General features: G+C 70.2%; 43 protein-coding genes and 1 pseudogene (2 of these 44 only partly in view). 27 read left to right on the top strand and 17 right to left on the bottom strand.

All coding sequences use genetic code 11. The features are described from left to right. Both WME89_RS33335 and WME89_RS33330 read left to right on the top strand, forming a co-directional pair. Nucleotides 1-348: the 3' portion of a TetR/AcrR family transcriptional regulator gene (locus WME89_RS33335; RefSeq protein ID WP_438003692.1), read on the top strand. 291 nt of this gene lie to the left of the window's left edge; only the last 348 of its 639 coding nucleotides appear in the window; its start codon lies beyond the left edge, outside the window; its stop codon occupies nucleotides 346-348. A 336-nt stretch (nucleotides 349-684) separates the two neighbouring features. Then, nucleotides 685-2,802 (top strand): hypothetical protein, encoded by a 2,118-nt coding sequence (locus tag WME89_RS33330; RefSeq protein WP_438003691.1) that lies wholly within the window; start codon nucleotides 685-687, stop codon nucleotides 2,800-2,802. A gap of 535 nt (nucleotides 2,803-3,337) precedes the next feature. Here WME89_RS33330 and WME89_RS33325 read toward each other — a convergent pair. The 3 genes from WME89_RS33325 to WME89_RS33315 form a co-directional block, all read right to left on the bottom strand. Further along, complete coding sequence (locus tag WME89_RS33325; protein WP_438003690.1) at nucleotides 3,338-3,667, bottom strand: hypothetical protein; 330 nt, start codon at nucleotides 3,665-3,667, stop codon at nucleotides 3,338-3,340. Nucleotides 3,668-3,720: 53 nt separating this feature from the next. Continuing rightward, the gene (locus WME89_RS33320; protein WP_438003689.1) at nucleotides 3,721-4,146 is read right to left on the bottom strand and encodes a hypothetical protein; all 426 of its coding nucleotides are present in this window, start codon (nucleotides 4,144-4,146) and stop codon (nucleotides 3,721-3,723) included. Nucleotides 4,147-4,311: 165 nt separating this feature from the next. Then, the gene (locus tag WME89_RS33315) at nucleotides 4,312-4,815 is read right to left on the bottom strand and encodes a DUF1801 domain-containing protein (protein WP_438003688.1); all 504 of its coding nucleotides are present in this window, start codon (nucleotides 4,813-4,815) and stop codon (nucleotides 4,312-4,314) included. Nucleotides 4,816-5,111: 296 nt separating this feature from the next. Between WME89_RS33315 and WME89_RS33310 the strand changes: the two genes are divergently transcribed. Further along, entirely contained in the window at nucleotides 5,112-6,542 is a 1,431-nt protein-coding gene (locus WME89_RS33310; protein ID WP_438003687.1) for an RICIN domain-containing protein, read from the top strand. A gap of 319 nt (nucleotides 6,543-6,861) precedes the next feature. Then, entirely contained in the window at nucleotides 6,862-7,713 is an 852-nt protein-coding gene (locus WME89_RS33305; protein ID WP_438003686.1) for an alpha/beta fold hydrolase, read from the top strand. A 69-nt stretch (nucleotides 7,714-7,782) separates the two neighbouring features. Here WME89_RS33305 and WME89_RS33300 read toward each other — a convergent pair whose 3' ends face one another. Beyond that, nucleotides 7,783-8,208: a DUF6184 family natural product biosynthesis lipoprotein gene (locus WME89_RS33300; RefSeq protein ID WP_438003685.1), complete on the bottom strand. Its 426-nt coding sequence runs from the start codon at nucleotides 8,206-8,208 to the stop codon at nucleotides 7,783-7,785. A gap of 797 nt (nucleotides 8,209-9,005) precedes the next feature. Between WME89_RS33300 and WME89_RS33295 the strand changes: the two genes are divergently transcribed. The 10 genes and pseudogenes from WME89_RS33295 (at nucleotide 9,006) to WME89_RS33250 (ending at nucleotide 21,997) form a co-directional block, all read left to right on the top strand. Continuing rightward, nucleotides 9,006-10,403 (top strand): glycosyl hydrolase family 8, encoded by a 1,398-nt coding sequence (locus tag WME89_RS33295; protein WP_438003684.1) that lies wholly within the window; start codon nucleotides 9,006-9,008, stop codon nucleotides 10,401-10,403. Nucleotides 10,404-10,518: 115 nt separating this feature from the next. Then, nucleotides 10,519-11,358 (top strand): hypothetical protein, encoded by an 840-nt coding sequence (locus tag WME89_RS33290; RefSeq protein ID WP_438003683.1) that lies wholly within the window; start codon nucleotides 10,519-10,521, stop codon nucleotides 11,356-11,358. A gap of 30 nt (nucleotides 11,359-11,388) precedes the next feature. Then, nucleotides 11,389-11,973, top strand: coding sequence for a hypothetical protein (locus tag WME89_RS33285; RefSeq protein WP_438003682.1), 585 nt, complete (start codon nucleotides 11,389-11,391; stop codon nucleotides 11,971-11,973). Between the two features lie 509 nt (nucleotides 11,974-12,482). Beyond that, nucleotides 12,483-13,529 (top strand): annotated as a pseudogene (locus WME89_RS33280) (ATP-binding protein); the annotation flags it as partial. 556 nt (nucleotides 13,530-14,085) lie between these two features. Then, nucleotides 14,086-14,379: a GAF domain-containing protein gene (locus tag WME89_RS33275; protein WP_438003681.1), complete on the top strand. Its 294-nt coding sequence runs from the start codon at nucleotides 14,086-14,088 to the stop codon at nucleotides 14,377-14,379. Further along, nucleotides 14,376-15,371 (top strand): quinone oxidoreductase family protein, encoded by a 996-nt coding sequence (locus WME89_RS33270; protein WP_438003680.1) that lies wholly within the window; start codon nucleotides 14,376-14,378, stop codon nucleotides 15,369-15,371. Before WME89_RS33275 ends, WME89_RS33270 begins: the two co-directional genes overlap by 4 nt. 729 nt (nucleotides 15,372-16,100) lie before the next feature. Next, nucleotides 16,101-17,618, top strand: coding sequence for a DUF1592 domain-containing protein (locus WME89_RS33265; RefSeq protein WP_438003679.1), 1,518 nt, complete (start codon nucleotides 16,101-16,103; stop codon nucleotides 17,616-17,618). Nucleotides 17,619-17,631: 13 nt separating this feature from the next. After that, nucleotides 17,632-18,984 (top strand): DUF1552 domain-containing protein, encoded by a 1,353-nt coding sequence (locus WME89_RS33260; protein ID WP_438003678.1) that lies wholly within the window; start codon nucleotides 17,632-17,634, stop codon nucleotides 18,982-18,984. Between the two features lie 320 nt (nucleotides 18,985-19,304). Next, nucleotides 19,305-20,159 (top strand): M55 family metallopeptidase, encoded by an 855-nt coding sequence (locus tag WME89_RS33255; RefSeq protein WP_438003677.1) that lies wholly within the window; start codon nucleotides 19,305-19,307, stop codon nucleotides 20,157-20,159. A gap of 365 nt (nucleotides 20,160-20,524) precedes the next feature. Next, complete coding sequence (locus WME89_RS33250) at nucleotides 20,525-21,997, top strand: PQQ-dependent sugar dehydrogenase (protein WP_438003676.1); 1,473 nt, start codon at nucleotides 20,525-20,527, stop codon at nucleotides 21,995-21,997. 304 nt (nucleotides 21,998-22,301) lie between these two features. On the opposite strand, the gene WME89_RS33245 is transcribed toward WME89_RS33250, so the two are convergent. Continuing rightward, nucleotides 22,302-23,489 carry a hypothetical protein gene (locus WME89_RS33245; RefSeq protein ID WP_438003675.1) on the bottom strand — a complete coding sequence of 396 codons (1,188 nt, stop codon included), beginning with the start codon at nucleotides 23,487-23,489 and terminating at the stop codon, nucleotides 22,302-22,304. Nucleotides 23,490-23,899: 410 nt separating this feature from the next. Between WME89_RS33245 and WME89_RS33240 the strand changes: the two genes are divergently transcribed. After that, nucleotides 23,900-24,331, top strand: coding sequence for a DUF4180 domain-containing protein (locus WME89_RS33240; protein WP_438003674.1), 432 nt, complete (start codon nucleotides 23,900-23,902; stop codon nucleotides 24,329-24,331). Between the two features lie 76 nt (nucleotides 24,332-24,407). Here the strand turns inward: WME89_RS33240 and WME89_RS33235 are convergent, their stop codons facing one another. Continuing rightward, complete coding sequence (locus tag WME89_RS33235) at nucleotides 24,408-25,067, bottom strand: glutathione S-transferase family protein (RefSeq protein WP_438003673.1); 660 nt, start codon at nucleotides 25,065-25,067, stop codon at nucleotides 24,408-24,410. A 702-nt stretch (nucleotides 25,068-25,769) separates the two neighbouring features. Between WME89_RS33235 and WME89_RS33230 the strand changes: the two genes are divergently transcribed. Together WME89_RS33230 and WME89_RS33225 are read left to right on the top strand one after the other, a co-directional pair. Next, nucleotides 25,770-26,903 carry a cytochrome P450 gene (locus tag WME89_RS33230; protein WP_438003672.1) on the top strand — a complete coding sequence of 378 codons (1,134 nt, stop codon included), beginning with the start codon at nucleotides 25,770-25,772 and terminating at the stop codon, nucleotides 26,901-26,903. 601 nt (nucleotides 26,904-27,504) lie between these two features. Next, nucleotides 27,505-31,308: an ATP-binding protein gene (locus tag WME89_RS33225; RefSeq protein ID WP_438003671.1), complete on the top strand. Its 3,804-nt coding sequence runs from the start codon at nucleotides 27,505-27,507 to the stop codon at nucleotides 31,306-31,308. A gap of 333 nt (nucleotides 31,309-31,641) precedes the next feature. On the opposite strand, the gene WME89_RS33220 is transcribed toward WME89_RS33225, so the two are convergent. Both WME89_RS33220 and WME89_RS33215 read right to left on the bottom strand, forming a co-directional pair. Continuing rightward, nucleotides 31,642-32,832, bottom strand: a complete 1,191-nt coding sequence (locus WME89_RS33220; protein ID WP_438003670.1) for a hypothetical protein — start codon at nucleotides 32,830-32,832, stop codon at nucleotides 31,642-31,644. Nucleotides 32,833-32,876: 44 nt separating this feature from the next. Beyond that, nucleotides 32,877-34,637 (bottom strand): ABC transporter ATP-binding protein, encoded by a 1,761-nt coding sequence (locus WME89_RS33215; RefSeq protein ID WP_438003669.1) that lies wholly within the window; start codon nucleotides 34,635-34,637, stop codon nucleotides 32,877-32,879. Nucleotides 34,638-35,133: 496 nt separating this feature from the next. Here WME89_RS33215 and WME89_RS33210 point away from each other — a divergent pair, with 496 nt between their 5' ends. From WME89_RS33210 to lanKC, 3 genes are all read left to right on the top strand, one after another. Continuing rightward, nucleotides 35,134-35,268, top strand: a complete 135-nt coding sequence (locus WME89_RS33210) for a SapB/AmfS family lanthipeptide (protein ID WP_438003668.1) — start codon at nucleotides 35,134-35,136, stop codon at nucleotides 35,266-35,268. A 49-nt stretch (nucleotides 35,269-35,317) separates the two neighbouring features. Further along, nucleotides 35,318-35,455 carry a SapB/AmfS family lanthipeptide gene (locus WME89_RS33205; RefSeq protein WP_436622717.1) on the top strand — a complete coding sequence of 46 codons (138 nt, stop codon included), beginning with the start codon at nucleotides 35,318-35,320 and terminating at the stop codon, nucleotides 35,453-35,455. 254 nt (nucleotides 35,456-35,709) lie between these two features. Then, complete coding sequence (lanKC, locus tag WME89_RS33200) at nucleotides 35,710-38,337, top strand: class III lanthionine synthetase LanKC (RefSeq protein WP_438003667.1); 2,628 nt, start codon at nucleotides 35,710-35,712, stop codon at nucleotides 38,335-38,337. Between the two features lie 81 nt (nucleotides 38,338-38,418). On the opposite strand, the gene WME89_RS33195 is transcribed toward lanKC, so the two are convergent. After that, entirely contained in the window at nucleotides 38,419-39,303 is an 885-nt protein-coding gene (locus WME89_RS33195) for a hypothetical protein (protein WP_438003666.1), read from the bottom strand. 11 nt (nucleotides 39,304-39,314) lie between these two features. Continuing rightward, nucleotides 39,315-39,470 (bottom strand): hypothetical protein, encoded by a 156-nt coding sequence (locus WME89_RS33190; RefSeq protein ID WP_438003665.1) that lies wholly within the window; start codon nucleotides 39,468-39,470, stop codon nucleotides 39,315-39,317. On the opposite strand from WME89_RS33190, the gene WME89_RS33185 reads away from it, so the two are divergent. Then, on the top strand, nucleotides 39,469-40,803 hold the full coding sequence (locus WME89_RS33185; protein ID WP_438003664.1) for a flavohemoglobin expression-modulating QEGLA motif protein: 1,335 nt from the start codon (nucleotides 39,469-39,471) through the stop codon (nucleotides 40,801-40,803). The genes WME89_RS33190 and WME89_RS33185 overlap by 2 nt on opposite strands. Nucleotides 40,804-40,975: 172 nt before the next feature. Here WME89_RS33185 and groL read toward each other — a convergent pair whose 3' ends face one another. The 4 genes from groL to WME89_RS33165 all read right to left on the bottom strand — a co-directional run bounded on the left by groL (nucleotide 40,976) and on the right by WME89_RS33165 (nucleotide 45,746). Then, the gene (gene groL, locus WME89_RS33180; RefSeq protein WP_438003663.1) at nucleotides 40,976-42,607 is read right to left on the bottom strand and encodes a chaperonin GroEL; all 1,632 of its coding nucleotides are present in this window, start codon (nucleotides 42,605-42,607) and stop codon (nucleotides 40,976-40,978) included. A gap of 33 nt (nucleotides 42,608-42,640) precedes the next feature. Beyond that, nucleotides 42,641-42,931, bottom strand: a complete 291-nt coding sequence (gene groES / locus WME89_RS33175; protein ID WP_438003662.1) for a co-chaperone GroES — start codon at nucleotides 42,929-42,931, stop codon at nucleotides 42,641-42,643. Between the two features lie 387 nt (nucleotides 42,932-43,318). Then, complete coding sequence (locus WME89_RS33170) at nucleotides 43,319-45,367, bottom strand: hypothetical protein (RefSeq protein ID WP_438003661.1); 2,049 nt, start codon at nucleotides 45,365-45,367, stop codon at nucleotides 43,319-43,321. Between the two features lie 226 nt (nucleotides 45,368-45,593). Further along, nucleotides 45,594-45,746 (bottom strand): hypothetical protein, encoded by a 153-nt coding sequence (locus WME89_RS33165; RefSeq protein ID WP_438003660.1) that lies wholly within the window; start codon nucleotides 45,744-45,746, stop codon nucleotides 45,594-45,596. On the opposite strand from WME89_RS33165, the gene WME89_RS33160 reads away from it, so the two are divergent. The 5 genes from WME89_RS33160 (at nucleotide 45,745) to valS (ending at nucleotide 52,294) form a co-directional block, all read left to right on the top strand. Then, nucleotides 45,745-46,662, top strand: a complete 918-nt coding sequence (locus tag WME89_RS33160; protein ID WP_438003659.1) for an SDR family oxidoreductase — start codon at nucleotides 45,745-45,747, stop codon at nucleotides 46,660-46,662. The genes WME89_RS33165 and WME89_RS33160 overlap by 2 nt on opposite strands. 33 nt (nucleotides 46,663-46,695) lie before the next feature. Beyond that, nucleotides 46,696-47,403, top strand: a complete 708-nt coding sequence (locus WME89_RS33155) for a hypothetical protein (RefSeq protein WP_438003658.1) — start codon at nucleotides 46,696-46,698, stop codon at nucleotides 47,401-47,403. 850 nt (nucleotides 47,404-48,253) lie between these two features. Beyond that, nucleotides 48,254-48,460, top strand: coding sequence for a hypothetical protein (locus tag WME89_RS33150; protein ID WP_436622728.1), 207 nt, complete (start codon nucleotides 48,254-48,256; stop codon nucleotides 48,458-48,460). A 244-nt stretch (nucleotides 48,461-48,704) separates the two neighbouring features. Next, nucleotides 48,705-49,442 carry a ferredoxin--NADP reductase gene (locus tag WME89_RS33145; protein ID WP_438003657.1) on the top strand — a complete coding sequence of 246 codons (738 nt, stop codon included), beginning with the start codon at nucleotides 48,705-48,707 and terminating at the stop codon, nucleotides 49,440-49,442. Between the two features lie 149 nt (nucleotides 49,443-49,591). Continuing rightward, nucleotides 49,592-52,294: a valine--tRNA ligase gene (gene valS / locus WME89_RS33140; RefSeq protein ID WP_438003656.1), complete on the top strand. Its 2,703-nt coding sequence runs from the start codon at nucleotides 49,592-49,594 to the stop codon at nucleotides 52,292-52,294. A 178-nt stretch (nucleotides 52,295-52,472) separates the two neighbouring features. On the opposite strand, the gene WME89_RS33135 is transcribed toward valS, so the two are convergent. Further along, the gene (locus WME89_RS33135; protein ID WP_438003655.1) at nucleotides 52,473-54,614 is read right to left on the bottom strand and encodes a DUF6055 domain-containing protein; all 2,142 of its coding nucleotides are present in this window, start codon (nucleotides 54,612-54,614) and stop codon (nucleotides 52,473-52,475) included. A 177-nt stretch (nucleotides 54,615-54,791) separates the two neighbouring features. Here WME89_RS33135 and WME89_RS33130 point away from each other — a divergent pair, with 177 nt between their 5' ends. Then, nucleotides 54,792-54,932, top strand: a complete 141-nt coding sequence (locus tag WME89_RS33130) for a hypothetical protein (protein ID WP_438003654.1) — start codon at nucleotides 54,792-54,794, stop codon at nucleotides 54,930-54,932. Nucleotides 54,933-55,165: 233 nt separating this feature from the next. Here the strand turns inward: WME89_RS33130 and WME89_RS33125 are convergent, their stop codons facing one another. Continuing rightward, the gene (locus WME89_RS33125) at nucleotides 55,166-57,187 is read right to left on the bottom strand and encodes an ATP-binding protein (protein WP_438003653.1); all 2,022 of its coding nucleotides are present in this window, start codon (nucleotides 57,185-57,187) and stop codon (nucleotides 55,166-55,168) included. After that, nucleotides 57,184-57,671, bottom strand: partial view of an AAA family ATPase gene (locus WME89_RS33120; protein WP_438003652.1) — the 3' portion only. Its footprint extends 5,794 nt past the window's final position; the window shows 488 of its 6,282 coding nt (coding positions 5,795-6,282); its start codon lies beyond the right edge, outside the window — the gene reads right to left on this strand; its stop codon occupies nucleotides 57,184-57,186. Before WME89_RS33120 ends, WME89_RS33125 begins: the two co-directional genes overlap by 4 nt.

Genomic DNA, 57,671 nt, shown 5'->3' with positions numbered 1-57,671 from the left:
GTGCGCGCCTTCGTGCGCGCCGGGCTCGACGCGCACCGGATCTCGCCGGCGTTGCACAAGATCCTTGTCGAGCAGGTCCCCCGCGTCGGCCGGCTCGCCGAGGTGATGGAGACGAGCCGCAAGCTCGCGGCGCTGCTGGAGCGCTACCTCGCGCCCCACCGCGCGCGCCTCGCGGTGCCCGATGTGCGCGTCGCGGCGTTCGTGGTGGAGACCGCCGTCGAGGCGCTCACACACCGCGCGGTGGTCGAGCGTCCTGAGCTGATCGGCGCGGCGCAGCTCGAGGCCGAGGCCACGGCCCTGGCGCTCGCGTATCTCCTCGGCCCCGACGCGCCGCGGCGGCCGCGCTGAGGGCGCGCGCGTGGAGTGGAGTAGCGTGGCAGTCGAGTCGTCGTGAGCCTTCCTCTCCTGGTGCGATACGACCGCACCCGATGCGGTGGCATGCGCGGCGCGGCGCGGCTCAATTCGATGTCTGCCGCCGAAATTCGTCGCGAGGCGAGGGCGCGAGCGGATAACCTGTTGAGTTTCGAGCGCCACCCTCGCTCGCCGCGGATCGGTCGGGCGGCGGGGTGCAACCTGCGCTCTCAGGAGGACGCTTTGGACGCTTTGGACGCTTTGGACGCTTTGGACGCTTTGGACGCTTTGGACGCTTTGGACGCTTTGGACGCTTTGGACGCTTTGGACGCTTTGGACCAACGACGCGCTGTTGCCTTCTCGTGCTGGATCCCTGTTGCCGCGTGCGCCATCGCCGCCTCGAGCGCAGCCGGCTGCGCCCCCGCGGGCGACGAGCCCGCCGGGGCTGCGCCGGCGGTCCGGCACGTGCGCGTCACCCAGGCCGACGTGAGCGCCTTGCCGCCGGGGGAGCGGCTCCGCCTCGACCTCGGGGCGGCGCGGGTCGCCTACCATGTGGCGCTCGACCCGGCGCTCGACGCCGAGCGCGTCCTGCTCGTCTTGGCGGACGGCGCCGAGGCCTCGCTGGCGGCCGAGATCGAGGCGATCGAGCGCCGCGCGGCCGAGCCGCTCGCCGCGGTCGACGGGCGGCTGGTCCTCGCCGGGGACCCGGCGGTCTTCGAGGAGCTCGACGCGGCGGAGCTCTCCGCGTTGCGCGCGCGGGGCGAGCTGGTGAAGGAGATCGAGGCGCGGTCGCCCGGCGCGAGGCCGCAGTCGACGGACCCGTGCGGGCGCACGGGCGTGTACCTGGGCAGCGATCTCGAGGGCGGCGCGGCGCCGAGCGTGTGGAGCAGCCACGTGGCCCTGATCTGCGAGATGATCTGCGCGCCGGGGGCGACCGAGGCCTGCTACGGCGGGCCCGCGGTCACGCAGGGGGTCGGCGTGTGCCAGGAGGGCCAGCGCGCGTGCAACCTGACCGGCACGGCGTGGGGGCCTTGCTATGGCGAGGTGAGGCCTGCGTCCGAGGCGTGCACCTCGACCACGGACGTCGACTGCAATGGCGCGGTGGGGTGCGTGCCGGGGCACCTGTGGAGCAAGCTCTTCGGCGACGCGAACGCCCAGTCCGGCACGAAGCTCGTTCATGACCTCGCCACGGACGCGGCGGGCAACCTGCTGCTCACCGGGAGCTTCTCCCGCTCTCTGCCTGTCGGGTCGCAGACGCTCGTGGGCGGGCGCGCGCCGGACGCGTTCGTGATCAAGCTCGACCCGGCCGGCAACGTCCTCTGGGCGCGCAGCTTCGGCGGCGACGGCACGGACATGGGCGTCGGCATCGCCACGGACGCGTCGGGGGACGTGTTCGTCACGGGGACCTTCTGGAACACGGTGGACTTCGGGGCCGGTCCGCTGGTCAGCGCGGGCAAAGCGGACGTCTTCGTGCTGCGGCTCGACGCGAACGGCACGACGCTCTGGAGCCAGCGGTACGGCACCCCGGACACGCAGCAGCCGGAGGCGATCGCGGTCGGCCCCGGGGGCGAGATCACGGTGGCCGGGCGCTACTATGGTCCGATCGATTTCGGTCAGGGGCCGCTGCCGGCCAGCGACATCACGAAGACCTTCGTGCTGCGGCTCGACCCCGGCGGTGTCCCGCTGTGGAGCCGGGGGTTCGGCGTGGAGTACGTGATGTGGCCGAAGGACCTCGCGGTGGACGCGTCGTCGGGCGACGTGGTGCTCGCGGGCTGGACGCAGGGCTGGGTCGACCTCGGCGGCGGGCCGGTGAGCGGCGCTGGCGGGGAAGACGGGTTCGTGGTCCGGCTGGCGTCGAGCAGCGGCGCCACGGTCTGGGGGAAGACGATCGGCGGGCCGGAGGACGATCAGGTGACGGGCGCGGCGCTCGACGGGGCGGGCGGCCTGGTGGTGGCCGGGTGGTTCGGCGGGCAGGTGAGCCTCGGCGGGGGCGTGACGCTGACGAGCGCGGGGAGCACGGACGCGCTCGTCGCGAAGCTCGACGCGGGCAGCGGCGGCGTCCTCTGGAGCGAGGCGCTCGGCAACGCGTCGGCGCAAGACGCCAGCGCGGTCGCGCTCGACGCGGCCGGCAACATCGCGCTGCTCGGGCACTACCGGGGTGTGGTGGACCTCGGCGGCGGGCTGATGACCTCGTTCTCGGAGTTCGCGATGAGCCGCTACCTGGCCAAGCTGGATCCGGCGGGCTCGCTCCTGTGGAGCCGGGGGTACGTGTTCCAGACCTACTCGCTCCTGCACGGCGCCGAGGAGGAGCGCGGCCTCGCCGTGGACGCGGCGGGGAACGTCTTCTTCAGCGGCGTGATGTTCGACTCGGCCTGGTCGGTGGAGTACGGCGGCGGCCTGCTCACGCCGCTCGGCAACATGGACTTCGTCGTGGCGAAGTACGCGCCGTAGGTCGGCGGGCAGGGGCGGCCGGTGGAGCCCGGCAGGGGGCTGAAGGACGGCGCCCGCGGGCTCCGGGCTAGCCCCCTGCTCGAGCCCACCGGTTCTGGCTCCAGCGGCGCGTTCTGGACTGATCGTTCCAGAATGAGGCAGTGCAGACCGCACCCTGTCCTGGCTCCAGCGGCGCATTCTGGACTGATCGTTCCAGAATGAGGCAGTGCAGACCGCACCCTGTCCTGGCTCCAGCGGCGCATTCTGGACCGACCGTTCCAGAATGAGGCAGTGCAGACCGCGCCCTGTCCTGGCTCCATCGGCGCGTTCTGGACTGATCGTTCCAGAATGAGGCAGTGCAGACCGCACCCTGTCCTGGCTTCATCGGCGCGTTCTGGACCGACCGTTCCAGAATGAACGATCCCGGAACTAGCCACAGCAGCGAGGGTCACGTGTCCGGCTGGGGCCCCGCGCCGCGCGACGAGCAGGGGCTTTCGAGCACGGCAACTCGGCACGATCCCCAGTGCACCCAGGGACGAACCTGCTCGACGCGGGACTAGCGCAGAGGGGATACGTCCCGCATCAGCGCGTCGATGCAGGACTGCCAGGTGGCAGGCTCGAGGAGCTGCGAGAGCTCGTCGGATGAGCCGTCGGGCGCCGCTTCCTCCGCCGTGTCCATGGCATCCATGAGCCTCCGCAGCCTGGCGCCGTCGCCGCGAACGAAGCAGCCCACCATGCTGGCCGCTTGCACATAGAACAGGACGGCATCTTCCGTGCGGAGCGTGTACGGGACCGCCTGCTCCATCACCTCAAGCGACATCGGTGCGTCCCTCACCTGCTCGAGCCTGACCGGGTCGAGCCACCAGGTCTCGCGAGCGACATGCATGGCAATGCCCTCCTGCGCCCAGGCCGGCCCCAGGTTCAGGTGCCACTGCCAGGTCAGCGCCGGCGTATCCGCCCGACCGACCGGCCGAGCGCGTAGGACATGCTGCGAGGTGGCGTGCCGTGCGGCGCCGGCGGCGCCGAAGGCGACGACGGGGACGCGTCGCTGGCCCGAGCCCTCCCTGCGGCCTCGTGCGTCGCCCGCGAGAGCGCCGCCTCGGCCTCGGCGACCCGCTGCTCGAGCCGGACGAGGCGGGCCCTCGCTGCCGCGAGATCGTGCGAGGATCCCTGAGGGCTCCTGCGTAGCCGCCCCAGCGCTCGGCCGAGGCGGTACATGAGCCGGCTGAAGGGATGGCGGGCGCGAGGACCGAGGTTCGCGCCCGCCTCGACGAGGATCAACTCCGCCCGCACGCGCCGCTGCCGCTCCTCCAACTCCTGGATTCTGAGCCGCACCACCTCGATGTCGCTGCGGTACCTCGACATGACGACCCCACTTTCGTAGCCGAACCGCGCCACGGGCGCCAACCCCGGGCGGCCACACGGCAGCCTCGGCAGGGCCGCAGCCTGGCGCTCCTCGGTCATCCAGGGGGCGCTCTCGCCGTCGCGGACAGACACGCTCGGCCCTGATCGCCCGCTCCCCGCGCAGGGCTAGATCCATCGGAGCCACGCGCGCAGCACGGACTCCAGCGCCGCCCGCTTCGCCTGGACGTCCTCTCCGTCGCTGAACGTCACGAGGCAGCGATCCTTGGCAAGCCACTCCAGCAGCCCAGCCGGGTCCGCGATCTCGATCCCCTTCACCGCGGTGTCCTTCACCTTGGCTCCGAGGTGAAGGATGAGCCGGACACGGTCCTTTGTGCGCAAGTTGAACGTGGCGAAGTGCTCGGTTGTCCTGAAGCTCGGCGCGTTCCACTTGATCTCCTCGCGGATCGCCGGGCTGACGCCGAGGATGATCTGCCGGAGGGCCACCACCTCCTCCTTCAGCGGATGATCCAGCTCGCGCAGGAACGCGACGACGGCCGGGTTCTCCTGCGCTTCGCCCGGATCGGAGGGCGCGGCGGGCGCTCCCGTGGCCTCCCGGGGCTCGCTCCCCCTGGGCGACCCCTTCTGCGCCTTCGCGCGCGGCTTGCTCGGCTTCTCGGCTGTGCGCTTCATGGTGTGCTGTATACCTGCCTCGATGGCTCGAGCCAAGGCGTCCTTTCACGGGATCTCGCGTGACCCGACAGCCATGATTGGACGCGTCGAAGGGCAGAAACGACGAAGCGATTCGAGGATGTCAAGGCGAAACCGACGCATCCGCTCACCAGCCGATGTGTGCAGCGCGGCTGTACGATGAAGCCTCGGCCATGATCGCCTTGACATTCATGACGTGTTTGAACTTCCTGAACCCTACCACTTTATCCGGGGAGGATACTGGATTTTTCAAGGAGAACCAGAGAAGGAGGCTCGCAGTGTCAAGGAAGACCCGCAACATCACATCGTTCCGCTTCGCGCTCGCGCTCGGCCTGGCTGCGCTCGCGCAGCCAGGGCTCCCCGGCACGGCCCACGCCGCGCCGCAGACGATCACCAACGGCACGCAGTTCCGGGATGTCTCCGGCAATGTGGTCCACGCCCACGGCGGGGGTGTGATCAAGGTAGGCGATTACTACTACTGGTTCGGCGAGAACCGCGCGACCAGGTACGTCGATGTCTACCGCTCGACCGATCTGAAGAGCTGGGAGTTCCGCAACCACGTGCTGACGCCTGGCTCGCACCGCGAGCTGGGCTCGGCCAACATCGAGCGCCCCAAGGTCATCTACAACAGCTCGACCGGCCAGTATGTCATGTGGATGCACAAGGAGAACGCCACCGACTACGGCGAAGCCCGCGCGGCCGTGGCCACCTCCAGCACGGTGGACGGGAGCTACTCCTACCGCGGCAGCTTCCGCCCGCTGGGGCACATGTCGCGCGACATCACGCTGTTCAAGGACGACGACGGCGCGGCCTACATGATCTCGGCCGCGCGCGAGAACGCCGATCTGCACATCTACCGCCTGACGTCCGATTACCTGAACGTGAGCAGCCTGGTCCAGATCCTCTGGGCCGGCTCGTGGCGGGAGGCGCCGGCGCTGTTCAAGCGCAACGGCGTGTACTTCCTCCTGACCTCGGGCGCGACCGGGTGGAACCCCAACCAGCAGAAGTACGCCACCGCCTCCAGCATCGGCGGCACGTGGACCGCGCTGCAGAACGTGGGCGACTCGACCGCCTACAGCTCGCAGACCGCCTTCGTGCTGCCGATCCAGGGCTCGCAGACAACGTCGTTCCTGTACATGGGCGACCGCTGGGCCGGGGCGTGGGGCGGGCCGGTCAACGACTCGCAGGTTGTCTGGCTGCCGCTGCAGTTCCCCAGCAACACCAGCATGACCATGAGCTACTCGGACCAGGTGACGATCGACGCGGCCACCGGCGTCGTCCAGGGCTCGGGCGCCACGTACTACACGCTGGGCGCGCGGCACAGCGGCAAGTGCCTGGATGTGAACGGCGCCTCGAGCGCCGACGGCGCGGCCGTGCAGCAGTGGAGCTGCAACGGCGGCAGCAACCAGCAATGGCAGCTCCAGAGCGCCGGCAGCGGCTACTACCGCGTCGTCGCGCGGCACAGCGGCAAGTGCCTGGACGTCGTCAGCAGCTCGACCGCCGACGGCGCGGCCGTGAAGCAGTACGCCTGCAACGGGGGCAACAACCAGCAGTGGCAGCTCCAGGACCTCGGCACCGGGTATTACCGCCTGGTCGCGCGGCACAGCGGCAAGTGCCTGGACGTCGTCAGCAGCTCGACCGCCGACGGGGCTCTCGTGAAGCAGTACGCCTGCAGCAGCGGCAGCAACCAGCAGTGGGAGACCTGGTGACGCCAGGGGCGCAGCGTCGCGCGCCTGCCCCGCGCACCTGCGGCGCGCGCCCATCCACGGGCGCCGGCTCCGGCCTGGCAGCGCGGACGCCGCCATCTCGCGCTCCTCCCGCCGGAGCTCCTCCCGCGATGATTTCGTGAAGGACCCCGCCCCTCGCAACATTCAGGGAGCAGGAGGCGTCGTCCGTGGAAGTGGCCATGGTGCGGCGCCGTACCGCCTGGGCCGCGCACGACGACGGCCGGGGCGCGCTCCGCCCAGCCGAAGGTCGGAGCACGGACGGCGCCACGCTCGAGGAGCGCGGCGGCAACAGGAGACATCCATGAACGGTCTGCTTCATACGGTCCTGCGGTTTGGCACCATGATCACGGCGACGGCGCTCATGTCGTCGGCGCTGCTCGCCTGCGGCGGCTCGGACGCGAACGAGGGAACAGGGGGCGCCGGGGCGGGGCCGGACGGCAAGAACACGTATGTCCTGGTCCACGGCGCCTTCGTGGGCGGCTGGGCCTGGGACAAGGTGGTGCCGCTGCTCGAGGCGGACGGGAGCGAGGTGATCGCGCTGGACCTCCCGGCGCACGGCGATGACCAGACGCCCCTCGCCGACGCCAGCTTGCAGGCGTACGCGGACGCGGTGGTGGAGGCGATCGACGGCGCGTCGCGGCCGGTGATCCTCGTCGGCCACAGCATGGGCGGCATCGTGGTGAGCCAGGCCGCCGAGCAGCGGCCCGAGAAGGTGAAGACGCTGGTCTACCTGACCGCGTTCCTGCTCAAGGACGGTAAGTCGCTGAACGAGGAGTGGGCCGATGACGAGGGCGCGGAGATCAAGACGTACGCGTCCGTGTCGGAGGACATGAGCGCCTTGACGTTCAAGGAGGGGTGGGCCGAGGGCGCGTTCTGCCAGGATTGCTCGCCCGAGGACATCGAGCGGCTCGAGAGCCACCTGCGCGAGGAGCCCGCGAAGCCGTTCGGTGAGCCCATCCATGTCACGGAGGAGCGTTGGGGGAGCGTGCGCCGGGTCTACATCGAGGCGCTCGAGGATCTCGCCATCAGCCCCGCCGAGCAGAAGTCGCAGTACACGGCCCTCCCTTGCGAGAAGGTGATCTCGATCGACGCGGGCCACGCCCCCTTCCTGACGAAGCCGCAGGAGGTCGCGGACGCCCTGAAGTCGCTGTGACGTGCGGCGACGGCCGCCCTGCCTCGCGGCGGTCGTCGCTCGACCCCACGCCGCACCGCGCGGGACGGGTCACTTGTCGGCGGGATCAGAGCACACGTTCTCGGCGCTGCACTCGTCCAGCGCGGCGATCGCGTCGAAGAAGCCCTGCGAGCAGGCGGCCGCCTTCGCGCGCTCTTCGCACACGTCGTAACGGCTGTCATTGATCTGTCCCGAGCCGCAGTCGCTCGCGGGCCAGAGCTCGGCCGCGCGGTCCGCGAAATCGCGCTCGCAGTCCTCTTCCGTCTCGTAGTCCTGGTCGTCGGTGGTCCCGTAGCCGGGGCAGCCCGCCTCGGTGTCGGCGTAGCGATCGCACGCCGCCTCGGAGATCTGCTCGATGCGCGCTTCGCGCGACTCCTCACCGGGAAGCACGTCGTTGACTGTATCCGAAGCGTCGTCGCAGCCGACGGTCCCGACCATGATCACGGTGGCCAAAGAAGCCCAGAAACACTTTTGCATGTTCGTTTTCTCCCTCACGGCTCGCCAGGATGTCTGATGGCGGCCTCACGCGTAGCCCGCTTCGCAGCCATGCGCCGCGAGCTCGCTATCCAGTGTCACCCGATCTCTCAAGCACCGACCATGCCACGTCGCTCCGCGCCGCCCCCGCTGGCGCTCGGACCGGCGCTGCGCCGAGAATGGCGCGCGTCTGCTCCCACGGGCCGCCGAAGCATGGGCCCACGCTTGTGACAGATTGCGACGTTGCGTGGCGCAATCGTTCCAGCAGGCCGGCCGGTGCCTGGATCTTGCTGGCGGATTCACGGCGAAGCCTCCTCCTCTCCCGAGGTCTCTCTCCCGAGGTCTCCCCGGCCAAGCAATCGAGATGGATCCGCAAGCCTGCATGAGGGACAGACGCCGACTGAGCCAAAGAGCCCCGCTCGCCAGGTTCAGCAGCTCGGGCTGGAAAGAAAGCTCGATCTGGAAAGGTGGCCTGAGCGGAAAAGGCAGTCTGGCCTGGAGAGAGCCTGAACGTCCTTGACAGCCTGACGACGCGCAGGCCCGGGATCCACGGCCAGGGAAGCGGGGCTGCAAAGCGAGCTCATCAGGGCGCCGCGCGCGTCTCTCGCAGGCGGGGCTGGCTGGCCCCTCTGCCCGCATCACCGCTGCCAGCGCGGCGGAGCGGCGTGGGGCACCGGGCGCGAGCTCGGAGGCAGGGCGATTTTCCTGAAGGGGGAGGGACCGCGGCGACATTCAGCCTTGTCAGGCACACCAAGGTCCTGCCGGGTTTCAGCGATGGATAGTGACACTGGCGCCATCCGATGCCCACCACGGCCGAGGCGAATTCGGCTGTTCGGCTCGGATGGAAGATTGCTGGTGAAGCGAAGCGGCCCGGCGCGGGCCATTCCATCGCTCTCCACCTCTCCACCGGAACACAACGAACGGAGGATATTCCCATGTCGAGCTTTTCCTCGCTGGCGTCATCGTCGCGACGAACCGGAACGTTGAAGCGTGCGCTGCAAGGGCTGACGCTGGCGCTGCTCGGCGCCGCCGGCACCGCGCAGGCCCAGAGCCACCCGTTCGGCAGCCATCACCAGGCCTATGACGCGTCGACCTTGCGCGTCTCGGCCGGCGCTGCCGCGGCCGACAGCGCGACGTCGGATTTCTACTGGCAGTGGAAGAGCCGCTATGTGAAGACCGGCTGCCAGTCCGACGAGCACCGCATCCAGGCCAGCACGGGCGACGGCGCCTACGTCGTGTCCGAGGGCCAGGGCTACGGCATGCTGATCGCCGTGATGATGGCCGGGCAGGACGCGCAGGCGCGGACGATCTTCGACGGCTTGCACCGCTACAACCGCCGTCATCCCAGCCAGAACAACCCCGACCTGATGGCCTGGGCGCAGGACCAGAGCTGCAAGGACATCCTCGACCACGACTCGGCCACGGACGGCGATCTCGACATCGCCTACGCGCTGCTGCTCGCCGACGCGCAGTGGGGCTCCGGCGGCGCGATCGACTATGCGTCCGAGGCCAGCCGCGTGCTCGACGCGATCGCCGCGAGCAACGTCAACCCGACCACGCACCTGGTCAACCTCGGCGACTGGGCCATGTCGTCGGACGACCCCACCTATTACTACGCCACGCGCAGCTCCGACTGGATGCTCGGCCACTTCCGCAGCTTCATCGGCCGCGCGGGCGCCGACTGGTCGCAGGTCCTGAGCGCGCATCAGACGCTGATCGAGACCATGCAGAACAGGTACGCCAGCTCGACCGGCCTGCTGCCCGACTTCATCATCGACACGAACACGACGCCCCGCCCCGCGTTCGCCGAGTTCCTCGAGGCTCCGCACGACGGCCGCTATTCGTGGAACGCGAGCCGCGTGCCGTGGCGCCTCGGCATCGACGCGGCCATCAGCGGCGACGCGCGCTCGCGCAGCGCGGCCAGCAGGATCAGCCGCTGGATCCGCGGCAAGACCGGCGGCAATCCGAGCAACATCCGCGCCGGCTACTACCTCGACGGACGCGCGATCGAGCCGTACAACGACATGGTCTTCATGGCGCCGTTCGCGGTCGCCGCCACCACGGACTCCGGCGGTCAGGCGTGGCTGGACAGCCTGTGGAGCAAGATCGTCTCCACCGCTCCCACCGAGGACTACTACGGAGACACGCTCAAGCTGCTGACCATGCTGTGCGTCTCACGTAACTGGATGACGCCCTGATCGGTCCCCGGCCGCGGCGCCGACGCGCGCAGCCCGCCGGTGGGGCTGGCCGGGCGACCTGCGGCGCCCCGGCGCTTTCCACGACCACGAGCGTCGTGTACTGTGCGCCGCCGTCATGGACTGGAAAGAGAGCTGTCGTTCCCGCCTCCGCGAGCACCTCGACCTGCGCGGGGACCTCGCCCCTCCCTGGGAGCGCTTCCCCGACTACGAGCGCCACACGATCGGCTGGCGCATGGGCGCTGGCGAGGACTGGATGGGGCTCTGGGGCGTCTTTCTCGAACAGCTCGCCCGGGATCCCGAGACCCGCATCGCCTACCTGCGACGCCACCCTCCCGCTCCGGTCAGCTGGGCAGATGCCGTTCACGAGGTCCTGTATCCCGCGAAGCAAGGAGACGACGACGACGGAGACGACGACGACGACCCGGCAGCGGCGGCCCAGCGTCGCTCCGCGCTCCTGGCGCAGGGCCTGATCGCGTCCGACGTCGCCTTCACCACATGGCTCGGCCAGCAGAGAGGCGTGCGCTGGCCATGGGAACACCACGACACGCCCGAGGAGGCGGCCCGCTACGACACCCGCGAGCTCTGGTTCTGGTCGCGCCAGGTCGCCGCGCTCCGGGGGAGCGGCGGATGGGCGCCGCCCGCCGTGCCGGGGGGCTGGCGAGCCTGTGCAAGCGCGCTCGAGAGCGGCGATGCTGGCCCGGTCGATCCTCGCCAGGGTCTCCTCACGCTCGCCCGGCTGCTCTGCGCCGGTGACGTGAAGGCGCCCTGGCAGCTCGGCCTCGCGCTCGCCGACTTCGCCGACTCCTATGATGACGACATGGGCTACGTCGACGCCTTCCGGCTGTGGGGCATGTCGGCCTTCGATGACGCCCACCAGCTGCGCCGGTACCTCGAGGCCACGCGGGCGCCGTCGGACTGGGAGGCATGGATCGCCGATCAGCTCCCCATCGAGTGAGCCGGGTCGAGAGAGAGGGAGAGTGAGAGCATGCTGGCTTATACGTTCTGGCACTGGAGACGACCAGAGACCGATGCGAAGGAATACGAGCGCCGACAGCGGGCGTTCCACGCCGCGCTCGCTGCCGCACCTTCGCCGGGCTTTCTCGGGTCCTCCAGCGCCGGGCTCTCTGGCGCGCCCTGGGCGGCAGGCGGCGGCGACGCGTATGAGGACTGGTACCTGGTGGAGGATTTCGGCGCGCTCGGCGCGATGAACGACGCCGCGGTCTCCGCCAGCCGCGCGGCCCCCCACGACGCCGCTGCCGCGGTCGCCAGCGGCGGCGTCGCGGGGGTGTATCGCCTGCGGAGCGGCGCGGCGCTGCGCTCGCCGGGGGTCGCCCACTGGTTCGGTAAGCCCGAGGGGATGTCGTACGGTGAGCTCTTCGCGCGGCTCACACAGGTGGTGGAGCAAGCCGGAGCTGCGCTGTGGATGCGGCAGATGGTGCTTGGACCTGGAGAGTTCTGCCTGCACGCAGCAGCACCCGTGTCGCTGCCTGCTCCGCTCGATCCGCGGGTCATTCCGCTTCGGCCGGTCTGGCCGGACCTGGCCGGCACGGGCGCGGCGCCGGCGCGCTGAGGGCGGGGCGCCGCGTTCACGTGGCCGGCGCGCTTCGCGTCCGCCGCGCCGCCTCCGGCCCGACAACCAGCGTTGCGCGTCGCCCGGGTCCTCCCAGAGCAGGTCGCATGGTGTGTTGTCTCCACGCAGCGTGGGCACGCACGTCTGGAAAAGGCGGAGCGGGCGACTCGTCCACCGGCACGGATCCGGTCGCGCGCGAGATCGCGATCCGGGCAGGTTCGCATGAAGGATCTCGACGACCTGTGTCGGTCGCAACCCCCTTGCCCGGCCGGATCCGTCCATGGTAATCCTCCACAACCCTGGATCTCCGAGGGTGGGGGGTGACTGGCTCCGGTACACGCCAACGCACGCTCTCCTCCTCGTGCCTTCCGCTCCGCGTGCTGCCGCAGCTCTCACCGTTGCAAGGCTGTTGTTCCCCGCTGCCGTCGGCCAGCACCATCGACGCGGGAGCTTTGTCCCGCTCACGAGCCCGCCGGCCGGCGCGGCGCGGCGCTTCCGCGATATCGGCGATGCTCACCCACCCTAGCTACCACTCCGTCATCCACTTCGACCCGAGCGGCGACTCCGCCCATTACCGCGCCGTCCGCGAGAGCGACGGCGCCCCCGTGGTGCTCAAGGTGCTCGCCGCGGGCGCCGCGCGCGTCGTGGACCGCGCCCGGCTCAAGCACGAGTACAAGCACATCGCGCGCATCGACTCCGAGCGCGTCGTCAAGGTCCACGGCGTGGAGGAGCACGACGGCGACCTCACCGGGACATTGCCCTTCGAGGCGAGCGATCCGCTCGAGCTCATCCACGCCCACATCGCCCTCGTCCCCGAGCACCCCACGCAGCGGAGCGCCGATGTGCCCGCCCCGCTCGGCGACGTGGTGATGAAGCTGCTCTCCAAGAACGCGGAGGACCGGTATCAGTCCGCGGGCGGCCTCCTCGCCGACCTCCACGAGTGCCGTCGGCGCCTCGCGCAGGGCCGCCTCGAGCGCTTCGACCTCGGCCAGCGCGACGCCGCGTACCTGCTCCAGATCCACCAGAAGCTCTATGGGCGCGAGGAGAGCATCCGGCGCCTGACCGAGGCCTTCTCCGGAGTCCTGGGCGGCGCGCGCAAGGTCGTCCTCGTCTCGGGCTACTCGGGCATCGGCAAGTCGTCCCTGGTGCAGGAGATCTTGAAGCCCCTCGCGCGCGAGAAGGGCTATTACGTCAGCGGCAAGTACGACCAGCTCAACCGGGATCGGCCCCTCGGCCCGGTGCTCCAGGCGTTCGACGGGCTGCTCCCGCAGGTCCTGTCCGAGAGCGAGGAGCGCGTCGCGCGCTGGCGAGCGGCGATGATGCAGGGCCTGGGCCCGAACGCGCAGGTCATCTGCGAGGTGCTCCCCGCGCTCGAGTACCTCATCGGCGAGCAGCCCCCGGTGCCCTCGCTCGGCCCCGTCGAGGCGCAGAACCGCCTGAACCTCACGTTCCAGCGCTTCGTCTCGGTCTTCACGGGGCAAGGGCGCCCCGTCGTCCTCTTCCTCGACGACCTCCAGTGGATCGACGCCGCCAGCCTGAGCCTCGTCAACGCGCTGCTCGAGGGAGACGGGCTCGGCGCCTTCTTCTTCTGCGGCGCCTACCGCGACAACGAGGTGAGCTCCGCGCACCCCTTCATCCGCGCCGTGGAGGAGCTCCGGAAGAGCGGCGTCGAGATCGAGCCCATCGAGCTCACCGCGCTCGACCTCTCGCACGTCACGGAGCTCATCGGCGACAGCCTCGGCCGCTCCGACGGCGGGCAGCTCGCGGCGCTCGTGCTGAAGAAGACCGGCGGAAACCCGTTCTTCATCAAGCGCTTCCTCAAATCGATCCATGACAGCGGCGCGCTGTCCTTCGATCAGGCCGGCCGCTGGTCGTGGGACCTCGCGGCGATCAACGCCCTCGAGTACACCGATAACGTCGTCGACCTGATGGCGAGCAACATCCGCCGCCTGCCCGCGCCCACGCAGCAGGCGCTCAGGCTTGCGTCGGCCATCGGCAACCGCTTCGATCTTGGGTGGCCTCACCATCGAGGCCGCCGGCGACGTCGCGGGCGATCGCTTCGAGCGCGTCGCCTCGGCGCCGCTCGGCTCTCGCTCCGATCTGGCCGTCAGCGTGATCCAGTATGTCGCGCGGACCGAGGAGAGCGTCGTCATCGACGACGCCCCGAGCCATCCGTCGTTCGCCGACGACCTGTATGTGAGGGCAGCTCAGCCGAGGTCGCTGCTCGCCTCGCCCATCCATCATCAGGGGCGCGTCATCGGGATCGTCTACCTGGAGAACGCGCTGGCCAGCGCCGCCTTCACGCGCGATCGCGTCGAGCTCCTCGGCCTGCTCTCGAGCCAGGTCGCCGAGCAGGCTCAGCCGTGGTTTCACCGCGCGATTGAACGTGAGGACAGCAACGCATGAAAGCCATCGGAATTCATCAGTACGGCGACGCCTCGCAGCTCGTACCCCTGGACCTGCCCGAGCCCGAGCCCGGGCCGCACCAGGTGAGGGTCCGGGTGATCGCGTCGTCGGTCAATCCGGCGGACATCCGGGCGCGCTCGGTCGCGCCCGGGCCGCGCCGCATCGAGCGGCAGTTTCCCCTGGTGCTCGGCTATGATTTCTCCGGCGTCGTCGACGCCGTGGGCCCCGACGTCGGGGATCTCGCGGTCGGCGACGAAGTGTTCGGCTCGCCCAGCCTGTTCGGACAGGGGGCGAACGCGGAGCAGGTCGTGGTCGACAGCCGGACCATCGCGCGCAAGCCGGCGGCCCTGTCCCACGAACAGGCTGCCTGCCTGTCGCTGGCCGGCGTCACGGCCTGGGAGTGCCTCGCGCGCGCGCAGCCCGCGGCCAGCGCCACGGTGCTGATCACCGCGGGCGCCGGCGGTGTCGGGCACCTCCAGGTGCAGCTCGCGCGGCACCTCGGGCTGCGCGTGGTGGCGACCGCCAGCCGGCCCGAGTCGACCGCGCTGTGCCGCGAGCTCGGCGCCGCGCCCGTGCTCGATCATGCCACGGAGGACGTGGGGCAGGCTTGCCGGAGCCTGACCGGGGGCGCGGGCGTCGCGGTGGCCTTCGACAATGCCGGCGGCCGCGCGCTGGAGCAGGCGCTCGACGCGGTGGCGCCGATGGGCACCGTCGTGAGCATCGTGCCGACGCCGGTGCCTGTCGCGGATCGGCTGTTCATGAAGGCGGCGTCGCTCATCTATCATGTGATGGGCGCCGCCTCGATGTGGCGGCTCGACCCGCACGCGCAGGGCCGCGCGCTGGCCGCCGTCGCGGCGCTGGCGGCGCAAGGCCATGTCAGGCCCGTCGTCGCCGCGACCTACCCGGTGCGCGAGCTCGGGCAGGCCCACCGCGACATCGAGTCGGGCCGCACCGTTGGAAAGATCGCGATCCGCGTGGCGGACGGCTGGTGACCTGTCCGGGCGAGCGGCGGTGAGACCGTCGGTGCTCGCGGCGCCGGGCCTGGAGCTGGCGCGGCGAGCGCCCCTGCAAACAACGATTCTGAGACAGCGCGCCTCCCTCGCCCTGCCCTGCGCGCCGCCGTCCGAGGCGACGATGGGTGATGTGAACGCTCACAACCCGCGATATCGAGTTCGCTCGATCGACACGTCGCCTCGCGGCTGGGTCCGCCGTCCTGGCGCGACGGGCTGTCGGCGCGCTCGGCCGAGAGCGGCGGCATGACGCGGCGCTCGCCTTTGTACGCCGCTCTGGCGCGATGCGCCGGAGAACAGCCCATCCGCCATCGTATGACGGCAATGGACTCCACGTCGTGGGGAGTGGACTTCCTGATGAGATGATTCCATCACGGACGCCGAACGGCCATTCCACGGTAGTCGCGACGTGCGCATTGATGGAGGCGGTGCTTGACCTGTGCGAGGCTTCCCCGTACGTAGTGACCGACGGTAGGAGGTCACGGTATGGCTGACTTGAAGTATCGTCGCTGGCGAGCTGGTCACGTGTCTATTGTGACGTTCCGGCTGACGTTCCGGCTGACACTCGCGCTGACACTCGCGGCCGGGTGCGACCCCGGGCAAATAGGAGGAGCAGGCTCGGGGCCGGGGGAGGACAGCTCTGGGTCCGGACCAGGAGAGCCCCACGCGGCGTGCGAGGGGACCGAGCGAATCTTCGCGCCGCAGCGGCGTTTGACGCGGTTCGAATACAACAACACGGTTCGAGATCTGCTCGGAACATCGCTCACCCCCGCCGATCAGTTTCCGGTCGATGAGATCGCGGGCGGCTTCAACAACAATGCGTCCGTTCTCACGGTGTCCCCGTTGCACGCCGAGAAATACCTCCTGGCCGCCGAGGAGCTCGCGGCCGAGGCCGTGACGCGCGACCTCTCCGGGCTGCTGCCGTGCGACCCGGCGGCCGTCGAGGGGCGAGTCGAGGAGGAGGCGGCGTGCGCGCGGCGGTTCGTCGAGGACTTCGGCCGTCGCGCCTACCGCCGTCCGCTCGCGCCGACGGACGTCGATCGGCTGATGCGCGCCTATGAGGCGGGGCGCACGGGCGGGTCGCTGCGCGAGGGCGTCGAGGTGGTGATCCGGGCCGCGCTGCAGTCGCCGAAGTTCCTCTTCCGCCTGGAGCTGCGGCACGATCTCGATGGCTCCGCGCCGAGGGTGCGCCTCGATCCGTACGAGATGGCGTCGCGCCTCTCGTACCTCGTCTGGGCCTCGGGCCCTGACGACGACCTGCTCGCGGCCGCCGAGGGCGGCCTGCTCGAGACCCGCGAGCAGCTCGCCGAGCGAGCCCGCGAGATGCTGGAGAGCCCGAAGGCACGCCTTGCTATCGTGGAATTTTACAAGCAATGGCTCAACCTCGGGAAGCTCGAGAGCATTGTAAAGGAGGAGGGCTCGTTCCCCGGGTACGACGATGAGCTCGTCGCCGGGATCAGCGCGGAGACCCCTGCGTTCATCGAGCACGTCCTCTGGTCGGGGGACCGAAAGCTGTCCAGCCTGCTGACGCTGCCTGTCGGCTTTGCCACCGAGCCCGTCGCCCGTCTCTACGGGGTGACGGTCCCGCCCGGGTCGACCACACCGCAGCTCGTGGAGCTCCCGCCCGAGCAGCGCGCCGGGGTGCTCACGCAGCCCGCCTTCCTGGCCGTCCATGCGCACCCCGATCAGACCTCCCCGGTCCTGCGGGGCAAGGCCATCCGGCAGAAGTTCATGTGCCAGGAGCCGCCGCCGCCGCCCCCCGACGTCGACCTCACGCCGCCCAAGGGCGAGCGGGGCGTCACCGCGCGCGAGCGCTTCCAGCAGCACTCCTCCGATAGCCAGTGCGCGGGCTGCCATCAGCTGATGGATCCCATCGGCTTCGCGTTCGAGAACTACGACGCCATCGGCGCGTACCGCACCGAGGAGGGCGGGCAGGTCATCGACACCTCCGGCGAGATGTTCCTTTCCGACGACATGGACGGCCCGTTCGTCGGCGTCCGCCAGCTGGCGGAGAAGCTCGCCGGCAGCGAGCAGGTCCGCGACTGCCTCGCGACGCAGTGGTTCCGCTACACGGCGGGCCGCTTCGAGACCGACGGCGACGAGTGCTCGCTCGGCGCGCTGCGCGAGGACTTCAGCGGCACCCAGGGCGATCTCGTGGAGCTCATCGTGGCCACGACGCAGACCGAGGCGTTCATGTACCGCAGCGCGATCGCAGCAGAGGAGGAGTGACATGAGACCGCGAATGATTTCTCGACGACGGCTGCTCCAGGGCTCGCTGGCGGCGACGGCGGCGATCCCTCTGCTCAACGCCGACTGGGCGCGCGGGGACGAGAGCACCGCGCCCAAGCGCTTCGTGGTGTTCTACACGCCCAACGGCACGCTCGAGTCGCAGTGGATGCCCCGGGGCACGGAGACCGACTTCACGCTGAGCCCGCTGCTGCAGCCGCTCGAGCCGTTCAAGGCGAAGCTGATCCCGCTGCGCGGGATCAACATGAACGTGGTGGTCAACTCCAACATCGGCTCCGAGCACGCGCGGGGGATCGGCGGCCTGCTCACGGGGCGGGCGCTGCTCCGGGGCAATTTCAAGAGCTTCAACTCCAGCAACGCCGGCTGGTCGTCGGGGATCTCGCTCGACCAGCACATCGCGAACAAGCTGAACCCCTCGACGCTGTTTCGCTCGCTGCAGCTCGGCGTCCAGGTCCGCGACGCGGAGGTGCGCGGCCGGCTCTGCTACAGCGGGCCCGACCAGCCGATCCCCCCGCGCGAGGACCCTTACGACACCTTCGAGCAGCTCTTCGGGGCCGCGGTGCCGGGCCAGGGCCAGGGCACCTCCGACGCGCTGGATCGGCTGCGCGCCCAGCGACGGACGGTGTTCGATCTCGTCCGCGAGGACATCGCCGAGGTGCGGCCCCGCATCGGCGCCGAGGACCGCGTCAAGCTCGACGCGCACATGCAGTCGATCCGGGAGATCGAGCAGCGCCTGTCGAGCGGCGGCGACGGCGGCACCGCGACAGCGGGCTGCAAGCGGCCGGAGCTGGGCGCGCGCATCGACCTCTCCGACGACGCGAACATGCCCGCCATCGGCAAGCTCCAGATGGATCTCGCGGCGGCGGCGCTCGCGTGCGACCTCACCCGGATCGTCACGCTCCAGTGGTCGTACGCCGAGAGCGAGCACCTCTACCCGTTCCTCGACCTCCAGGGGAACCACCATGCCATCTCGCACCAGTGGGACACGCCGGGCAAGGCGCAGTACTCGAAGATCCACACGTGGTTCGCGGAGCAGCTCGCCTACATGCTCGGGAAGCTCGACTCGTACGCCGAGGGGGATCGCACGCTCCTCGACAACACCGTCGTCCTGTGGGTCACCGAGATCAGCGAGTCGACGCAGCACGCGCTCACGAACATGCCGTTCTTGCTCGCCGGCAGCGCGGGCGGGGTCTTCCGCACCGGCCGCTTCGTCGACTACCTGGCGAGCGGCGGCGCCGCGCGCCAGCACAACGATCTGCTGCTCACGATCGCGAACGCGATGGGCACCGACGACACGACGTTCGGCGACCCGGCGTTCTGCACCGGAACGCTGCCCGACCTCACCTAGAGCATCGATCAGCTTGAAACGCCCGGGAATGAAGAGATTTGAACCACAGAGGCACAGAGGACACAGAGGAACAACAAAAACTCTGTGCCCTCTGTGCCCTCTGTGGTTGATTTTCTCGGGATTTCAACCTGTTTGATGTCCTAGCGGGTCCCTGGCTCCGGCGCGGTCGCGGCAGCGCGCCGGTTCCCCCCTCGAGGCAGCCCCGGCCGGCGCGCTGGCGCGGTCGAGCTCGCCCCGGCGGCGTCTCGGGCGTGGCCTGCGCCGGCGCGCGGCGCTAGGTCCGCCGTGCGGCCGCCGGGGCGGCGCAAGGAGGGACCCCGATGCTCGTGCTGATCTCGATCGACCTGGAGGGGTGCGCGGGGGTGGTGCACGTCGACCAGACGCGCCGCGGCGGCGCCGACTACGAGCGGGCGCGGACGTGGATGAGCCGCGAGGCGAACGCGGCCGCGCTCGGCGCGTTCGAGGCGGGGGCCACGCGGGTCGTCGTCAACGACAGCCACGCGGACATGCGCAACCTCCTCTTCGAGGAGCTGGATCCCCGCGTCGAGGTGATCTCGGGCGCGCTGAAGCCGCTGTCGATGGTGCAGGGCGTGGAGGCGGGGCAGCCCGGCGCCGCGTTCTTCGTGGGCTACCACGGGGGCGCGGGGCTGCGCGCGAGCGTGCTCGACCACACCTACTACGGCGCCGTGGTGGGCGAGATCCGGCTGCACCCCGCGCAGGGCGCGGCGGACGATCCGGGGCTGTGGGTCGACGAGGCCGCCATCAACGCGCTCGTCCTCGGGGAGGCGGGGGTGCCCGTGGCGCTCGTCACGGGGGACGAGGCCGTCACGGCGCACGCGCGCGAGCGGTTCCCGGGCGTGACCACCGTGGCGGTGAAGGAGTCGATCACGCGCTACAGCGCCCGGTCGATCCACCCCGACGAGGCGTGCCGGCGCATCCGCGCCGCGGCGAGCGAGGCCCTGCGGGGGCTCGCGCGCGTCCGGCCGTATACGCTCCCGCTGCCGATCGGCGTGACGCTATCGCTGCTCACGACCGCCTACGCGGACGCGGCGGAGCTCGTGCCCGGGGTCGTCCGCCTGGACGCGCGCCGCGTCCGCTACCTCGCCCCGAGCGCGCGCGAGGTGCTCCGCGCCGTCCTGGCGATCACGAGGATCGCCGGCACCGTGGTGGTCTGAGCGCGCGGCGCTCCGGCGGCGCTCCGGCGGCGCTCCGGTGTCGCGCGCTGCGCCGCGGGTGAATTTTTCTCCTGAGCTCGCGCTCGATGTTGCTGACCTCGCGATGAACCGGTTCATCGGGTCGACGCTCCTGCATCCTTCATGATCGAAACCGGCGCCTCCGGGAATCAAGCCGGGCCATCCCCGCGCGACGTGGACGACATGCCGTGAGGGGCTTCCCGGGTCTGCACGAGCTCGATGACATGAGCTCTCCGATCGGTCACGCCTTCAGCCACCAACAGCACAGGAAACCGCGAGCTCGATTCCGGACCGCTCTCTGGACTTGTCTGAAGCGGACGGGCTCATTTTCAGGTATAATACGTCCCATGATGAAGCAACGAACGATCGTGGCCTTCGGGCTGGCTCTCGCGCTGGGGCATGGCGCGTGCAGCGACGATGGCACGTCCAGCAGTGGTGATTCCCCTCAGGGCTCGGCGAGCACCGGCTCGGGTGCGCAGCAGGGGAGTAGCGGACCTGGCAGCGGCGGCTCGCCGTCGGCCACCACGGGGACCGGGGCGGGGACGACCACCGGCACGGGCACGGGCGGGGGGCCGGCTGGAAGCGGCGGCTCGACGGCCACCAGCGGAACCGGAGGCGGCGAGCCGACGGTATGTGACGCGAGCGTGGCCCCCGACGTCGGGAAGATCGCGCTCGCGCCGGTCGTCACGGGCGTCGACAGGCTGGTTTACGCCGCGCAGCCGAAGGGCTCGAGCGACTGGTATCTCGTGCAGCAGACCGGGAAGATCCGCGTGTTCACGGGCGGCGCGCTGCGCGAGGGGAACTTCCTCGACGTGAGCAGCCAGATCCAGCTCAGCACGGGGATGTTCGACGACGAGCGCGGCCTCCTCAGCATCGCGTTCCCGCCCGACTACGCGACGAGCGGCAAGTTCTACGTGATGATGACGGCGACCACGGGCGCCAACATGAACCGTGACACGGTGTTCGAGTACCAGCGCTCGGCCGACCCTTACGTGGCGAACGCGACGCCCACGAGGACGATCGTGCAGCTCGACTCCTCCGCGGTGAACCACAACGGTGGCCATATCCTGTTCGGGCCGGACGGCATGCTGTACGTCGGAACGGGCGACGGGGGCGGCGGCTGCAACGACAACAAGCCCGGAGCGCCGCAGGACCCTAACGCGCTGTTCGGGAAGCTCCTGCGCCTGGATCCGAACGCCGCCGCGCCGCACGCCGCGAGCGGCAATCCCTTCGACGGCAACGGCGCCCGGGTCTGGCATTACGGGCTGCGCAACCCGTATCGCTTCAGCTTCGACCGGCTGAACGGGGATCTCTACATCGGCGATGTCGGTCAGGATAGGTATGAAGAGGTCGACTACGCGCCCGCCGGCATGAGCGGGATGAACTTCGGCTGGGCAGCGTACGAGGGCGACCACGCGGATACGTGCAATGGGCGCACCCTGCGCGAGGGCTCGACGTACACCAAGCCGATCTTCGACGCCGACCGGCAGCGGACCGCGACTGGACCGTTCCGCGATTGGGTTTCGGTCATCGGCGGCTACGTGTACCGCGGCGCCGCGCTGCCGCAGCTCCGAGGCGTGTACCTGTTCGGCGATTACACAGGTGAGCGCATGGCCGCGCTCGTCCAGTGCGGCGCGCAGACCTCGCCCGTCACGCAGATCCTCAAGAACCGCGATCCGAACGCGCCGAACGCCCCCGCGTTCACGCGCCAGGGCGGCCTGCCGAACTTCGAGGATCTCACCGCGATCGTCGAGGACAACGACGGCGAGCTCTACTTCGTCGCGAACCGCAGCAGCCTGGTGAAGCTCGTCCCCGAATGAGCTAGCCCGCCTGGCGCTGCCCGCACGACCTGCGGTCAGCGCCAGCGCAGCTCCCCTCGGCTCTGACGCAAGCATTGCATCACGGGTGAGCCCCGCCGCGGCGCTCACCCGTCCCCTTCAATACCGCGCAGGTCCTTCAGCCCCCGCTCCGTCCCTGCGTTCACCCCCTCATAGAATGCGCCCAGCGGCGATCACCCGCACAGGAGACGGGCCCAGATCGGCGTTTTCGGCGCACAGGCGTGCTCTTGTACGCCGAGCACCGAAAACGTCGAGGTGGCCCGTATCCGCAGCGGGTGACTGCCCATCAAGGGCCGGGGGCAGGGTAGCTCGGTTCTGTCATGCTCTCGATCCAGCGCGTGACCGCCTGGACGCCGGCGTCGTCGATCTTGTGCGTCCCGATGCGCGGCATCTGGCCTTCGAAGCCGCGCAGCACCTGGCGGGCCACGAGCAGGCTGCGGGCCGGATCGCCTGGCCGGATGTCGTACCAGTAGCTTGGATCGGTGTTCTCGAGCCCCTCGTACTTGGCATTCTCGGCGGGGCGCTTGTTCATGCCGGTCCGGACGGCGTCCGTCGTCGCCACGCTGCCGAGGTCGGCCGCCTCGAGCCGCAGATAAAGGCCGGTGTCGCGAGCCGGCGCGTCGACGCTGTCGTTGTGGCAGCTCACGCCGCAGTTCGCGTGCATGTAGCCGAGCGCCTCCCGCTCCACCTCGTCCCCGGGGATCGCGAGGGCGAGCTGGCCCCCGCCCTCGATCAGCCCTGCCTCGACGAGCGACTCGCGGGTGAGCCCCTCGGCCCCCGGGCCGAGCATCAGCGCGTCCCAGCCGAGGACGTAATCGGCGCGCCCCGAGTGGCATTCCTTGCATTGATCGCGCGTCGGCACCGTGTGGCCCGTGCCGCGGAGCTCGGGCACGCCCGTGTCGTTCTGCATCTGGATGGCCTCGCGCCCGTCCTCCGACCAGACATAGCTCGTGTAAAGCCAGCCGTCCGCCGTCTTGCGCAGCAGCCGCGTCTCCGCGAGCTGCAGCGCGCCGTCCGCGCCCGGCACGCGGAACTCCTTCCAGAACTGCGTGCCCTCCGGGAACTTGAAGGCATCGGGATCGCTCGCGTCCACCTTCTGTCCTGCGGGGATCGACACGAAGCGCCGCTTCGCAGCGCTGTCGCTCCAGAGCTCGATCGCCGGCTTGTATTCGAGGACGCCGCACGCGAGCTCGCGCCGGTCGAAGTCTCCGTAGAGGCCCGTACAGCGCAGATCGACCGGCAGCGCGCCGTCGAGGGGCGCATCGCAGCTCACGCCGGTGGGCATCACGAACTCGGCGCAGGCCGTGCCGCCGCCCGAGCCGCCCGCCTGCGCACCGCCTCCACCACCGCTTCCGCCGCCGCCGCCGGGTCCGCTCGTGTCTGGCCCCGCGCCGGCCCCGGACGAACCCTCACCACCACCTTGATCACACGCGGCCGCCAACAGCAGCGCACACAAGACTGAACCTTTCCTCACGGCGCGAATCATCATGCGGGTGATTCTGCCACAGAATGGCGCACGCGGCGTGATTCCCGGCCATCGGACCGAACAAAATGGCGTTGTCCACCGGGTTGGATCCCGAAAGGAATGTTTTGCTCGAGCTGAACGACGGACGGTCACATCCACGATGTGAACGTTGCCATCTACCCTGAGGATGTGGTGTTGAGTACCCACCCGCCCGAGGCCAGTCGCGGGACCGGGACCCGCGCGAGAGTGACACTCCTCGGTGGGGTCCCAGGAGCTTGCCACGCGGAGCGACACGGTACGCCTCGTCCGGCCTGGCGCGCCGCGTCTGTACAGCGGCGGTCTCGTGGGGGTACCATGGACGCGGGCGCAGCGGATCATTCCGCTGGCAGGGCGTGTCGGGCCTGTATGCGAGGGAGACGATGGAACTGACGGTGGTCGACGAGGGCGGTGTGCAGCTCGTGGAGGGCGCGCCGGGCCAGGGGCTCATGTCGAGTGTTCGCGACGTGGATCGCGTGATCGAGGCCTGCTTCTCGGACCGGGTGGGGTGTGCGCTGCTCTACGCGGCGAACCTGACGCCGGCGTTCTTCGACCTGAGCTCGGGAGAGGCAGGGGCGATGCTGCAGAAGCTCAGGAACTACGAGATCCGGCTCGCCGTCGTGTGCCCGCCGGGCGCAGTGGACTTCAGCAGCCGGTTCGGGGAGGTGGTGGCCGAGGAGCGCCGCGGCAGGCACTTCGGGGTGTTCGAGACGCGTGAGGCTGCCGTCGAATGGATCCGCCTCGGCGCGAGCACCGGTGATGCGACTCCCATTGACGATCCGGGAGGCCACACCCCCGTGGAAGAGAAGCCGTAGCGCTTTGCCTGCAGGGCCGATCGCGCCCTCGCCGCGGCCGGCTCATGCGGGCCGCGCCTCTTCACCCCTCGAGCGCTCAGTCGCGGTCCGGGGCGCCGAGCGGGAAGAACGAGCGGTAGGGCCGCGCCTCGTCGATCGCCCGCGCGAACGACGGCCGGGCGAGGAGCCGCCGCCGGTACGCGCGGACGTTCGGGAACGCCTCGCCGAGCGGGTGGGCCCAGTCGGCGTAGAACAGCGCCGGCCCCGCAGCGCAGTCCGCGAGGCTGAAGCCGTCGCCTGCGGCCCACTCTCGCCCGGCCATCGCGCCGTCGAGCCAGCGATAGGCGGTGTCGAGCAGCTGCCTCGCCTCGGCGACCCCCTGGGGGTCGCGGTTCTCCGCGGCGCGGATGCTGTCGAACACGAGCTTCTGCATCGGCGTCATGATGTAGTTGTCGAAGAAGCGGTCCATCATCCGCACATCGAGCGCAGACCGAGGGGCCTCCGGGAGCAGGCGGACGGAGCCAGGATGGTGGAGATCGATGTACTCGATGATGATGCTCGCCTCCACCACCGTCCGACCCTCGTCCAGGAGCACGGGCATGCGCTTGAGCGGCCACAGGGCCTCGTGCTCGGCCGCCACCTGCGCGTCGTCCGGCGCGATCAGGCGGAGCTCGAAGGGGGCCTCGTGCTCGTAGAGCGCGATCAGGACCTTCTGACAGTAAGAAGAGAAGGGGTGGGCATATAGCTTCATCGGCATCTTCGGCTCCTTGCGTTCGTTCTGCCGTGGGGCGCTAGCCCCATCGGTCGCGGCCGCCTGGCAGCTGTCACCTCGTTGTCTCGAGGCGACCGAGATCGACACGACGAGCCTGCCCAGCGTCGCGATCGGTCGTGACCACGGCGTCTCACCCCTCGTCTCGCAGGTAGGCTTCCCTGTCAAGCACCCCATCGGGCGCCCGGCGTCCTCGAGGCACGCGGTGGCGCGCTCGACGTGCTCTCCCCGGGGCCCGCGCTCGACGCAGAGGCCCAGCTACACCATCGCGTGTCGCATTCCGTTTCTGGATGTGATTTTGCCTGACGAAAACTGTCGACCGGAGTTGAGACTCCCGATGAGCATCCATTCCTCCCGTGTCACGCGCGGAGCGGAAGTGCGTTTGACCCCCGGATGCTCCCCGTATCGTACCCCAGCGCAGTGGACGCAGATGTGTCCAGGTCCAGCACCGAGGACGCGCTCCTGCTCCAAGGAGCGCTTGCGTACAGGACACATTTTGTGCAAATACGTGATTCGCATTTGCGTCGGGGGACACGATTTTGATCGCCGTGCCGAGGGGGGCGTCCTCTCGAGCGCTGCGCCGGCGTGTGCCTCGCTGGATCGACGAACCGGGAGGCAGCCGCGATGAACGCTCCTATCGACATATTGGCCCCAGATCTGCGTGCGAATCCGCATCCCTATTATGCCGAGATGCGGCGCGTGAGCCCCGTTTGCCAGGTCGATCCCGGCGGGATGTGGGCGGTGACCCGGTACGAGGACGTGCTCTTCGTGATGAAGAACCCGGCGCTCTTCTCGTCCGAGGGCTTCAAGGTGGCGTGGCAGCCGCCCTGGGTGGGCTACAACCCGTTCGCGAACTCGATGCTGGCCATGGACCCGCCGGCGCACACGCGGCTGCGCAGCCTGATCCACCGCGCGTTCGGGGCCGCCACCGTGGCCCGGATCGAGCCGCGCCTCCGCGCCGTCGCCGTCGAGCTCACGAACCGGCTCGTGGAGGAGACCGACTTCGTCCAGGCCGTGGGACACCCGCTGCCGGCCTTTGCCATCGGCGAGATCCTCGGGCTCGACCACGCGCTGCACGCCAACTTCAAGCGATGGGCCGACGACATCGTCGCGATCACGCCCGAGCTCCCGCGCCCCGAGGACGCCCAGCGCGTGCGGGCCACGATCGCGGAGCTGAGCGGGTACCTGATGGAGGTCATCGCGAAGCGGCGCCGCGCGCCCGTGGACGACACGGTGAGCGATCTCGTCCGCGCCGAGTCCGACGGGCAGCGGCTGACGGACACCGAGATCGTCGAGTTCCTCGTCACGCTCCTCATCGGCGGGCTGGAGACCACGACGCATCTCCTCAGCAACTCGCTCGTGTTCCTCGCCGACCACCCGGAGATGATGCGACAGCTGCACGCCGAGCCCGGCCTGATCGCCCTGTTCGTCGAGGAGATGCTCCGCTACGACGGCCCGGTCCAGACGCTCCCGCGGATAGCCACCTCGGACGTCGTGCTCTCCGGGGTGACCATCCCGCGCGGAGCGCTGGTGATCCCGATCATCGCCTCTGCCAACAGGGACGAGGCGAAGTTCAAGGATCCGGATCGGTTCGACCTGCACCGCGGCTCGCAGGGAGGGCTCCATTTCGGGCACGGCGTCCACTTCTGCATCGGCGCCGCGCTGGCCCGCATGGAGGCGCGGGTGGCGCTGGAGGCGGTGATCGCGCGGTTCCAGCGGGTCGAGCGCGGCCCTGGAGAGCTCCAGTACAACCGCACGCTCACGGTCCGCGGCCCTGTCACCTTGCCGCTCCGGTTCACCCCGGTCAGCGCCACCGGTCAGTAGCCATCCGTCACCCGCCCGGCCCGCGCCCCTGGATAGAGGCGATGGGCATCAGGGCGGTGACGTCCGCTCCGCGACGCCGTCCATCCCCGCGGGCGGGATGCCCGCCAGCGCCGCTACCGAGGTGTGTCGTCGCCGGTCGGATGGTCGATCAGGTAGCGCTAGGGCGCGACGCTGAGCCTGTTCGCTGTCACGCTCCAGGCGCGCGCCGTCCCCACGCACGTCCGTGTCTTCCTCGACCTGCTCTACGAGCACGTGCGCCAGCACCCGCAGCTGCTCGGCGCCGCGTGACGCCGTTCAATCGCGCCGCGTGGACACCCCATCTCCGGCGTGCCGCCTTACGCTTCGTACAACACATGTCCAACGTTCCAACGAACGTATCCAACGAACTCATCAATCCGACGCGGAGACTCCGTCCGGCGCCGCAGCGGCGGATGACCGGCGGACCGGGGGTGTGGTACAAGCGGACGGTCGTCATGACGAGGCAGCGCGGGGGGCAGCTCGATGGGGTCGAGGAGCGGACATCGGCATGAGCCGGAACGACGCGGCGAGCGCCGTAAATAGCCTGGATCCGGCCGGCGCCGCGCTCTCGGGCGGCGGGGAGATGGGGGCGCTCATCCGCTCTATCGACTGGTCGAAGACGCCGCTCGGCCCGGTCGAGGCGTGGCCCCAGTCGCTGCGCACCGCGCTTTCCATCCTGCTCTCGTCCGAGCACCCCATGTTCCTCTGGTGGGGCCGCGAGCTGATCCAGTTCTACAACGACGGCTACCGCCCCATCCTGGGCTCCAGGAAGCACCCGGCCGCCATGGGACAGGCCGGCCGCGCGTGCTGGAAGGAGATCTGGGACGTCATCGAGCCGATGATCGAGACGGTCTTCTCGGGCGGGGCCACGTACCTGCGGGACGGCCTGCTCATCCTCGATCGGAATGGCTTCCTCGAGGAGTGCTATTTCAACTACGGATATAGCCCCATCCGGGACGAGAGGGGCGCTGTCGCGGGCGTCTTCGTCGCGTGCTCCGAGAGCACCGGGCACATCCTCGGACAGCGGCGGTTGCAGCTCCTCGGGGCGCTCGGGACGAGGGCGGCCGACGCCAAGAGCGTCCGCGACGCCTGCCGCGTGGTGATGGAGACCCTCGCGGAGGCCGGGCGCGACCTGCCGTTCGCCCTGCTGTACCTCGCCGACCAGGACGGCGCGCCGGCCTCGCTCGCCGGGACCGCCGGGCTCGACCCCGGCCACCCCGCGGCGCCGGCGGCGGTGAGCCTCGATCCAGGGGCCGACGACGCGGTGTGGCCGCTCTGCCGCGCGCTGCGCGAGGAGGTCGAGGTCGACCTGTCGGAGCTGCCCGCGGGCGCCCTCCCGCTCCCGGGCGGGCCGTGGCCGGACGCCGCGCGCCGCGCCGTGGTGCTGCCGCTGCCCCGCGCCGGCGCCGGCGCCAGCGGCCGGCCAGCCGGGTTCCTCGTCGCGGGCGTCAGCCCCCGGCTCGTGCTGGACGACGACTACCGCAGCTTCCTGCGGCTCGTGGCCAGCCACAGCGCGACGGCCATCCAGAACGCCCGGGCCAGCGAGGAGGAGCGGCGCAGGCTGCTGGCGCTCGCCGAGCTGGACCGCGCCAAGACGGCGTTCTTCAGCAACGTCAGCCACGAGTTCCGCACGCCGCTGACGCTGATCCTGGGGCCGGTGGAGGACGCCCTCCACGACGCGGAGGAGCCGTTATCCCCGCGGCAGCGCGAGCGCCTCGCGCTCGTCCACCGCAACAGCCTCCGGCTCCTCCGGCTCGTCAACACGCTGCTCGACTCCTCGCGCATCGAGGCGGGCCGCATGCGCGCGAGCTACCAGCCCACCGATCTCGCCGCCATCACCGCGGATCTGGCGAGCTCGTTCCGCTCGCTCCTCGAGCGCGCCGGCCTCTCCCTCACGGTGGATTGCCCGCCGCTCCCCGAGCCCGTCTACGTCGACCGGGAGCTCTGGGAGAAGATCGTGCTCAACCTCGTCTCGAACGCCTTCAAGTTCACGTTTACAGGCGGCGTCCGGGTCTCCATCGAGGCGGTCGACGGCTCGGCCGTCCTCTCGGTGGCGGACACGGGGACCGGCATCCCGGAGGCGGAGCTGCCGCACCTGTTCGAGCGGTTCCACCGCGTCGAGGGGGCCAGGGGGCGGAGCTACGAGGGCAGCGGCATCGGCCTCGCCCTGGTGCAGGAGCTCGCGAAGCTCCACGGCGGCAGCGTGGCCGTGCAGAGCCGCGTGGGCGAGGGCAGCCGCTTCTCGGTGTCCGTCCCGCTCGGCAAGGCGCACCTGCCCGAGGACCACGTCGAGGTGGCCGCCTCGACGGCGCCGGCGGGGCGCGGCGCGGCGCCGTTCCTCGACGAGGCCGCGCAGTGGGGCCGCCGCGAGCGGGAGCCGGAAGCGGGCGAGGCGCCGGCCATCAAGCTGCCGGGGTACGTCCTCGTCGCCGACGACAACGCGGACATGCGCGAGTACGTGCGGCGGCTGCTCGCCGCGGAGGGGTGGACGGTGGAGGCCGTGGAGAGCGGCCACGCCGCCCTGGAGCGCGCCCGCGCCAGCGCCCCGGACCTCGTGCTCACCGACGTGATGATGCCCGGGCTCGACGGCTTCGGCCTGCTCAGGGCGCTGCGCGCCGACGAGCGCACCCGCAGCGTCGCCGTGATGATGCTGTCGGCGCGCGCGGGCGAGGAGGAGCGCGTCGACAGCCTCGAGGCAGGCGCCGACGACTTCCTCGTGAAGCCGTTCTCCGCGAAGGAGCTCCTCGCGCGGGTCCGCATCCACGTGGAGCTCGCGCGCCGCCGGCGCGAGGCCGAGGCGCAGCGCCAGTACCTGAACGACCTCTTCGTGCAGGCCCCGGGGCCGATCGCGCTCCTGCGCGGGCCGGATCTCGTGTTCGAGGTGGTCAACCCGCTCTACCAGCAGCTCGTCGGCCAGCGGGCGCTCGTGGGCAAGCCGATCCGGGAGGCCCTGCCCGAGCTCGACGGCCAGCCCGTCTGGGATCTCCTCGACAGCGTGATGCGCACCGGCGAGCCCGTCGTGGGGAAGGAGCTCCTCGTGCGGCTCGATCGCCGGGGCGACGGCACGACGGAGGACGTCTTCTTCAACTTCGTCTATCAGCCGATGCGCGCCCACGACGGGGCGGTCGAGGGCGTCTTCGTGTTCGCCTTCGAGGTGACCGACCAGGTGAGCGCCCGCCGCCGCGTGGAGGCGCTCGTGGAGGCGCTGAAGGTCGCCGATCAGCGCAAGGACGAGTTCCTCGCCATGCTCGCGCACGAGCTCCGCAACCCGATGGCCTCGATCAGCCTGTCGCTGTCGCTGCTCGAGGGGCTGGAGGGCGACGAGCCCAAGTCGACGCGCTACCGGGAGATCGCCCGGCGGCAGGTGGGCCACCTCGTGCGGCTGGTGGACGATCTGCTCGACGTCTCGCGCATCACGCGCGGCACGGTGGAGCTGCGCCTCGGCGATGTCGATCTCGCGGCGGTCGTGCAGGACGCCGTCGCCGCGGCGCGGCCGGCCGTGCAGGCCCGGCGGCACGAGCTGTCGCTCTCGGCGGGGGTAGGGGACTTCGGCATGAGGGCCGACGCCACGCGGCTGGAGCAGGTGGTGACGAACCTCCTGACCAACGCCGCGAAGTACACGCCGCCGGGGGGCGCGATCTCGGTGCGCCTCACCTGCGAGGCGGCGGGCGGCGCGCCCGAGGCCGTCCTGCGGGTGCGCGACACCGGCCGCGGCATCCCGGCGGCGATGCTGGAGAAGGTGTTCGAGCTCTTCACGCAGGTCGAGCAGACCATCGACCGGAGCACGGGCGGGCTGGGGCTCGGGCTCACGCTGGTGCGGCGGCTGGTCGAGATGCACGGCGGCACCGTGGTCGCGGCGAGCGCCGGGGCGGGGCAGGGCAGCGAGTTCACCGTGCGCCTGCCGCTCGGCCGGGGCGCGACGCCGTCGCCCGTGCCGCCCGGCCGCCTCGACGAGCAGCCGTCGCCCGCGCCGCGCGGGGAGCCGCGCCCGCCGTCGCTCGTCGAGGCGGCCGAGCGGCGCCGGGTGCTCATCGTGGAGGACGCGGAGGACGTGCGCCGGGTGCTGCGCGAGCTCCTCGCGGCGCTGGGGCACGAGGTGGCGGTGGCCGCGGACGGGCTGGATGGCCTGGCGAAGCTCCTGGCGCTGCGCCCGGAGGTGGCCTTCGTGGACGTCGGGCTGCCCGGCATCGACGGCCACGAGCTGGCCCGCCGGGCGCGGGCCGCGCCTTCCGGCGAGGCGGTCTATCTGGTGGCGCTCTCGGGCTACGGTGGCCCGGAGGCTCAGGCCAGGTCCAGGCGGGCCGGCTTCGACCTGCACCTGACGAAGCCCGTGGGCGTCGCCACCCTGCGGCAGGTGCTCGCCGCCCGGCGCGGCCCTTCGGTCTAGCGCTCGTCGCCCAGGTTTGTCTCTGCCCCCGGTTGCACGGAGGTCCGCCGAGCTGCCCGGCCCGAGACGCTGTGGATCGCGCGGCGCGGGCTGGACCCATGCTCGAGCCCAGCCGTCCTCGCTCCCGCGGTCATTCTGGACTGGTCGTTCCAGAATGATCGGTCCTGCTGCCCGGCCCGGGACGCTGTGGATCGCGCGGCGCGGGTTGGGCCCATGCTCGAGCCCAGCTGTCCTCGCTCCTGCGGTCATTCTGGACAGGTCGTTCCAGAATGATCAGTCCAGAATGCGCCGCCGGCGGCCGGCCCCGCGCGCGTGCCTGGCGTCGGGAGCCGGCTACTTCGGAGCCTTCATGATCGCGCCGCCGATGTTGGCCCAGTAGACGAATTTCTGATCGACCACGATCCCTACCGGCTTCTCCTGGCCGATGGCCAGAGTCACGGCCTGGCCGCCGGCCTTCGGGGCCCGCCGGATCGTGCCGTCCTCGTTGTTGGTCCAGTACACGTGCACGCCGTCCACGGCGATGCCGGCCGGGCTGGCCTCTCCGGCGGCGATCTCCTCGAGCGTGCCGCCGGCCTTGGACGCCCGCATCACCGTCTTTCCGTAGCCCGTCGTCCAGTACACGTGCTCCGTATCGAGCGCGATGCTCGAGATGCCCTTCTGATCGGTGGCCAGCGTGAGCGTCGACGCGCCGGACTTCGCGACCTTCATCACCTCGCCATTGCCGCCATTGTAGTTTGCCCAGTAGACGTTCTCCTCGTCAATCGCGAGGTCGAACGCGCCGGATTGGCCGGAGGCCAGCTCGGCGTTGAACGACCCGCCGATCGGGGTGAATTTGACGTGATCGCTGCTCGTCCAGTAGATGCTGTTCGCGTCCACGGCGATGCCCCCGGGGCTCGACTCTCCCACGCTGATGGTCGACGGCTCTCCCCCGCCGTACTTGGAGGCGGCCATCACCGTGCCTCCGTTGCTGGTCGTCCAGTACACATCGGCCGGGCCCACGGCGATGCCTTTCGGGTAGTTCTGCCCGGTGGCGACGACGAACGGCTGCTCTCCGCGCTTGTCGACGCCCCCGACCGAGCCCGGGTTGCTGAAGCTGGTCCAGTACACGTTGCCGTCGTCGATCGCGAGGTGCTGAGGGCTCGCGTCCCGCGCCAGCAGCATGGGATCGCAGAACCCCGCGATGCAGGCGCTGCCCAGGCAGTCGTGGCCGCACACCCCGCAATGGTGCACGTCGGTGAGCGGGTCCACGCAGTTCCCGCCACACTCGATCTCGGCCGCCGAGCACGGCCCGCTCCCGCCCTCCCCGCCGCCCGCGGTGGCCGAGATGCCCGACGCCTCTCCGCCGGCGCCGCTGCCACCTCCGCTGCCACCGTCGCCGCCGCTGCCGCTCCCGCTGCCGCTGCTGCTGTCATTGAAGTTGCGGACCTCCGGCGAGCAGCCGGTCGCCACGAACGAGCTGCCCAGCGCGAGCAGCGAGATCGTCAACCCCTTCGCCATGGTCCTTTGCTGATGAAGCGTGATCATACCCATCAGCATCGCACGCCCCCGCGCCGTCCGTCTCCGATGAATCACGCGCTGACGAACTGCCGCTCGACCAGCCTTCGATACAGCCCGTCCTGCGCGACGAGCGCCGCGTGGGCCCCGCTCTGCACGATCCTGCCGCCATCCATGACGAGCACGCGGTCGGCGCCCATCACGGTCGAGAGCCGGTGGGCGATGATCAGCGTCGTGCGGCCCTTCATCAGCGTATCGAGCGCCGCCTTCACGAGGTGCTCGCTCTCTGTATCGAGCGCGCTCGTCGCCTCGTCGAGCACGAGCAGGCGAGGGTCCTTGAGCACGGCGCGCGCGATGGCCACGCGCTGCTTCTGCCCACCGGACAGCTGCACCCCGCGCTCGCCCACGAGCGTCCGGTATCCCTCCGGAAACCCGAGGATGAAATCGTGCGCATTCGCCGCCCGCGCAGCGGCCTCGACCTCCTCGTCCGAGGCGCTCGCCCGTCCATATCGGATGTTGTCGGCGACGCTGGTGGCGAACAGGATGGGCTCCTGCGCGACGATGCCGATCTGCCGGCGCAGCCAGCTCGGCGACAGCGCGCGGAGGTCGTGCCCGTCGAGCAGGATGCGCCCCTCGTCGGGGTCGTAGAGCCGCATCAGCAGCGAGGCGATGGTCGATTTGCCCGCTCCGGACGAGCCGACCAGCGCGATGACCTCTCCGGGCCGCACCGACAGATCGATCCCTTTGAGGACGGGCACGTCTTTGCGCGCCGGGTAGCTGAACCCGACCCGCTCGAGCTCGAGCCGCCCCTGGACGGCGGGCGGCTCGATACCGCCCGAGAGCGGCATGGCCGGCGCGCGATCGAGGAGCTCGAACACGCGCTCGGCGGAGCCCAGCGCCCTCATGAGCTCGGCCCACAGGTCGCTCAGGCCGGCGAGCGAGAAGGCGACGAGGAGCGTGTAGACGAGGAAGGCGGTGAGCTCGCCGATCGTCAGGCGCCCGGCGACGACGAGGCGGCCGCCGTACCAGAGCACGAGCCCCGTGGCCGCGTAGCCCGCGAACGTCACCACCCCCGAGAAGGCCCCCGAGGCGCGGACGCGCGCCCTGGCGCGCTCGAACGACTCCGTCACCTGGCCGGCATACCGCGCGAGCTCCTGCTTCTCGGCGGCGAACGCCCGGACGGTGCGGATCCCCGAGAGCGCCTCCTCCGCGATCTCGCCGGAGCGCGCGAGCGAGTCCTGGACGGCGCGGGAGAGCTTGCGGACCTTGCGCCCATAGATCACCGCGCCGAGCAGCACGGGAGGGATCACCGAGAGCATCAGCAGCGTGAGCCGCGGGGACGTATACAGGAGGAACCCGAGGCCGCCGACGACCGAAACGGCCAGGCGCAGCGCCATCGAGATGTGGACGCTGACGGCGTTCTGGACGACGGTCGTGTCCGAGGCGAGCCGGCTCGTCAGCTCGCCTGTCCGGTGATCATCGAAGAAGGCCATCTCCTGCCGGAGGACGTGATCGAACAGGCTCGCGCGCAGCCGCGCGACGACGCGCTCCCCGGCGGTGGTGAAGAGGACGTACCGCAGCGCGACCGCCACGGCCTGCAGCGCGATGAGGGGCACGAGCCAGAGCGCCGCCCTGTCGAACGCCGCGACGGGCTTGCCGGGCCCGAGCGCGTCGTCGATGAGCCTCTGGATCACCTGGGGGAGCAGCAGGCCCATTCCGCTGCCGACGCCCAGGAACAGCGTGCCGAGGGCGAGGCTCCCGAGCTCGGGTCGGGCGAGGCGGAGGAGGCGTACAAGGTGCGTGGGGCTGCGCCGCCCCTCATTTGAGCGCTGCATTGGCAAGCTTCAGCCTAGCAGGGACCGGGCGGAGAGGCGCGCAGCACGGGCGTTCGCGTGACGCCGCGCTTCCGCGCTCGAGCGAGGCCGCCTGCGCTGGATATCAATTGACCACCGCGCGACCACCGCGCGACCACCGCGCGACCACTGCGCCCCGTCGAGGCCGCTTGCGCCGGAGTACTATTGACCACGAGGGTGCGTAATCAGCAGGACGCGTGCGGACTCAGTGTCGCACTCGTGGCATAGCGCTACAGGCCGGCAATTCTGCCACCGCGTTCATGAGGCATTTTGCCAGATTTAATTCTTTGATGAAGAAATTGATCCGTTTTGATGTGCAACGTGTCTGTTATGATAGACATGAGTGTTTACTAAGGTGGTAATGTTCTGTTTGTGCTGGAAAATGGGCACGCGTTCCACCCTCTGAGACGGATCCGCAATGTCATCGAGGTTTGGCCCCGCTCTTGCTGAACCCCTGCTCGACCAAAGGAGGTCAATCATGAAGAAGATCCTGAAGCTCCAGACGCTCTCGACGAACAACCCGACGACCGGCGGCGGCGGCGGCGGCGCTCCCTCGAACCTCAGCCTGCTCTCGACCTGTTCGAATTCGGTGCTCAGTCTCCTCGCCTGTTAGGTGATGCCCCGTTCTTGCTGAACCCCTGCTCGACCAAAGGAGGTCAATCATGAAGAAGATCCTGAAGCTCCAGACGCTCTCGACGAACAACCCGACGACCGGCGGCGGCGGCGGCGGCGGCGCTCCCTCGAACCTCAGCGTGCTCTCGACCTGTTCGAATTCGGTGCTCAGCCTCCTCGCCTGCTAGGTGATGAGGTGACGGAGTGATCGTTGATCCTCGGGTCGGCGATCCTATGCAAAGTCATCTTCGGGACCTCGTGTCCAGGAGATGACTTTGCTTTTTTTGTGGCATCCTACGCCTCGTCGCGAGGTGCTTCCGCCGTCGAGCGTCCGAGGCCTCACATCGTCGCTCCTCGCGGCAAGGTCAGTGCGATTACTGGGCGCGTCGTCTCCTCACAGCCGTTCCAATGAGGGCTCATGCTAGGCATTGACAGAAGAGTGATGGACCGTATCGTCGACTTCATCATCGTTCATCCAGAGCGCTACGAAAGCCTGGAGAGATACAGGTCCGAGGGGGGAGAGTTCAGGGATCTGGTGAAGCGCCTCCTGCCCGAGGGCTGGACGGTCGGCGAGGGCCAGGGGCCATGGTGCGAGATCCTCGCGCCGAGATCCCGGGTGCCGGACGCCGGGTTCAAGATCCACCTGTCGACCGCGCACGAGAGCGCGAGGGACATGCTGACGGCGGTCGTGCCGATCATCGTGGAGGAGGGCGTGCCGTTCAAGGTCCTCGTCGACGAGCAGATCCTGGACTTCGGGAACTCGACGTTCTGGGGCCGCGGGGCGTGCGGGAAGTTCATCACCATCTATCCTGCCGATGTCGAGCAGCTCAAGCGGCTCATGGCGCGCCTCCATGAGGTCACGAAGGGCTTCCGGGGTCCCTACATCCTGTCCGACAAGCGGTACCAGGACAGCAAGGTGCTCTTCTACCGCTATGGCGGCTTCAGGAAGGCGCAGCGGGTGAACGCGTTCGGCGAGCCCGTCGTCCTCCTCCGGACCGACGACGGCCAGCTGATCCCGGACGAGCGGCTGCCCTACTTCGCGTTGCCCGAGGGGGTGGACGACCCGTTCCCGGACACCGAGGAAGAGGACGACGAGCTCATCCTGAAGGGCAGGTACAAGGCGACCGAGGCGCTGGGCACCTCCAGCAAGGGTGGGATCTACAGGTGTCTCGATCTCGTGACGAACACGGAGGTGGTGGTCAAGGAGGCTCGCCCGCTCGTGAACCGGGGGCGGAAGATCCCCTATGACGCCATCGACTGTCTGAGGAACGAGCATCGCGTCCTGAAGCGCCTCGAGGGCACGGGCGTGGCCCCGAGGCCCGTCGAGCTCTTCGAGGAATGGGAGCACTGCTTCGTCGCCATGGAGCTCGAGGCGGGCGTGACCCTCTCATCCTATCTCGCCCGCTGGCGCTCCAACATCGTCCTCGTGGCGTCGCCGACCGCCGACCAGGTCCGGACATACTGTGAGGAGTTCCTCGCCATGGCGAGGAGGATCATCGCCGGCGCGCGGACCATTCACGAGCGCGGCGTGGTCATCCAGGACGTCTCGCCGCGGAACATCCTCTTCGACCCGGAGCAGGGCACCGTCAAGTTCATCGACTTCGAGGCGGCTTACATCGCCCAGGGCGACGCCGAGAGCCTCTTCATCCCGATTCACACGCCCGGCTTCGGCGAGGCCAGGGGGACGGAACGGCTGCCGACCTTCGCGGACGACCATCGGGCCCTGAGCCGGGTCTTCGGGGAGCTTTTGTATCCGGTCACGGCCTTCTTCTCGATTGCGCCCGAGCGCCGGGCCCCCATGCTCGCGCACTTCGCGCGGGAGCGGGGCGTCCCCGAGGCGTTCGTGCGGCTCACCCTCGGGGTGGGCGAGCAGCCGGAGAGGGTGGACGCGCTGCTCGCGGAGGCAGAGCGCAGCCTCGAGGGCATCACCGCGGCCGAACCGATACCGCCCCTCCGGGATGACGGAGAGCTCCGGAAGATCGTCGGCGCCATCGGGAGCTACATCGTGGATCAGATCCAGCGCGGCGACGATCCGCTGGACCTGCCGGCGGATTACCGGCGCTCCATGACGAACCCGCTGAGCGTCGCCTACGGCGCATCCGGCGTCGCCCTCTTCCTGAAGCGCACGAGGGGAGAGGTCCCCGAGGTGTTCCTTCACGCGCTGGTGCGCGAGGCGTCGAAGATCAGCAACGACAGGTATGCGCCCGGGCTCTACGTCGGCAGCTCCGGGGTCGCGTGGACGCTCCTGGAGCTCGGGATGCGGAAGGAGGCCGAGTCGATCCTGGAGACCGCGGCGGGGTCGCCGGTCCTCTTCGAGAACGCCGACATGTTCTACGGGGCGGCCGGCTGGGGGCTCGCCAACCTCTTCTTCTTCGCGCAGCTCGGCGACGAGAAGTACCTCAGGAACGCGGTGGACGCGTTCGACCACATCAAGCCGCAGCTGCAGAGCGACAAGGGAGGATACTTCTACAAGAACATGGACGCCGTCTATCACGGCCTCGCGCACGGAGCTTCGGGCATCGCCTACTTCGCGCTGCGGCTTCATCGGGCGACGGGGCGGGAGGAGCACCTCGAGATAGCGAGGGGGCTCCTCGATTTCGAGCTCGCGAGCGCCGAGGAAGAGAGGCCGGGGTACGCGCAGTTCAAGCGCTCCGTGGACGACCGGCTGGTCTACCCCTACTGGCGTATCGGCGGCGCGGGGGTCGGCGCCGTCGCGCTGCGCTTCCACGCGGCGCTGGGGGACCCTCGATACCTCGAGATGGCCCGGAAGATCGCCCGCCAGCTCGAAGGCAACTACACCGTCTTCCCCGCGAACTTCTCCGGGATGGCCGGGCTCGGGAACTTCTTCGTGGACATGCACCACCGCACGGAGGAGGCGAGCTACCTCGAGGAGGCCCGCCGGTTCGTCGACAGGGTGATGCTGTTCGCGCTCGACAAGCACTCTGGCCTCGCGTTCCCCGGCGAGGAGCTCCTCCGCATCTCCACCGATTACGGGACGGGCTCTGCTGGCACGGGCACGTTCATCCACCGGATCGTCGCGGGCGGCGGGCTTCCTTACCTCGACTTCTGATGGGCTCCGCGCTCGCCGGGCGCGAGCGCGCGGCGCCGGCCGCCGGTCGGGCGGCGGCGCGGCGGTGATCGGGGCTGCGCTTCAGCGCAGGCGCGGCAGGCGGACGATCTTGGCGCCCGGGCGGGGGTCGATCGGCGGCAGCGCGAGCACGAGCCGCTCGATCTGCGGCAGCGCGTGCTGCACGGCGCCCTCTGCCTGGAGCTCGGAGAAGGGGCCGGGGTAGGCGAGGACGAGGCGGTAGATGTTCGCGAAGGCGCGCGCGTACACGCCGACCTGCTCGTGCTGGCTGACGAACCTGCCGTGCGCGGCTGCCTCGGAGGCCGCGGGGCCCCGCACGCGGTCGATGGCGCGCGCGATGGCCACCTGCCGCCGCCACGCGGTCGGGCTGCGCGAGCCGCGCTCCCGGATCTTCTGGAGGTGGCCGGCGATGGTCTCGCGCTCCCCGGGGCCGAGCGATGTGGTCGCGAGCGCCTGCTCGAGCGCGGCGTCGTCGAGATCGAGCAGATCGATCAGGTTCACACCGACGCGCTCCACGTCGTCGGCCCACTGCGCGAGGAGCACCGCGTAGTCGACGTCCACCTCGTCCCGGCGCGGCTCCGAGGTCCCCCAGATCACCGGGGAGGTGTCGTCCACGACGATCGCGCCGAGCGCACCGGCGCGCGACGCGAGCCCTTCCAGCTCGTCGTCGAGGCGGTGCGTCGACCCGCTGCCGTGCGCGGGCCGCTCGTCCGCGGCCTCCGACGAGAGCCCCGCGAAGGAAGCGGAGAGCTCCTCCAGCTGCCTCGCGACCCTGGCGGGCTCGCCCGGCGGCTCGGCGAAGCGCGCGACGAGCCGCGAGCCGTTCGGCAGCGCGCACCACACCGCGCGCGGGTCGACGGGGGGCCGGCCACCGAGCTCGATCAGGGCGTCATCGGCCGAGAGCTCGCGCTGCACGAGATCGAGGAAACGGAGCAGAGCAGGGTCCATGGCCGAGCAGCCTACTCCACTTGACCGCCGATGGCCCTCGGCGAGCTGACCTCGCCGACGCCCTCGTGAAGCCCGACCACCTCGAGCGCTGGCTCGAGCTGCCCGGACCGCCGGCCGTCGCCGACCCGCTTCCCGCGCCCCGCGGTCCGGGCGATCCTGCGATCCATGAGCATCGACCGCGCCGTGCTGGAGCAGCTCGAGAGGGTCGGCGGCCGCCTGGCGGAGGGCAAGGCCCTCAAGCTGCTCGACGACATCGCCTGGCCGCGCGAGGTGGAGGAGCGCTTCTTCGCCTCGGGCGAGGATCGCCTCCCCGAGGTCGAGTACCGCGTGGATCGCGACGCGCTCGGCCGGCGCATCGCCGAGCTGCGCGAGCTGCTGCTGTCGATCGACGGCGACGCGCCCGCGCTCGGCTGGCTGCGCGACAACGTCCGCGCGCAGATCCAGGCCGCGGAGCTGCTCGAGGCCGTGGGCACGCGCGAGTTCTCCGCGCGCTCGCGCGAGCTCTACGGCGGCGCGCGCACGCAGTTCTTCGGGGGCGCGCTCCGGAACATCGATCTCGCCGAGCACCTCACCGCGCGCCTGGAGGTCCACGGCTGGGACGAGGCCAGCGATCCCGAGGAGGAGCCGCTCGACGCCGCCGCGCTGCGGGACCAGCTCGCCGCCCGCGTCGCCGCGCGAAGGCCGCTGCTCGACATCGAGATCGCGCTCGACCCGCGCATCACGGCCAAGGTGGTGGCCGGCATGAGCCGGATCCGCGTCCGGCCGGAGGCCACCTTCGCGTCGTGGGAGGCCGAGGGGCTGTGGCACCACGAGGTCGAGACGCACGCGCTCACCGCGCACAACGGCGCGGCGCAGCCGCGGTTCTCGTTCCTGCGCTCGGGCGGCCCCCGCACCACCCGCACCCAGGAGGGGCTCGCCATCTTCGCCGAGCTGTACAGCCGCTCGCTCTCCATCGGCCGTCTCACCCGGCTCGCCGAGCGGGTGCGCCTCGTGGACATGGCCGAGCAAGGCGCGAGCTTCCTCGACCTCTACCGCCACCTGCGCGAGCGCGGCGCCGAGCGCCGCGACGCTTACTTCGACGCCCAGCGCGTCTGCCGCGGCGGGCTCTGCGAGGGCGGCGCGCCCTTCACCAAGGACGCCTGCTACCTGGCCGGGCTGCTCGAGGTCTACGCCTTCCTCGCCGCGGTCCTGCGCGGCGGGCTGCGCGACGAGGTGGAGCTGCTCGTGTGCGGCCGGATCGCGCTCGACGACATCGCGGTGCTCGCGGAGCTGCGCGCGGCCGGGGCGCTGGAGCGGCCGCGCTACCTGCCGGGCTGGCTCCGCGCGTGGCAGACGCTCCTGCCCTACTTCGCGTTCACCTCGTTCATGGACGGCATCGATCTCGGCCCCGTGGAGCGGCATTTCCAGGAGCTGCTCCGCGTGGCCGCGGACGCGCGGCCGGCGGGGGAGGGGAGGCGGCGCCGCGGCCGGCCGCCGGCGGCGCACAGCGGCCCGGCGTGAGCGCTCGCGGCGTGAGCGCTCGCGGCGTGAGCGCACACGCCATGAGCGCTCGCGGCGGGGCGTCTCCCGATCACAAAAGGCGAAGGGCCGGTCTCCCGCCCGGGAAACCGGCCCTCACGCTCCTCCCGGCGGGCACGCGCGGGCTCATCGCCCGGCGCGCGCCCTCGGGACACTAGAAGTCGCCGTGGCCGTGGCCCGCGTGGCCACCGGCGCCGGCCGCCTTCTCGCTCTTCGGGCGCTCGGCGATGAGCGCCTCGGTCGTCAGCATCAGGCTGGCGACGCTCGCCGCGTTCTGGAGCGCGGAGCGGACGACCTTCGCCGGGTCGATGACGCCCAGCGCGATCAGGTCGCCGTACTCGCCGGTCGCGGCGTTGTACCCGAACGAGTCCTTCCCCTCGCGGACCTTCTGCACCACGATCGAGCCCTCTTCGCCCGCGTTGGCGGCGATCTGGCGGAGGGGCTCCTCGATGGAGCGGCGGATGATGTTCACGCCGGAGCGCTGCTCGTCGCTCACCTGGAGCTTGTCGAGGGCGGCCTGGGCGCGGATGAGCGCCACGCCGCCGCCCGGGACGATGCCCTCCTCGACGGCCGCGCGGGTCGCGTGGAGCGCGTCCTCGACGCGGGCCTTCTTCTCCTTCATCTCGGTCTCGGTCGCGGCGCCGACCTTGACCACCGCCACGCCGCCGACGAGCTTCGCCAGGCGCTCCTGGAGCTTCTCGCGGTCGTAGTCGCTCGTCGTGTTCTCGATCTGGGCGCGGATCTCCCCCAGCCGGGCCTTGATCTTGTCCTTCGTGCCCTGGCCGCCGACGAGCGTGGTGTTGTCCTTGTCGATGATCACCGTCTTCACGCGGCCGAGGTCGCTGAGCGTGACGTTCTCGAGCTTGAGCCCGAGCTCCTCCGCGATCACCTCGCCGTCCGTGAGCACCGCGATGTCCTTGAGCATCTCCTTGCGGCGGTCACCGAAGCCCGGGGCCTTGACGGCGGCACAGTGGAGGGTGCCGCGGAGCTTGTTGACGACCAGCGTCGCGAGCGCCTCGCCCTCGATGTCCTCCGCGATGATGAGGAGCTGCTTCTGGCTCTTGGCGATCGCCTCGAGCACCGGCAGGATATCCTTCATGTTGGAGATCTTCTTCTCCGAGATGAGGACATACGCGTCCTCCATCGTGCACTTCATGGCCTCGGGGTCGGTCACGAAGTAGGGCGAGAGGTAGCCGCGGTCGAACTGCATGCCCTCGACGACGTCGAGCGTCGTCTCGAGGCTCTTCGCCTCCTCGACCGTGATCACGCCCTCCTTGCCGACCTTCTCCATCGCGTCCGCGAGGAGCTTGCCGATGGTGAGGTCGCCGTTGGCGCTGATGGTGCCGACCTGCGCGATCTCCTTCGCGTCCTGGGTCGACTTGGAGGCGCCCTTGAGGTGCGCGACGACGGCCTCGACGGCCTTGTCGATGCCGCGCTTGATCTCCATCGGGTTGTGGCCCGCGGCGACGAGCTTCGAGCCCTCGCGGTAGATCGCCTGGGCGAGCACGGTCGCGGTCGTCGTGCCGTCGCCGGCGATGTCGCTGGTCTTCGAGGCCACCTCGCGCACCATCTGGGCGCCCATGTTCTCGAAGCGATTCTCCAGCTCGATCTCCTTGGCGACGGTCACGCCGTCCTTGGTGATCGTGGGGGAGCCGAAGCTCCGCTCGATGACGACGTTCCGGCCCTTGGGGCCCAGGGTGACCTTCACCGCGTCCGCGAGGGCGTTGACGCCCGCGAGGATCATGCTTCGGGCCGACTCGTTGTAGACGATTTCTTTGGCTGCCATGGTGCGAATCTCCTGTAAACGGTCTTGCCCGAATCAGCTCTCGATAACGCCGAGGATGTCGTCTTCACGGAGGATGAGGGCCTGCTCGCCGTCGATCTTGACCTCGTTCCCCGTGTACTTGCCGAAGAGGACGCGGTCGCCCTCCTTCACGTCGAGCTTGCGGACGGTGCCATCCTCGAGGGTCTTCCCGTTGCCCACGGCGAGCACGATGGCCTCCATCGGCTTCTCCTTCGCGGTGTCCGGGATGAAGAGACCTCCCTTGGTCTTCTCCTCCTCCTGCACGCGACGAACGATCACACGGTCCTGGAGCGGTCGGATTTTCATTCTGGTTCTCTCCGGGCGTGACTCACCGGTCACGACCTGACGTCGCTTCATCCCGTGCGTGCAGGCGGACGCTCGGCCCTGCTCCCCGGTCTCCCTGGGAACAGCTCCGGGCGCGCCTCTGCTGTCCGGCGGATGCTCGCGTTGGCTTGCGGGTTTGGCACTCGCGAGATGTGAGTGCTAGCAAGGACGTGCACTATACCCGCGGGCCCGGGGTTGTCCATCTCTAAGACGCAAGACGTCGCCCGGGCGCGGCTCGCGGCGGCGTCCGGGCGCTTGACGAGGAAGGCGGCGCTCCGGCGCGAGCGGCGCAAAGGCGGGCGCTGCCGGGGCGCCTCGCCGCGAGCACGCGTCGGGGAGCCCAGCGCTGGAGTGCCGCGGCGCCGGCGGTCAGTTCGTGAACCGGACGTTGTCCACGAAGTAGGGACCCGAGCCCGGGTTCACGTTGAGCTCGATCGTCAGCGACACGTCGCTCGGCGACGCGTTCAGCGCGGTCACGGTCGGCGTCGCGAGCGTGTAGGTGATGGTCGAGAAGGCGTTCTGGTTCGCGGGGCTCAGGTTGGTCGTCCCGACGAACTGGTTATGAATGCCGGCGGACGGGATCGAGATCAGCACCACCACGTTCCCCAGCCAGGAGGGGTTGGGCTGGACGGGCGACGTGAAGAAGTCGAGCTTGAGCTTGTTGCCCACCGGCGTGAGGCCCGCGGTGCTGAACGGCGCGCTCTTGACCTGGTTCCACGCGTTCGGCGTCCCGATCCGGAGCGCCCGGATGCCCTCGGTCACCCAGCCGGTGACGAGCGAGAGCGGCGCCTGGGTGGAGGTCCACAGGCCGGACCGCTCGAACCCGAGGACCGGATTGCCGAAGAGGAAGTCGTTCATCACCTGCTCGCGGTACGGCAGGAACTCGTCGGCGAGCAGGTTCGAGATCTTGAATCGCGTCCTGCCGGGCTCGCCCGGGATCTCTTCCGTCACCTCGGAGGTGTGGGTGAAGAGGAAGCTGTTGGAGGGGATCGGCGAGGAGAGGCCGACGTCGTTGTTCCCGCCGGCGCTGTCCTCCTTGACCAGATGGCACCCCGAGCAGGAGACCGTCTGGGCGCGCGCCAGGAGCTGGTCCGGCGTGAGCGGGCTGCCGATGGAGGTGAGCTTCTGCTGGATGTCGCTCCTGAAGGTCGACGGCTCGCTGCCGAGCGCGATCCTGTAGTTGTTCTGGTTGGTGATCAAGAGCGCCTCCCCGGAGCTGTAGGAGGCTGGCACGAGCGTGGGATAGTCGAACCGATTGATGTCCCCCGCGGAGGCGAGCGCCTCCACGGCGTTGTCGACGAACCACGATCGAAAGCTGACGGCTCGAGGATCGGTCCAGGCAGGGTCGAAGAGCGCCGCGGCCGGGTTGTCGTCGACGGGCGTCGGGATCGCGAGCAGCTGGCAAGCTCCGCCGGTGCACTGGCGCGAGAGCTTGAACTCCCGGAGCGCCCATTCGTCCTGCTGGAAGGGAAACGGCCGCAGGAAGTCGTTGACGCGGATCTGCCCGCTGCCCGCGGCGAAGCGGTCGATGTGGATGACGGGCGAGACCCCGTCCAGCCCGTCGAAATAGAAGCTCCGCAGCTCCGTCGCCCGTTCCTGGACGCTCTTGGCAGGGTCTGACAGCTCCTGCCAGAACTCGACGAGCGGGCGGCAGCCTTGCCGGCCCTGGCTCGGGTTCGGGTTGGGCAACCGCGACTCGAAGATGATGAAGTTGCGCATGCCCCCGTTCGTCGTGGGGTTCCCTCCACGCCGCGCGAACACGACGCGGTACTCGCCACAATCGGCGCCTGTCGGGCTGGCCAGGTCGAAGCGGTTCACGAGCGTGGTGGCCATGTACCCGTCGTTCGGCGGCGCCGTGAACGGGTCTGTGTCGGCCTCCTGCCCGACGGCCCGGCTGCAGTGGACCGGGAACCCGTTGATGGACCCGTCGCGAGCCTCGGTCATGAGCCCCTCGAGGACGATGGGCGGAGGACCTTTCGGCGCCGGGGGAGGGTTGGCGAGCACGACATCATCGCAGTGCGGCCCGAGGCTCGGGCTCAGCCCTTCGCCGGCCTTCCTGTACGTGTCGAACATCTGCCGAAACAGCTGGAGCGGCGTGAGGCCCGGGACGTTCGCCTGGCTGACGAGCTTCTGCAGCACTTCCTCCAGCGTGAACGTGGACACGATGTCCGTGTCCGTGACGACGAGCGACTTGCGCGGATCGATCGGGAAAGGGGACGTGAGCGCTTGCGCGTCGGCGCCGGTGGCCTCCGAGACGTCGTCTGGCGCGCCGTCCATCGGATCGCTCGCCGCGCAGGAGATCGTGGGCAGCGCGAGCGCCAGGAGCGCGGCGCGGCGCGCCCTCTGCCACGCCCTGGCGGCGCGAGCCTCTCTTCTTGAGCGCAGGGACGATCCGAAGCACGACCGGTCGAGGACCATGAAACCTCCTGGAAGCACTCGAAGCGAATGCTTGCTTGCTGAGTCGACCCCTTGAGCCGACCCAACCGTGGATGCCGTCCTGGACGCTCGTCCTTCGCACTATTTTTGAGCGCGCAATTCTTTCGTCAGAAGAGGCCGAGACAGCACAGTAACGATTTCCAGTACGAACGAGTTCCCGTGGTACTGTTTCCCCGGAGGCGCTCCACGCGCCGCGGCGCGGGGATGCTCATGTCGTCAAGGGCCGGATGCGAACGCTGATGAAGGCGTGCCCGCGCCTGTCGCGCATGTCATCCATCCTGCCCTGCACCTGCGCGACTACTTCGTCATGGCGAACGACGACCATCACGTCGCGGCGGGCCGGACCGGGAGCGTCGACCATGATCATCCTCACAGGCACCACGGGAAACCTCGGCTCATCCATCCTCAGGCACATGCTCGGCCTGGTTCCACCGTCCCGGATCATCGCCTCCGTGCACAACCGATCTGCGCAGGCCCACGAGGGGCTGGAGAAGAAGGGAGTCCACGTGAGGGCGGGCGATTACCACGACCCGGGCTCGCTCGAGCGCGCGTTCGCCGGCGGAGACAGGCTCCTCATCGTGTCTCATCCGTCGTTCTCCGACGAGCTGCGGGTCGCGTCTCACAGGAACGCGATCGACGCGGCGAAGAAGGCCGGCGTGAAGCACATCTACTACACCTCCATCGCCTTCGGCGGCGAGAGCAAGGCGGCCGTGATGAAGGCGCACCTCGAGACCGAGGCATACCTGAGGTCGGCCGGGGTCGATCACACGATCATCCGGGAGGGCGTGTACATGGAGAGCTACCCTTTGTACCTCGGGTTCTTCGAGGTCAGCGACGCCGAGGTGGTCGTGCCGGGCGACGGGGGCGTCGCCTGGGCCGCGAGGGATGACCTCGCGGAGGCCACGGCGAAGGTCATCGCCGGCGGCGGGTACAAGGACGAGACGATCCTTCTTACCGGCCCGAGAGCGTACACGCTCGCGCAGACGACCGCCCTCGTCTCGTCGATCCTTGGCCGCGAGATCCGCTTCTCGACCGCGAGCCAGGGCGAGTTCGTGAAGCGCCACGCGGCGAAAGGGGACGCCGCGAGGCTGTGGGCCTCGACGTATCCAGCGATCGAGGCCGGGGAGCTGTCGGTCGTCGACCCCTCGCTCGAGCGGATCCTCGGGCGACCGCCCGTCTCTCTCGAGTCGAGGCTGAGAGGGCTGCTCGGGGGCGAGGGCGAGCCGAGGGCGGAGGTCTCGAACTGGATCGACAATGGCCAGAGAGGCGCGCGTTGACCCCCGGCCCTGTTGAGGTATGACGCTGCGCCGATGGAACAGGTCCGCTCGCTTCGCATGCGTCCGACCGCGCCGTCGGCGCACCGCCGGGCGGCGGGATCTCGCCTCGTCGCGGGGGCGCTGGCGCTCGCGGCCGTGGCGGTCGCGTCGAGCGCGGCCGCGCAGACGCCGCCGGAGCGCGCGGCGCCCCCCGCGTCAGCGCCGCCGCCGGCCGCGCCGCCCGTGGCGGGTCTGCCCCAGGGGGCCACGTGGGAGGAGACGATGGCTGCCTACGAGGCGACCATCACGGCGCTCCAGCGCCAGGCGCGCTCCGCCGAGGCGCGCGGCTCCGAGGAGGAGCGGCGCCGCGTCGAGCTGGAGATCGAGGCGACGGAGCGGGGGTTCCGCGACTTCGAGGAGCGGACGACGGAGCGGAACAGCGATGTCATGATGGTGTCGGGGCTCGCGCTCGCGGGCCTCGGCGGTGTCGCCCTCCTCGGCGGCATGGTCCTTGTCGTGGCGCACCGCGACGACGACGGCGCGCAGCGCCGCGAGAGCCAGACGCTCGTGCTCGCAACCGCGATCGGAGGGGTGGCCGGGGTCGCCGTCGGCGTGCCGCTCTACGTGATCGGCAAGAAGCGGGTGCGGAAAGACCTCGAGCCGAGCGCGCCTGTCGCCGCGCGCCTCCTCGTCGGTCCAGGCGCGGTCGCTGCGTCGCCCGGAACAGGCCCGCTGGCGGTGGGACTGCGCGTCGCCTTCTGAGCGGCGGCGCTTCCCCTACCAGGCGCCCGAGCGTCGCAGCGGGCTGGCGCCGGTGTTTCCAGCTCGGAGATAGCCATCGACCGTTCCGGGCACGGCGCAGGGCCGTGAGCCGCCGCGAGGCTGGCGCGAGGCTGCCAGAAAACAGCCCTCCTCCACAATCCCGGGGACAAAAACGCTTTGCGGGAGCCCGACTGGATGCTAGTGTCCGTCTCGACGCGTCGCCCGCGTCGATCATGCACATCGCGCGCTAAAACCACCGCTCTGTCCGGCGGCCCTCAGGGCTGATCGCCTGTTGCCCAGGTAGGCACGGCGTCCCTGTGCTGCCGCGTGTGAGCAGCCACGACAGCGACCCGCGGATCCCCGCGCGAGCTCGCGTCGTGCGCTGTGGGGACGGAGTGGGGCCGACGAGCGAACGCGCCCGAGGCGCTGGAGGTCGCTGGAGCTGGTTGCCAGGAGGTCCTTGATCTCCCGGCATCCCTCCTGGCGGCGCGCTTCTCCTCGCTCGCTGATCGCTCGCTCGAAGCGCCGGGCCGCTGGCTCGTGGCGCGACGGCTGGACTCGTCATCTCTCCTGACGGAGAGGCGCTGAGGCGTCTCCGCAGGAGCGTGCGGCGAGTCGGGCTGTCCCGTCGCGACGAGGGGTGAGGTGCGTCGAGAGGGCGCCAGTCGAGCCGACGGGAGAGGCCTCCAGCGTCAGCGGTCATCGCATCGGTGTGTCCGCAACCCGGGGTTGGATGATGAATGGAGGGTGTATGAGAGCCGGTTCTTCGAAGGTTTCGTTCAACGCTGGCGCCGTTTCTGCCGTGGTGAAGATCGAGATGATCGACGCGATCGATCGACAGGAGGTTTCTATGCAGCCAATCACGCATCTCCCCGCTGGTCACCTGGAGCTGGGCTCGACGAGGACGACCGTGCGGCGCCCGCCGCCGAGAGGGCAGCTCCCGGGGTCGAAGCCGATCGACCGGGAGCCCCGCCCGCCGCGCCGGCTCCCCGGCATGGATCGCGGCCGGCCGACGGTGAACATCCCGCAGCGCCGCCGCATGGGCGTGCAGCGGTAGCGCCCGGGCCGGCTCCCGCGCCGCCGGATCGCGGAGCCCGGGCGGCGGCCCGGCGGCGCTGGGCCGGAAGGCCGGGTCTTCCGCGATTCCGTGTCCTCCGAGGGCGCCGGGGCGGCGCGCCGATCGCGGCGCCGCTCCGGCGCAGATCGTGATTGGGCCGAGGCGAAGGCTGCGGTAAGACCTCGCCGCCTGCGCAGCCCTGGCCCCGCAGCCTCGCCGCCTCGATTCCCGCGGAAGCCCGACCATGATCCACGCCGAACCGTTCGAAGCCCGCCTCGTCGCCGCCCGGCCTCTCAGCCCCTTCGTGCGCGAGCTCTCGTTCGAGCGCGCCGACGGGCGGGCGTTCCTGTTCGAGGCGGGACAGTGGGTCAACCTCGTCCTCCCGCTCGAGGGCGGCGAGGTGAAGCGCGCCTACTCGATCGCCTCCGCCCCCGACGGCTCCCCCCGCTTCGACCTGGCGATCACGCTCGTGGCGGGCGGGGCCGGCTCGGAGTACCTGCACCGGCTCGAGCCCGGCGCCGCGCTCCGCGCCATCGGCCCGCACGGGCTCTTCACCCGGGATCCCGGGGATCCCGCGCCTTCCCTGTTCGTCGCTACCGGCACCGGCGTCACGCCGCTCCGGAGCATGCTGCGCGCCTCCCTGCGCGCGGGGCTCTCCGCGCCCCACCTGTGGATCCTCTTCGGCGCGCGCTTCGAGGAGGACGTCATCTACCGCGACGAGCTCGAGGCGCTCGCGCGCGGCACAGACCGGATCCGCTACGAGATCACGCTCTCGCGCGGCGGGCCGTCCTGGTCCGGGCGCCGCGGCTACGTGCAGGAGCACGTGCCCGAGCTCTACCGCGAGCTCGCGGCGATGAGCGGCGACCCGGCCCCGCACGTCTTCATCTGCGGCCTCGATCGGATGGTGTCGTCCGTGCGCGAGCTCGCGCGCGGCGAGCTCGGTGTCCCCCGCAAGCACGTCCACGTCGAGCGCTACGACTGAGCCGCCGGGCTCTGGCTGGACGCGGCCGCGGATCTCCGGCCGCGGATCTCGCGCCATCGACGCGCCGCGCCTTGAGCGGCACCCTGGGTACGACGTAGGATGCTGTCCCCGCGGGAGGTACCTGCGGGGTCTGTTCCGCAGGTGACCACGTGACGACCAAGAAGACGTTCCGCACCATCGATCCCGCGACGCTCCCGAAGCACTTCGACTCGCCCGTCGCCGAGCAGCGCCTGGCCGAGGCGTGGGAGGCCGAGGGGACGTACCGCTACGACCCGTCGCGCCCGCGCGAGGAGACCTTCGTGGTCGACACGCCCCCGCCGACCGCCTCGGGCTCGCTGCACATCGGCCACGTCTTCAGCTACACGCACACGGACGTCGTCGTCCGGCAGCGCCGCATGCGCGGGCTCAACATCTTCTACCCGATGGGCTGGGACGACAACGGCCTGCCCACCGAGCGGCGCGTGCAGAACTACTTCCACGTCCGCACGGACGTGCGCACGCCGTACGAGCGCGGCCTGACCTTGCCGCAGGCGGCGCCGGAGGCGCTCAAGAAGGACCCGCCGCGCATCGTGTCGCGGCCGAACTTCATCGAGCTCTGCCACAAGGTCACGCGCGAGGACGAGCAGGTGTTCAAGGCGCTCTTTCGCCGTGTCGGCCTCTCGGTCGACTGGCAGTACGAGTACGCCACCATCGATGATCACTGCCGCCGGACGGCGCAGCTCTCGTTCCTGGATCTGCACGAGAAGGGCCACCTCTACTCGGTCTTCGCGCCCACGATGTGGGACGTCGATTTCCAGACCGCGGTCGCCCAGGCCGAGGTCGAGGATCGCCCGCAGTCCGGCGCGTTCCACGACATCGCGTTCGCGGTGGAGGGGACGGGCGAGCAGCTCGTCATCGCCACGACGCGCCCGGAGCTGCTCGCGGCCTGCGTCGGCGTCACGGCGCACCCGGACGACCCGCGCTACAAGCACCTCTTCGGCAAGACGGCGCTCACGCCGATCTTCCGCGCCCCGGTGCCGATCTTCCCGAGCCCGCTGGTCGATCGCGAGAAGGGGACGGGCATCCTGATGGTCTGTACCTTCGGCGACGCGACCGACGTGATCTGGTGGCGGGAGCAGAAGCTCCCGCTCCGTCAGATGCTCGGCAAGAACGGCCGTGTCCTGCCGGTGACGTTCGGCGAGGGCGCCTTTGAGAGCCGCGACCCGGCCGCGGCGAACGCCGCGTACGCGCCGCTCCAGGGCAGGGGCGTGAAGCAGGCGCGCGCGGCCGTGGTCGAGCTCCTGCGCCGCGACGAGCACGCGGCCGTGCCCGGCTCAGGCCCGGCGCTCCGGGGCGAGCCGAAGCCGATCGAGCGCGCGGTGAAGTTCTTCGAGAAGGGCGACCAGCCGCTCGAGTTCGTGCCCACGCGGCAGTGGTTCGTCCGGCTCGCCGACAAGAAGGCCGAGCTCCTCGAGTACGGCGACAAGATCCAGTGGCACCCGGATTTCATGCGCCTCCGGTTCCGCAACTGGACCGAGGGGCTCCAGGGCGACTGGTGCATCAGCCGCCAGCGCTACTTCGGCGTGCAGTTCCCTGTCTGGTACCCGCTCGACGCCGAGGGCAACCCGGATCACAGCCGGCCGCTGCTCGCGACGCGCGAGGTGCTCCCGGTCGACCCGACGGTCGACGTGCCGCCCGGCTACGAGGCGTCGCAGCGCGACAAGCCCGGCGGCTTCACGGCGGAGAGCGACGTGTTCGACACGTGGTTCACGAGCTCGCTCACCCCGCAGGTCAGCTCGCACTGGGGCGACGATCCGGCGCGCCACGCGCGGCTGTTCCCGGCCGATCTGCGCCCGCAGGCGCACGACATCATCAGGACGTGGGCGTTCTACACGATCGCGAAGGCGATGCTGCACGAGTCGTCGGTCCCGTGGCACCACATCGCGATCTCGGGGTGGATCCTCGATCCCGATCGCAAGAAGATGTCGAAGAGCAAGGGCAATGTCGTCACGCCCATGCACCTGCTCGACGCGTACTCGTCCGACGCGGTCCGCTACTGGTCGGCGAGCGCGCGGCTCGGCACGGACACGGCCTTTGACGAGAAGGTGCTGAAGATCGGCAAGCGCCTCGTCACGAAGGTCTGGAACGCTGGCAAGTACGTGCTCAGCCAGTCCGCGGAGGTCCACCCGATCTCCGAGGAGCTCGACCGGGCGTTCGTGCACAAGCTCTCGGCGGTGGTGGAGGCCGCGTCGCGCTCGTTCGATGAGCACGAGTTCGCGGCGGCGCTCGAGCGCACCGAGGAGTTCTTCTGGCGCTGGTTCACCGACGCCTACCTGGAGCTCGCGAAGGCGCGCGCGCGCGGCGAGGGTGGCGCCGGCGAGGCGGCGCGCGGCTCCGCTGTGGCGGCGCTGCGGCTCGGGCTCTCGGTGCTGCTGCGGCTGTTCGCGCCGGTGCTGCCGTACATCACCGACGAGGTCTGGCGCTGGGTGTACGCCGGGGAGACGGGCCAGCCGTCGATCCACCGCGCCTCCTGGCCGGCGGCGGCGGATTTCGCCGACGTCGCGGCGCCCGCGGACGCCGGGCTGCTGGATCTGGCGACGGCGGCGATGGCGGCGGTGAACAAGCGCAAGAGCGAGCTCGGCGTGAGCGTCGGGCGGGTGGTGACGCACCTCGCGCTCGGGGCGAACGCCGCGATGCTGGCGCGGCTGCGGCCGGCGCTGGGGGACGTGCTCTCGGCGGTGCGCGCGGGCGCGCACGAGCTCGTGGAGCGGCCCGGGCTGGCGGATGGCGAGGTCGAGGTGGTCCGCTGCGACGTGGAGTCCGCGCCGGCGGGCACGGCGGCCGGCGCGGCGGAGGCGGCGGCCACGGAGTAGGCCGGGCGTGCCTTCATGGCGGCCGCGTCGCGCTCGCGCCACGCGGCCGCCTGCCCGCACGCCCGACGCGCCGCCGGCACCACGCGGCTGGCCGCGCGCTCGCGGCCGCGGACCGGAGATACGTGATCACCCCTGGCCGGCGATGCCGGCAGGGACGCGGGCGGCGACAGGCGTTTCTTCAAGGCCTCCAGGCGTACGGCGGGGCGACCGTCACCTCGGTTGCGGACTGGACGCCGGCCCAGTCGTCGGAGACGAACCCGTAGTAGGTATTGCTCGACTTCGACGAGGAGACGAGCTCGACGTCTCCGAGCAGCCGCGCCGAGCCGGAGACGGACTGGCCGCTGCCGAACCAGGCGAGCGGATAGAACGTCGTCTGCACGACGGCCGAGCCGCTCACGTCGAACCCGCGCGCCTGGATGCCCGCTCCGCCTTGCCCGACCAGGCTGAGCGCGCCGATGCGCCCGCCGGTGATGGTGCCGTTGACGATCGTCGCGTGGTCCTCGACGCGGACGTCTCCGCTCACCTCGCCGCCGAGGATCCTGGCGTGGGGACCGACATGGACGCTCGCCGGCGTGCCCGAGGGCGCGCAGCCGCCGCCGTTCTCGTGCCTCACCGTGCCCGAGGGACATGCGTCGAGCTGACCGTCCCGGAACCCGGCGGGCCAGGCGCCGTCGAGCTCCACCATGTACGGATAGCGATGGATGGACGGGTACGCCGGGCCGTCGGACGGGTTGGTCCAGACGAGCTTCTTGTATTCGGTCGGCGTCGCGACGACGACCATATAGAGGTTCTCGCCCGGGCTGACGCAGAAGCTCAGCTCACCGTCGGCCCCTCGCTGCAGCGGGCTGTAGCGCGCCGTGGTCAGCTCCGGATCCGTGGCCACGAGGCCCCAGCGCCAGCCGGAGCTGGCGCCTTCCTGCGTGACGCCCCGGAACGCGACCCGCACGCTGGCCGCGTCCGGCTCGGGGTGCAGGCGCACGACGTTGTAGCCCCAGCGCTGCGGCGCCCAGTGGTACGGCGAGACGAAGCGGCGATCCTGCGTCCAGTCGGCGCCGAGCGCCTCGAGCTCCGTGAGCCTGAGCCGCCGCTCCGTGCGCCCTCTCGCCGTCAGATCGGGCTCGATCGAGCCGTAGGCCCGGCGGTACACGCTCGACGGGTCGCCTGCGTCGGCGGGCGGCGGGTCCCGGTAGTCCCAGGTGATGTTGTGCATCGCCCACTCGCCGAACAGGTCGTTGAGCTGCTCGATGTCCCAGCCCTGGCTCAGCATGAGCTTCTGCCACGGGTCGCGCTGGCCGCTCGGCGCCTGGTGGGCCCACATGTCGTTGACGGCGCTGTAGCAGTGCCTGTCCTTGAGGAACTCGAAGAACTGCCAGTTGCAGTAACGGTCGCGCGTGTTGCCGTAATAGAGGTGCGGCATGTTCACCAGCATCTCCGAGCAGTGCACGTCGTCCCGAAAGAGCTGGTGCGGCATCCAGTTGGCGTGGCTCTCGAAGATCCAGCAGCCGTCGCCGCCGCACTCCGGGAATGCCTGCGTCGTCGACTGCACGCCGTGCATGAACTCGTGGGCGAGCCCCCAGCGATCCCGGGCGGCGCCGGGGCCGACCCACATCCCCATGTAGCTGACGCCGTTGCGGGTCCAGCCGCCGCCCCAGAGCGGAAAGCTGTTGTCGAAGTGGACAGCGGCCTTCCACTTGTCTTCCGAGCTGCAGTACGGCTCGGGGAAGAAGATCGGGCTGCCGAAATAGGCGTCCCAGATGCTCTCGAGGGTGTCCGCCGCCGCGCGCGCCTGGTCCAGCGTGATCTCGGTGCCCTCTGGCCAGTAGAAGGCGAAGTGCTCGGACTCGTGGCGCAGCGGCGCGCGCGTCTCGCCGCCGTCGCGCGGCGCCGTCCACGTGCCCGCGGCGCAGCTCACCGGCGTGCTCTGGCAGCTCGTCGCCCAGGCCGTGGTCGTCGTGCCCTCCTGGCAGGCGCCGGGGCTGCCGCTGCCGCCTGCGCCGGCGGTCGCGCCGTTCGGAGGCGCCGTGCTGCCCGTCGATGCACCTGTGTCCGCGGCGCTCCCCCCCGTGCCGGCGGCGCCCGTGGTCGCAGCCGCGCCGCCGCTGCCCGACGCCGGCTCCGGAGCACGGTCCTCTGCCGGCTGACCGCACGCGGCGAGGAGCCCGCTGACGGCGAGCACCAGGCCTGTCGCGCGCCGCCGCTCCCGCGGCGCGCGGAGCGCGCGCCGGGCGCCTGCTGGCGCGTGGATCGAGCCCGAGCCGTCGGGGCGCTCCGGGGCGGCGTGGCCGTGCTTCGCCCGTGGATCATGAGCCTGGTTGAGCATGCTGCATTGTCGTTCTGTGCGCGCTGGCCAGGCAAAGGAAATCAGGGCCTCGCGGGTCCGACCCTCGATGTGTTGAGGCCGCCGATGTCCGGGGGCCCGGCGGCCCGGCGGCCCGGCGCTTTGAGGAGGACCCGACACCGCGTACGCGACGCCGGGTCCTACAAGCATCAGGGCACGGTGTTTGGAGATGCGCCGTGCCTCGGCGCGCTGGTCGACCGCTTCGCCCAGATCTGCCGCGTGCTCGACATCGACGCCGACTCGTGGCGCGACAAGGAGCGGCTGGAGAAGAAAGGTCGCGCGCCCAGGCCGCGGCTCTGACGACCCGGAGCCCGGGCGCGAGCTCGTCGGCCGACGGCGAGATCGCGTCCGATATCCGTCGCGCTCGCCTCGCGGCGCTATCGCTCTTGTGCCGGCTCGTAGCCAGCGTCCCGCCGCCCCGCTTTCACCCCGTCAAAGCTCCAGCCGAGCCAGAGGATTCGAGTATTCTCGACAGCCGAAGAGGCGCTCGCGCTGGTGCGCGCTGTTGGGGTGACCGGCTCCGGCTGCCTTGGCTATGCGCAGCGGCGGCTCGCGTCCTCGGCCGACATCGGCAGCTCGACGCAGAAGGTCGAGCCCAGGCCGACCTCGCTCGACAGGCGAATTCGTCCGCCATGCGCCTCGACGATGGTGCGCGCGATATAGAGGCCTAGCCCGAGCCCCCCATAATGCCGCGACGAGACGCCGCGGCGAAATCGCTCGAAGAGATGCGTCCGCACCTCGGCCGGGATCCCGATCCCGTGGTCCGTCACCGAGAGCCGTGCGACCTCACCTTCCGCGGTGATGGTGATCTCGATCGGCGCGCGTTCCCCGAACTTGATTGCATTGGTCAGGAGGTTGGTCACGACCTGTTCCAGGCGGTACCGGTCCCACCAGCCGGTGACCGGCTGCTCCGCGCGCACAGCGAGCGTGCTGCCCGACTGCTCGAGCTGGTTGCCGAGGTGGGTGACGATCTCGGCGACCAGCTCGCGCAGATCGACGGGCGCCCGGTTGATCTCGAGCCTCCCCGCCTGGATCCGGGAGACGTCGAGGAGCATGTCGACGAAGTTGGCGAGGCGCTTGATCTGGCGGCCGGAGAGGGCGACCGCCGATCCCACACGCGCGACGTCCATGCCGCGCGAGAGCCTTTGCCCCAGCGATTGAATAGAGAGCTGCAGGGTGGTGATCGGAGTGCGCAGCTCGTGCGAGGCGATGAGGAGGAACTCGTCCCGCAGGCGGATGGCCTCCTCCGCCGCCGCGCGCGCGCGGCGCTCGTCCAGGAGGAGCCGATCGCGTTGCTGTTCGGCGTCCACGCGCGCGGTGATGTCGCGGAAGCTCCAGACCCGCCCGGCCACGCGCCCTCCGAGGCGCTGGGGCTGTGTATAGCACTCGAAGATCTGCCCGTTCCGAAGCGGGAACGTATTGAAGGCGCTCGCCTCGGGATCGGTATAGAGGTCATGGACGCTTTGCAGGAATAGCTCGGGCTCGCGGAGCTGGCCGCCGGCGAACGCGAGGAACACGTCGGCCGATCCGCTGGCGAGGACATCGGTGGGAATGCACCACATCTGCGCGAGCCTGTGGTTATGGCGCACGATGCGCCTCGCGCCGTCGACGACCAGGATGCCGTCCGCCGTCGATTCGAGCGTGGCCTCGAGGAGCGAATAGGAATGGCGCAGCACGTCCTCGGCGTGCTTGCGGGAGGTGATGTCGGTCGAGATACCGCAAATGCCCTCAGGTTTTCCGGCGGGGCCGCGGAGCGGGAACTTGAGGGAAATGTACGTGCGTACGCCGTCGCTCTGGGGGGCCAGCTCGTCGAGCTCGATGGCCCGACTCTGCTCCAGGACGAGAAAATCGTTGGCGTGATACGCATCGGCCTGCTCGCGTGGGAAGATGTCGTGGTCGGTCTTGCCGATGACCTGCTCGCGGCGCATCTGGAAGAGCTCTTCGAACCCGCGGTTGACGAGCATGTAGCGACCCTCGATGTCCTTGGCGAAGACGACGGCGGTCGTGTTGTCGACGATGGCCTGAAGCAGGTGCTGGCTCTCGCGGAGAGCGGCGTTCGAGCTGGCCAGCTCGGCCGTGCGATCTCGCACCCGTTGCTCCAGCTCTTGATGGGTACGCTGCAGCTCCGCGTTCTTTTCTTCGAGCTCCTTTTGCGCCTCGCGCAAGCTCAGGTGCGTCTTGACCCGCGCTATCACCTCTCCAAGCTCGAATGGCTTGGCGATGTAATCGACGCCCCCCGCCTTGAACCCCACGACCTTGTCAGCCGCATCGGTGAGACAGGTCATGAAGATCACCGGGATTTCTCGGGTGCTCTCAGCCGCTTTCAGGCGCCGGCACGTCTCGAAACCGTCGATGTCCGGCATCACCACGTCCAGCAGGATGAGGTCGGGCCTCATGAGGCTGGCCCGCGCCAAAGCCTCTTCACTGTCCTCAGCGATGAGCACCTGATAGCCCATGCATTCCAAACTATCCACCAGCACGGTGAGGCTGGCTGGTACGTCATCCACGATCAGGATCGTGCAGGTGCGATCATCGGGGGCTGTGGCTCTGCTCATGATCGCTGGTCGCCCCCGATGCGCCTCGGCTCCAGCCCCAGCCTCGCCGAAGGAGAGGCCCCCTGCAGGTGCTCCTCGACCAGGCTGCGGATCGCCTTGCACTGGCAGCCCTCCGCCAGGCGATGCAGGCGGTCGGCGAAGGGGCGATAGCGTTCGCCGAGGGTGATCAGGTAGGCCGCCCGCTTCCGGATGTCGCGCATGTTGCCCCGCAGGGCCAGCGCATGCAGAACTTCCATCTCGTCTCGGGGCGGCGCCAGGAGCTCCGCGGCCTTCCCGTCCCCAGCTCGCTCCTCGGCTGGTTCGGCATGGACCCAGGTCAACCCGAGCTGGGCGCCGATGATCCGCAGCAGGCTCTCCTGGTCGATCGGCTTGGTGAGGAAGGCGTCGGCACCGGCTGCAATGCTCTCACACTGGTCTTCCTCGTTGGCGCTCGCGGAGACCACGATGAGCGGCAGCCGCGCGAGCCCCCGAGCCTGGCGACTGC

Source organism: Sorangium sp. So ce321 (assembly GCF_051530195.1).
GTDB lineage: Bacteria > Myxococcota_A > Polyangia > Polyangiales > Polyangiaceae > Sorangium.
This window is presented reverse-complemented; position numbering and strand designations above follow the sequence as displayed.

Bases quoted from the DNA above. Each gene is read 5' to 3' on its own strand.
- WME89_RS33270 (WP_438003680.1), top strand. From the start codon at position 14,376: ATGAAAGCCATCGGAATTCATCAGTACGGCGACGCCTCGCAGCTCGTA.
- WME89_RS33135 (WP_438003655.1), bottom strand. From the start codon at position 54,614: ATGCTCAACCAGGCTCATGATCCACGGGCGAAGCACGGCCACGCCGCC.
- WME89_RS33125 (WP_438003653.1), bottom strand. From the start codon at position 57,187: ATGAGCAGAGCCACAGCCCCCGATGATCGCACCTGCACGATCCTGATC.
- WME89_RS33285 (WP_438003682.1), top strand. From the start codon at position 11,389: ATGCTGGCTTATACGTTCTGGCACTGGAGACGACCAGAGACCGATGCG.
- WME89_RS33325 (WP_438003690.1), bottom strand. From the start codon at position 3,667: ATGCATGTCGCTCGCGAGACCTGGTGGCTCGACCCGGTCAGGCTCGAG.
- WME89_RS33170 (WP_438003661.1), bottom strand. From the start codon at position 45,367: ATGGTCCTCGACCGGTCGTGCTTCGGATCGTCCCTGCGCTCAAGAAGA.
- WME89_RS33205 (WP_436622717.1), top strand. From the start codon at position 35,318: ATGAAGAAGATCCTGAAGCTCCAGACGCTCTCGACGAACAACCCGACG.
- WME89_RS33195 (WP_438003666.1), bottom strand. From the start codon at position 39,303: ATGGACCCTGCTCTGCTCCGTTTCCTCGATCTCGTGCAGCGCGAGCTC.
- WME89_RS33220 (WP_438003670.1), bottom strand. From the start codon at position 32,832: ATGATCACGCTTCATCAGCAAAGGACCATGGCGAAGGGGTTGACGATC.
- WME89_RS33230 (WP_438003672.1), top strand. From the start codon at position 25,770: ATGCGGCGCGTGAGCCCCGTTTGCCAGGTCGATCCCGGCGGGATGTGG.
- WME89_RS33240 (WP_438003674.1), top strand. From the start codon at position 23,900: ATGGAACTGACGGTGGTCGACGAGGGCGGTGTGCAGCTCGTGGAGGGC.
- WME89_RS33190 (WP_438003665.1), bottom strand. From the start codon at position 39,470: ATGGATCGCAGGATCGCCCGGACCGCGGGGCGCGGGAAGCGGGTCGGC.
- WME89_RS33305 (WP_438003686.1), top strand. From the start codon at position 6,862: ATGAACGGTCTGCTTCATACGGTCCTGCGGTTTGGCACCATGATCACG.
- WME89_RS33225 (WP_438003671.1), top strand. From the start codon at position 27,505: ATGGGGGCGCTCATCCGCTCTATCGACTGGTCGAAGACGCCGCTCGGC.
- lanKC (WP_438003667.1), top strand. From the start codon at position 35,710: ATGGACCGTATCGTCGACTTCATCATCGTTCATCCAGAGCGCTACGAA.
- groL (WP_438003663.1), bottom strand. From the start codon at position 42,607: ATGGCAGCCAAAGAAATCGTCTACAACGAGTCGGCCCGAAGCATGATC.
- WME89_RS33290 (WP_438003683.1), top strand. From the start codon at position 10,519: ATGGACTGGAAAGAGAGCTGTCGTTCCCGCCTCCGCGAGCACCTCGAC.
- WME89_RS33155 (WP_438003658.1), top strand. From the start codon at position 46,696: ATGGAACAGGTCCGCTCGCTTCGCATGCGTCCGACCGCGCCGTCGGCG.
- WME89_RS33300 (WP_438003685.1), bottom strand. From the start codon at position 8,208: ATGCAAAAGTGTTTCTGGGCTTCTTTGGCCACCGTGATCATGGTCGGG.
- WME89_RS33255 (WP_438003677.1), top strand. From the start codon at position 19,305: ATGCTCGTGCTGATCTCGATCGACCTGGAGGGGTGCGCGGGGGTGGTG.
- WME89_RS33295 (WP_438003684.1), top strand. From the start codon at position 9,006: ATGCCCACCACGGCCGAGGCGAATTCGGCTGTTCGGCTCGGATGGAAG.
- WME89_RS33210 (WP_438003668.1), top strand. From the start codon at position 35,134: ATGAAGAAGATCCTGAAGCTCCAGACGCTCTCGACGAACAACCCGACG.
- groES (WP_438003662.1), bottom strand. From the start codon at position 42,931: ATGAAAATCCGACCGCTCCAGGACCGTGTGATCGTTCGTCGCGTGCAG.
- WME89_RS33320 (WP_438003689.1), bottom strand. From the start codon at position 4,146: ATGTCGAGGTACCGCAGCGACATCGAGGTGGTGCGGCTCAGAATCCAG.
- WME89_RS33160 (WP_438003659.1), top strand. From the start codon at position 45,745: ATGATCATCCTCACAGGCACCACGGGAAACCTCGGCTCATCCATCCTC.
- WME89_RS33235 (WP_438003673.1), bottom strand. From the start codon at position 25,067: ATGCCGATGAAGCTATATGCCCACCCCTTCTCTTCTTACTGTCAGAAG.
- WME89_RS33150 (WP_436622728.1), top strand. From the start codon at position 48,254: ATGCAGCCAATCACGCATCTCCCCGCTGGTCACCTGGAGCTGGGCTCG.
- WME89_RS33260 (WP_438003678.1), top strand. From the start codon at position 17,632: ATGATTTCTCGACGACGGCTGCTCCAGGGCTCGCTGGCGGCGACGGCG.
- WME89_RS33315 (WP_438003688.1), bottom strand. From the start codon at position 4,815: ATGAAGCGCACAGCCGAGAAGCCGAGCAAGCCGCGCGCGAAGGCGCAG.
- WME89_RS33250 (WP_438003676.1), top strand. From the start codon at position 20,525: ATGATGAAGCAACGAACGATCGTGGCCTTCGGGCTGGCTCTCGCGCTG.
- WME89_RS33145 (WP_438003657.1), top strand. From the start codon at position 48,705: ATGATCCACGCCGAACCGTTCGAAGCCCGCCTCGTCGCCGCCCGGCCT.
- WME89_RS33185 (WP_438003664.1), top strand. From the start codon at position 39,469: ATGAGCATCGACCGCGCCGTGCTGGAGCAGCTCGAGAGGGTCGGCGGC.
- WME89_RS33215 (WP_438003669.1), bottom strand. From the start codon at position 34,637: ATGCAGCGCTCAAATGAGGGGCGGCGCAGCCCCACGCACCTTGTACGC.
- WME89_RS33165 (WP_438003660.1), bottom strand. From the start codon at position 45,746: ATGGTCGACGCTCCCGGTCCGGCCCGCCGCGACGTGATGGTCGTCGTT.